The sequence below is a fragment of the Caballeronia sp. J97 genome, from assembly GCF_905220305.1.
Lineage (GTDB): Bacteria > Pseudomonadota > Gammaproteobacteria > Burkholderiales > Burkholderiaceae > Caballeronia.
The window spans coordinates 54,952-103,732 of the sequence record NZ_CAJMZL010000030.1 but is presented as its reverse complement, the minus strand read 5'-3'; the positions used below and the strand labels follow the sequence as shown (position 1 = coordinate 103,732).

General features: G+C 60.5%; 56 protein-coding genes and 4 tRNA genes (1 of these 60 cut by a window edge). 55 read left to right on the top strand and 5 right to left on the bottom strand.

The window, feature by feature from the left end; all coding sequences use genetic code 11:
- Positions 1-146 precede the first annotated feature (146 nt).
- The 49 genes from U4Y90_RS29095 to dsbD all read left to right on the top strand — a co-directional run bounded on the left by U4Y90_RS29095 (position 147) and on the right by dsbD (position 37,955).
- Positions 147-232 (top strand) — tRNA-Tyr (locus U4Y90_RS29095).
- Positions 233-262: 30 nt separating this feature from the next.
- A tRNA-Gly gene (locus tag U4Y90_RS29090) sits at positions 263-336 on the top strand.
- 16 nt (positions 337-352) lie between these two features.
- Positions 353-427, top strand: a tRNA-Thr gene (locus U4Y90_RS29085).
- A 62-nt stretch (positions 428-489) separates the two neighbouring features.
- A complete protein-coding gene (tuf, locus tag U4Y90_RS29080; protein ID WP_061120225.1) occupies positions 490-1,680 on the top strand; it encodes an elongation factor Tu in 1,191 nt (396 codons plus the stop codon).
- Between the two features lie 67 nt (positions 1,681-1,747).
- Positions 1,748-1,823 (top strand) — tRNA-Trp (locus tag U4Y90_RS29075).
- Between the two features lie 34 nt (positions 1,824-1,857).
- Positions 1,858-2,238, top strand: a complete 381-nt coding sequence (secE, locus tag U4Y90_RS29070; protein WP_321799811.1) for a preprotein translocase subunit SecE — start codon at positions 1,858-1,860, stop codon at positions 2,236-2,238.
- A gap of 1 nt (position 2,239) precedes the next feature.
- Positions 2,240-2,797 carry a transcription termination/antitermination protein NusG gene (nusG, locus tag U4Y90_RS29065; RefSeq protein ID WP_014192489.1) on the top strand — a complete coding sequence of 186 codons (558 nt, stop codon included), beginning with the start codon at positions 2,240-2,242 and terminating at the stop codon, positions 2,795-2,797.
- 147 nt (positions 2,798-2,944) lie between these two features.
- Positions 2,945-3,376 carry a 50S ribosomal protein L11 gene (rplK, locus tag U4Y90_RS29060; RefSeq protein WP_008343796.1) on the top strand — a complete coding sequence of 144 codons (432 nt, stop codon included), beginning with the start codon at positions 2,945-2,947 and terminating at the stop codon, positions 3,374-3,376.
- Positions 3,377-4,075, top strand: coding sequence for a 50S ribosomal protein L1 (gene rplA, locus U4Y90_RS29055; RefSeq protein ID WP_321799810.1), 699 nt, complete (start codon positions 3,377-3,379; stop codon positions 4,073-4,075).
- Positions 4,076-4,379: 304 nt separating this feature from the next.
- Entirely contained in the window at positions 4,380-4,877 is a 498-nt protein-coding gene (gene rplJ / locus U4Y90_RS29050) for a 50S ribosomal protein L10 (protein ID WP_087049848.1), read from the top strand.
- Between the two features lie 83 nt (positions 4,878-4,960).
- Positions 4,961-5,338, top strand: coding sequence for a 50S ribosomal protein L7/L12 (rplL, locus tag U4Y90_RS29045; RefSeq protein WP_062608719.1), 378 nt, complete (start codon positions 4,961-4,963; stop codon positions 5,336-5,338).
- Positions 5,339-5,705: 367 nt separating this feature from the next.
- Complete coding sequence (rpoB, locus tag U4Y90_RS29040) at positions 5,706-9,812, top strand: DNA-directed RNA polymerase subunit beta (protein WP_321799807.1); 4,107 nt, start codon at positions 5,706-5,708, stop codon at positions 9,810-9,812.
- A gap of 21 nt (positions 9,813-9,833) precedes the next feature.
- Entirely contained in the window at positions 9,834-14,078 is a 4,245-nt protein-coding gene (gene rpoC / locus U4Y90_RS29035) for a DNA-directed RNA polymerase subunit beta' (protein ID WP_321799806.1), read from the top strand.
- Positions 14,079-14,258: 180 nt separating this feature from the next.
- Positions 14,259-16,106 carry a DNA helicase RecQ gene (gene recQ / locus U4Y90_RS29030; protein ID WP_321799805.1) on the top strand — a complete coding sequence of 616 codons (1,848 nt, stop codon included), beginning with the start codon at positions 14,259-14,261 and terminating at the stop codon, positions 16,104-16,106.
- Between the two features lie 218 nt (positions 16,107-16,324).
- On the top strand, positions 16,325-16,705 hold the full coding sequence (gene rpsL, locus U4Y90_RS29025; protein ID WP_006053290.1) for a 30S ribosomal protein S12: 381 nt from the start codon (positions 16,325-16,327) through the stop codon (positions 16,703-16,705).
- A gap of 183 nt (positions 16,706-16,888) precedes the next feature.
- On the top strand, positions 16,889-17,359 hold the full coding sequence (gene rpsG, locus U4Y90_RS29020) for a 30S ribosomal protein S7 (protein ID WP_008343817.1): 471 nt from the start codon (positions 16,889-16,891) through the stop codon (positions 17,357-17,359).
- A 119-nt stretch (positions 17,360-17,478) separates the two neighbouring features.
- Positions 17,479-19,581 (top strand): elongation factor G, encoded by a 2,103-nt coding sequence (fusA, locus tag U4Y90_RS29015; RefSeq protein WP_061138395.1) that lies wholly within the window; start codon positions 17,479-17,481, stop codon positions 19,579-19,581.
- Between the two features lie 53 nt (positions 19,582-19,634).
- The gene (gene tuf / locus U4Y90_RS29010; RefSeq protein WP_061120225.1) at positions 19,635-20,825 is read left to right on the top strand and encodes an elongation factor Tu; all 1,191 of its coding nucleotides are present in this window, start codon (positions 19,635-19,637) and stop codon (positions 20,823-20,825) included.
- A 139-nt stretch (positions 20,826-20,964) separates the two neighbouring features.
- A complete protein-coding gene (gene rpsJ / locus U4Y90_RS29005; RefSeq protein ID WP_006998489.1) occupies positions 20,965-21,276 on the top strand; it encodes a 30S ribosomal protein S10 in 312 nt (103 codons plus the stop codon).
- Positions 21,277-21,496: 220 nt separating this feature from the next.
- On the top strand, positions 21,497-22,156 hold the full coding sequence (gene rplC / locus U4Y90_RS29000) for a 50S ribosomal protein L3 (RefSeq protein WP_321799798.1): 660 nt from the start codon (positions 21,497-21,499) through the stop codon (positions 22,154-22,156).
- On the top strand, positions 22,156-22,776 hold the full coding sequence (gene rplD, locus U4Y90_RS28995; RefSeq protein WP_321799796.1) for a 50S ribosomal protein L4: 621 nt from the start codon (positions 22,156-22,158) through the stop codon (positions 22,774-22,776). Before rplC ends, rplD begins: the two co-directional genes overlap by 1 nt.
- Positions 22,773-23,087 (top strand): 50S ribosomal protein L23, encoded by a 315-nt coding sequence (gene rplW, locus U4Y90_RS28990; RefSeq protein ID WP_035967599.1) that lies wholly within the window; start codon positions 22,773-22,775, stop codon positions 23,085-23,087. Before rplD ends, rplW begins: the two co-directional genes overlap by 4 nt.
- Before the next feature lie 2 nt (positions 23,088-23,089).
- On the top strand, positions 23,090-23,917 hold the full coding sequence (gene rplB / locus U4Y90_RS28985; protein WP_321799794.1) for a 50S ribosomal protein L2: 828 nt from the start codon (positions 23,090-23,092) through the stop codon (positions 23,915-23,917).
- Between the two features lie 10 nt (positions 23,918-23,927).
- Positions 23,928-24,203 (top strand): 30S ribosomal protein S19, encoded by a 276-nt coding sequence (gene rpsS, locus U4Y90_RS28980; protein ID WP_008343850.1) that lies wholly within the window; start codon positions 23,928-23,930, stop codon positions 24,201-24,203.
- A gap of 12 nt (positions 24,204-24,215) precedes the next feature.
- Complete coding sequence (gene rplV, locus U4Y90_RS28975; protein WP_007730533.1) at positions 24,216-24,545, top strand: 50S ribosomal protein L22; 330 nt, start codon at positions 24,216-24,218, stop codon at positions 24,543-24,545.
- A 10-nt stretch (positions 24,546-24,555) separates the two neighbouring features.
- The gene (gene rpsC / locus U4Y90_RS28970) at positions 24,556-25,350 is read left to right on the top strand and encodes a 30S ribosomal protein S3 (protein WP_035506762.1); all 795 of its coding nucleotides are present in this window, start codon (positions 24,556-24,558) and stop codon (positions 25,348-25,350) included.
- Between the two features lie 2 nt (positions 25,351-25,352).
- Entirely contained in the window at positions 25,353-25,769 is a 417-nt protein-coding gene (gene rplP / locus U4Y90_RS28965) for a 50S ribosomal protein L16 (RefSeq protein ID WP_008343852.1), read from the top strand.
- A gap of 10 nt (positions 25,770-25,779) precedes the next feature.
- Complete coding sequence (gene rpmC / locus U4Y90_RS28960) at positions 25,780-25,974, top strand: 50S ribosomal protein L29 (RefSeq protein ID WP_321799823.1); 195 nt, start codon at positions 25,780-25,782, stop codon at positions 25,972-25,974.
- Positions 25,971-26,243 (top strand): 30S ribosomal protein S17, encoded by a 273-nt coding sequence (rpsQ, locus tag U4Y90_RS28955; RefSeq protein WP_008343854.1) that lies wholly within the window; start codon positions 25,971-25,973, stop codon positions 26,241-26,243. The genes rpmC and rpsQ overlap by 4 nt, the downstream gene beginning before the upstream one ends.
- Before the next feature lie 302 nt (positions 26,244-26,545).
- The gene (gene rplN, locus U4Y90_RS28950; protein WP_006998478.1) at positions 26,546-26,914 is read left to right on the top strand and encodes a 50S ribosomal protein L14; all 369 of its coding nucleotides are present in this window, start codon (positions 26,546-26,548) and stop codon (positions 26,912-26,914) included.
- 9 nt (positions 26,915-26,923) lie between these two features.
- A complete protein-coding gene (gene rplX / locus U4Y90_RS28945; protein ID WP_035967607.1) occupies positions 26,924-27,232 on the top strand; it encodes a 50S ribosomal protein L24 in 309 nt (102 codons plus the stop codon).
- A gap of 14 nt (positions 27,233-27,246) precedes the next feature.
- Positions 27,247-27,786, top strand: coding sequence for a 50S ribosomal protein L5 (gene rplE, locus U4Y90_RS28940; protein ID WP_087049859.1), 540 nt, complete (start codon positions 27,247-27,249; stop codon positions 27,784-27,786).
- A gap of 7 nt (positions 27,787-27,793) precedes the next feature.
- Entirely contained in the window at positions 27,794-28,099 is a 306-nt protein-coding gene (gene rpsN / locus U4Y90_RS28935; RefSeq protein ID WP_008343864.1) for a 30S ribosomal protein S14, read from the top strand.
- 14 nt (positions 28,100-28,113) lie between these two features.
- A complete protein-coding gene (gene rpsH, locus U4Y90_RS28930) occupies positions 28,114-28,509 on the top strand; it encodes a 30S ribosomal protein S8 (protein WP_321799790.1) in 396 nt (131 codons plus the stop codon).
- Between the two features lie 18 nt (positions 28,510-28,527).
- On the top strand, positions 28,528-29,061 hold the full coding sequence (gene rplF / locus U4Y90_RS28925) for a 50S ribosomal protein L6 (RefSeq protein WP_061163565.1): 534 nt from the start codon (positions 28,528-28,530) through the stop codon (positions 29,059-29,061).
- Between the two features lie 12 nt (positions 29,062-29,073).
- Positions 29,074-29,439 carry a 50S ribosomal protein L18 gene (gene rplR / locus U4Y90_RS28920; RefSeq protein WP_008343872.1) on the top strand — a complete coding sequence of 122 codons (366 nt, stop codon included), beginning with the start codon at positions 29,074-29,076 and terminating at the stop codon, positions 29,437-29,439.
- 14 nt (positions 29,440-29,453) lie between these two features.
- Entirely contained in the window at positions 29,454-29,972 is a 519-nt protein-coding gene (gene rpsE / locus U4Y90_RS28915) for a 30S ribosomal protein S5 (RefSeq protein WP_061170928.1), read from the top strand.
- 10 nt (positions 29,973-29,982) lie between these two features.
- On the top strand, positions 29,983-30,165 hold the full coding sequence (gene rpmD / locus U4Y90_RS28910) for a 50S ribosomal protein L30 (RefSeq protein WP_010106952.1): 183 nt from the start codon (positions 29,983-29,985) through the stop codon (positions 30,163-30,165).
- Positions 30,166-30,196: 31 nt separating this feature from the next.
- The gene (gene rplO / locus U4Y90_RS28905) at positions 30,197-30,631 is read left to right on the top strand and encodes a 50S ribosomal protein L15 (RefSeq protein ID WP_008343934.1); all 435 of its coding nucleotides are present in this window, start codon (positions 30,197-30,199) and stop codon (positions 30,629-30,631) included.
- Positions 30,632-30,672: 41 nt separating this feature from the next.
- Positions 30,673-32,019, top strand: a complete 1,347-nt coding sequence (secY, locus tag U4Y90_RS28900) for a preprotein translocase subunit SecY (protein ID WP_008343935.1) — start codon at positions 30,673-30,675, stop codon at positions 32,017-32,019.
- An 8-nt stretch (positions 32,020-32,027) separates the two neighbouring features.
- Positions 32,028-32,246, top strand: a complete 219-nt coding sequence (gene infA / locus U4Y90_RS28895) for a translation initiation factor IF-1 (RefSeq protein ID WP_004521905.1) — start codon at positions 32,028-32,030, stop codon at positions 32,244-32,246.
- A 20-nt stretch (positions 32,247-32,266) separates the two neighbouring features.
- Complete coding sequence (gene rpmJ / locus U4Y90_RS28890) at positions 32,267-32,383, top strand: 50S ribosomal protein L36 (RefSeq protein WP_004199844.1); 117 nt, start codon at positions 32,267-32,269, stop codon at positions 32,381-32,383.
- Positions 32,384-32,424: 41 nt separating this feature from the next.
- Positions 32,425-32,790 (top strand): 30S ribosomal protein S13, encoded by a 366-nt coding sequence (gene rpsM / locus U4Y90_RS28885; RefSeq protein WP_008344037.1) that lies wholly within the window; start codon positions 32,425-32,427, stop codon positions 32,788-32,790.
- 28 nt (positions 32,791-32,818) lie between these two features.
- A complete protein-coding gene (rpsK, locus tag U4Y90_RS28880; RefSeq protein WP_006052224.1) occupies positions 32,819-33,223 on the top strand; it encodes a 30S ribosomal protein S11 in 405 nt (134 codons plus the stop codon).
- A gap of 149 nt (positions 33,224-33,372) precedes the next feature.
- A complete protein-coding gene (gene rpsD / locus U4Y90_RS28875; RefSeq protein ID WP_321799787.1) occupies positions 33,373-33,996 on the top strand; it encodes a 30S ribosomal protein S4 in 624 nt (207 codons plus the stop codon).
- A gap of 134 nt (positions 33,997-34,130) precedes the next feature.
- Complete coding sequence (locus U4Y90_RS28870; RefSeq protein ID WP_044041638.1) at positions 34,131-35,108, top strand: DNA-directed RNA polymerase subunit alpha; 978 nt, start codon at positions 34,131-34,133, stop codon at positions 35,106-35,108.
- Between the two features lie 139 nt (positions 35,109-35,247).
- Positions 35,248-35,643, top strand: a complete 396-nt coding sequence (gene rplQ / locus U4Y90_RS28865) for a 50S ribosomal protein L17 (protein ID WP_008344047.1) — start codon at positions 35,248-35,250, stop codon at positions 35,641-35,643.
- Positions 35,644-35,800: 157 nt separating this feature from the next.
- Positions 35,801-36,133 carry a divalent-cation tolerance protein CutA gene (gene cutA, locus U4Y90_RS28860; RefSeq protein WP_321799785.1) on the top strand — a complete coding sequence of 111 codons (333 nt, stop codon included), beginning with the start codon at positions 35,801-35,803 and terminating at the stop codon, positions 36,131-36,133.
- Positions 36,126-37,955: a protein-disulfide reductase DsbD gene (gene dsbD, locus U4Y90_RS28855; protein WP_321799783.1), complete on the top strand. Its 1,830-nt coding sequence runs from the start codon at positions 36,126-36,128 to the stop codon at positions 37,953-37,955. Before cutA ends, dsbD begins: the two co-directional genes overlap by 8 nt.
- A gap of 54 nt (positions 37,956-38,009) precedes the next feature.
- On the opposite strand, the gene hemB is transcribed toward dsbD, so the two are convergent.
- Positions 38,010-39,008, bottom strand: a complete 999-nt coding sequence (gene hemB, locus U4Y90_RS28850) for a porphobilinogen synthase (protein ID WP_321799781.1) — start codon at positions 39,006-39,008, stop codon at positions 38,010-38,012.
- A gap of 256 nt (positions 39,009-39,264) precedes the next feature.
- Positions 39,265-39,927 carry a ribosome biogenesis GTP-binding protein YihA/YsxC gene (yihA, locus tag U4Y90_RS28845; protein ID WP_321799822.1) on the bottom strand — a complete coding sequence of 221 codons (663 nt, stop codon included), beginning with the start codon at positions 39,925-39,927 and terminating at the stop codon, positions 39,265-39,267.
- A 360-nt stretch (positions 39,928-40,287) separates the two neighbouring features.
- Between yihA and U4Y90_RS28840 the strand changes: the two genes are divergently transcribed.
- From U4Y90_RS28840 to msrQ, 5 genes are all read left to right on the top strand, one after another.
- A complete protein-coding gene (locus U4Y90_RS28840; protein WP_321799779.1) occupies positions 40,288-40,962 on the top strand; it encodes a c-type cytochrome in 675 nt (224 codons plus the stop codon).
- Positions 40,963-41,137: 175 nt separating this feature from the next.
- Positions 41,138-43,369 carry a cytochrome c biogenesis protein ResB gene (locus tag U4Y90_RS28835; protein ID WP_321799777.1) on the top strand — a complete coding sequence of 744 codons (2,232 nt, stop codon included), beginning with the start codon at positions 41,138-41,140 and terminating at the stop codon, positions 43,367-43,369.
- Between the two features lie 4 nt (positions 43,370-43,373).
- Positions 43,374-44,576, top strand: a complete 1,203-nt coding sequence (gene ccsB / locus U4Y90_RS28830) for a c-type cytochrome biogenesis protein CcsB (RefSeq protein WP_321799775.1) — start codon at positions 43,374-43,376, stop codon at positions 44,574-44,576.
- A gap of 125 nt (positions 44,577-44,701) precedes the next feature.
- Entirely contained in the window at positions 44,702-45,691 is a 990-nt protein-coding gene (gene msrP, locus U4Y90_RS28825) for a protein-methionine-sulfoxide reductase catalytic subunit MsrP (protein ID WP_321799773.1), read from the top strand.
- A 3-nt stretch (positions 45,692-45,694) separates the two neighbouring features.
- Positions 45,695-46,351, top strand: a complete 657-nt coding sequence (msrQ, locus tag U4Y90_RS28820; protein WP_321799771.1) for a protein-methionine-sulfoxide reductase heme-binding subunit MsrQ — start codon at positions 45,695-45,697, stop codon at positions 46,349-46,351.
- A gap of 46 nt (positions 46,352-46,397) precedes the next feature.
- Here msrQ and lysA read toward each other — a convergent pair whose 3' ends face one another.
- Both lysA and lptM read right to left on the bottom strand, forming a co-directional pair.
- Positions 46,398-47,660 (bottom strand): diaminopimelate decarboxylase, encoded by a 1,263-nt coding sequence (gene lysA, locus U4Y90_RS28815; protein ID WP_321799769.1) that lies wholly within the window; start codon positions 47,658-47,660, stop codon positions 46,398-46,400.
- Positions 47,661-47,680: 20 nt separating this feature from the next.
- Positions 47,681-47,989, bottom strand: a complete 309-nt coding sequence (gene lptM / locus U4Y90_RS28810; RefSeq protein ID WP_321799767.1) for an LPS translocon maturation chaperone LptM — start codon at positions 47,987-47,989, stop codon at positions 47,681-47,683.
- Positions 47,990-48,024: 35 nt separating this feature from the next.
- Here lptM and cyaY point away from each other — a divergent pair, with 35 nt between their 5' ends.
- Positions 48,025-48,342, top strand: coding sequence for an iron donor protein CyaY (cyaY, locus tag U4Y90_RS28805; protein ID WP_008344070.1), 318 nt, complete (start codon positions 48,025-48,027; stop codon positions 48,340-48,342).
- Positions 48,343-48,394: 52 nt separating this feature from the next.
- On the opposite strand, the gene U4Y90_RS28800 is transcribed toward cyaY, so the two are convergent.
- Positions 48,395-48,781, bottom strand: partial view of a penicillin-binding protein 1A gene (locus tag U4Y90_RS28800; RefSeq protein ID WP_321799764.1) — the 3' end only. 2,022 nt of this gene lie beyond the right edge of the window; 387 of the gene's 2,409 nt are visible here — the last part of the coding sequence; its start codon lies beyond the right edge, outside the window; its stop codon occupies positions 48,395-48,397.

Genomic DNA, 48,781 nt, shown 5'->3' with positions numbered 1-48,781 from the left:
GATATACGCAAATCCAAGCCCCGACTCATTCAGTCGGGGCTTTTTGCGTTTTACGTTATACCTATAAGTGAGAGCCTCGATTGCTCCGGGTCGTAAGAAGCGCTTGACAACGGCGTGTTGTTGCCCCATAATCGATAGTTCTCTGCGGAGGGGTGCCCGAGTGGCTAAAGGGGGCAGACTGTAAATCTGTTGGCTTACGCCTACGTTGGTTCGAATCCAACCTCCTCCACCAGAATTCAAGCGGTAAGGGAATCCAACCCTCGCGGGTGTAGCTCAATGGTAGAGCAGAAGCCTTCCAAGCTTATGACGAGGGTTCGATTCCCTTCACCCGCTCCAGTGTCGGTTTTGTAGTGCCCATGTGGCTCAGTGGTAGAGCACTCCCTTGGTAAGGGAGAGGTCGGCAGTTCGATCCTGCCCATGGGCACCAGCTGTATTAGTCTAGTAAGTTGCGCGCGGCGCAAGGTGCGAAAATCCTGTTAGGAGTCGAAAATGGCCAAAGGTAAATTCGAGCGGACCAAGCCGCACGTGAACGTGGGCACGATCGGTCACGTTGACCACGGCAAGACCACGCTGACGGCAGCGATCACGACGGTTCTCACGCAGAAGTTCGGCGGCGAAGCGAAGGCGTACGACCAGATCGACGCAGCGCCGGAAGAAAAGGCGCGTGGTATTACCATCAACACCGCGCACGTCGAGTACGAAACGGCTAATCGCCACTACGCCCACGTCGACTGCCCGGGCCACGCTGACTACGTGAAGAACATGATCACGGGCGCCGCGCAGATGGACGGCGCGATCCTGGTGTGCTCGGCCGCTGACGGCCCGATGCCGCAAACGCGTGAGCACATCCTGCTGGCCCGTCAGGTCGGCGTGCCGTACATCATCGTGTTCCTGAACAAGTGCGACATGGTGGACGACGCCGAGCTGCTCGAGCTCGTCGAAATGGAAGTGCGCGAACTGCTCTCGAAGTACGACTTCCCGGGCGACGACACCCCGATCATCAAGGGTTCGGCAAAGCTGGCGCTGGAAGGCGACAAGGGTGAACTGGGCGAAGTGGCGATCATGAACCTGGCCGACGCGCTGGATTCGTACATCCCGACGCCGGAGCGTGCAGTTGATGGTTCGTTCCTGATGCCGGTGGAAGACGTGTTCTCGATCTCGGGTCGTGGCACGGTGGTGACGGGCCGCGTCGAGCGCGGTGTCGTGAAGGTCGGCGAGGAAATCGAAATCGTCGGTATCAAGCCGACGGTGAAGACGACCTGCACGGGCGTGGAAATGTTCCGCAAGCTGCTCGACCAAGGTCAGGCAGGCGACAACGTCGGTATCCTGCTGCGCGGCACGAAGCGTGAAGACGTGGAGCGTGGCCAGGTGCTGGCCAAGCCGGGTTCGATCACGCCGCACACGCACTTCACGGCTGAAGTGTACGTGCTGAGCAAGGACGAAGGCGGCCGTCACACGCCGTTCTTCAACAACTACCGTCCGCAGTTCTACTTCCGTACGACGGACGTGACGGGCTCGATCGAGCTGCCGAAGGACAAGGAAATGGTGATGCCGGGCGACAACGTGTCGATCACGGTGAAGCTGATCGCGCCGATCGCCATGGAAGAAGGTCTGCGTTTCGCCATCCGTGAAGGCGGTCGTACCGTCGGCGCCGGTGTCGTGGCAAAGATTATCGAGTAAGAGCCAGAGATCTTCTCGGTAGTTTGTGGTTTCGGGGTCGGCGAAGTCCGTCGGCCCCAAATGGTTTAGGGGTATAGCTCAACTGGCAGAGCGTCGGTCTCCAAAACCGAAGGTTGGGGGTTCGATTCCCTCTGCCCCTGCCAAATTCTCGCGCCAAGTGGCGCTGCTTAAGGTGTTATGGCGAATCCTTCCGTCGAAACTGTAAATACTTCCGGCGACAAGTTGATGTTGGTGGCGGGCGTATTGTTGGTCTTGGCCGGATTCGTTGGATTCTTCTGGCTTTCGGGCCAGGAGTGGTACGTCCGCGGCGCAGCGCTTGCTGTCGGTGTCGCCGCAGGTGTCGCGGTCGGTCTTCTCTCCGCGCCTGGCAAGGGATTCATCGCTTTCGCCAAAGACTCGTACAAAGAAGTCCGCAAGGTTGTCTGGCCGACTCGCAAAGAGGCCACGCAAACGACTCTGGTGGTCTTCGCGTTTGTTTTGATCATGGCCATTTTCCTTTGGCTTAGCGATAAGTCGATCGAATGGGTGATTTTCTCGGCGATTCTGGGTTGGAAATGATATGAGCGATACTCCGACATCCCCGAGTGGAAAGCGTTGGTATGTGGTGCACGCCTACTCCGGTATGGAGAAGAGCGTGCAACGTGCGCTTCAGGAGCGCATCGAACGTGCGGGCATGCAAGATCAATTCGGTCAGATTCTCGTCCCGACCGAAGAAGTAGTTGAAGTAAAGGGTGGCCACAAGTCGGTCACCGAGCGTCGCTTCTTCCCGGGCTATGTCCTGGTCGAAATGGAAATGACGGACGAAACGTGGCATTTGGTCAAGAACACGGCCAAGGTCACCGGGTTCGTCGGTGGCGCGCGCAATCGCCCGAGCCCCATCTCGCCGCGTGAAGTCGAAAAGATCATGTCGCAGATGCAGGAAGGCGTCGAGAAGCCGCGGCCGAAGACGCTGTTCGAGGTGGGCGAGATGGTCCGCGTCAAGGAAGGCCCGTTCACCGACTTCAATGGCAACGTCGAAGAAGTGAATTACGAAAAGTCCCGCGTTCGTGTCTCCGTCACGATTTTCGGGCGCTCGACGCCGGTCGAACTCGAGTTCGGTCAGGTCGAAAAGCTTTAATCGAATACATCGCGCGTGACCTTCGGGTCATCGCGCGATTCGCGCTTACGGCCCGCGTCATGGTCGTTGAGGAGCGTCAGTAGCCGGCAACGGCGAACGCGCGCTATCACTCACCGAACGCTCACGCGTTCAGCAGAGGTTTTCAATATGGCAAAGAAAATCATCGGCTTTATCAAGCTGCAGATTCCTGCAGGTAAAGCCAACCCGTCGCCGCCGGTCGGTCCGGCACTGGGCCAGCGTGGCCTGAACATCATGGAGTTCTGCAAGGCGTTCAACGCGCAGACTCAGGGCATGGAGCCGGGTCTGCCGGTGCCGGTCGTCATTACGGCATTCGCGGACAAGAGCTTCACGTTCATCATGAAGACGCCGCCGGCTACCGTTCTGATCAAGAAGGCAGCCGCGGTGCAAAAGGGTTCGAGCAAGCCCCATACCGACAAGGTCGGCAACATCACCCGCGCTCAAGCGGAAGAAATCGCGAAGACCAAGATGCCGGATCTTACGGCAGCTGATCTGGATGCCGCCGTGCGCACGATCGCAGGCAGCGCGCGTTCGATGGGCATCACTGTGGAGGGCGTGTAAATGGCTAAGCTTTCTAAGCGCCTTCAGGCATTCGCAAGCAAGGTTGATCGCCAGAAGCTCTACGCGATCGATGACGCACTGGCTCTCGTGAAGGAATGCGCGAGCGCGAAGTTCGATGAGTCGATCGACGTGGCAGTGCAACTTGGCATCGACGCGAAGAAGTCGGACCAAGTCGTTCGCGGTTCCGTCGTTCTGCCGGCTGGTACGGGCAAGTCGGTTCGCGTGGCAGTGTTTGCGCAAGGCGACAAAGCTGAACAAGCTCGCGCCGCTGGTGCGGACGTGGTTGGCATGGAAGACCTCGCCGAGCAAGTCAAGGCCGGCAACCTGAATTTCGACGTCGTAATCGCTTCGCCGGACACGATGCGCGTGGTCGGTACGCTGGGTCAGATCCTCGGTCCGCGCGGCCTGATGCCGAACCCGAAGGTCGGCACGGTTACGCCGGACGTCGCTCAAGCGGTCAAGAACGCGAAGGCGGGTCAGGTTCAGTTCCGCGTCGACAAGGCCGGTATCATTCACGGCACGATCGGTCGCGCATCGTTCGAACCGGCATCGCTGCGTCAAAACCTGGCCGCGCTGATCGAAGCGCTGCAAAAGGCGAAGCCGGCGACGAGCAAGGGCGTGTACCTGCGCAAGATCGCCGTGTCGAGCACGATGGGTGTCGGCGTTCGCGTGGATCAAGCCACGCTGGCGCAACAGTAAGAATTTCGAGCGCGGTCGGATGACCGCGCTTCATATGGGCTTTGGGCGGTTGCGAGATTGCAGTTTCGAGTCGAGCAACCGGTTGTCAAAGACCGTTGGTGGCGGTGTAGCAGGCAGGCATCGCCTTAATTCAAGCCAACGCAGATGGCGAACCCGAAACAGTTTTGCAGTGGTTGAAGTCGGTTCTCGAGCGTCGCGAGATGTCTCACCAACCGATCGAAATACTCCTAACAGTCGGACGCCGTTGTCGAACGTGGTGCACGAGGGTTGGTAGCCCGAATGCATCGAATCTGGAGGTTTAACCGTGCCACTGAACAAAGAAGATAAGCAGGCAGTCGTCGCTGAAGTCGCCGCGCAAGTCGCGAAGGCTCAGACGATGGTGCTCGCTGAGTATCGTGGGATCACGGTTGGCGATCTGACCAAGCTGCGCGCGAAAGCGCGTGAGCAGCAGGTGTATCTGCGCGTGTTGAAGAACACGCTGGCGCGTCGCGCCGTCGAAGGTACGCCGTTCGCTCCGCTGGCTGAGCAGATGACCGGTCCTCTGATCTACGGCATCTCGGAAGATGCCATTGCCGCTGCCAAGGTCGTCAACGACTTCGGCAAGAGCAATGACAAGTTGATCATCAAGGCTGGTTCCTACGAAGGCAAGGTAATGGACAAGGCGGGCGTGCAAGCGCTGGCCAACATCCCGAGCCGCGAAGAACTGCTCTCCAAGCTGCTGTTCGTCATGCAGGCGCCTGTTTCCGGCTTTGCGCGCGCTATGGCCGCGCTGGCTGAAAAGAAGCAGAGCGAAGCTGCGTAACGGTCACACTTGGGCGCTAGTCGCTTAAGTTAGGCAAAGCTAGATCGCTAGCTCGATCCGAATTCAAATTAGGAGTATTTCAAATGGCAATCGCAAAAGAAGACATCCTGGAAGCCGTTGGCGCGATGTCGGTGCTGGAACTGAACGAGCTGGTCAAGGCGTTCGAAGAGAAGTTTGGCGTGTCGGCTGCTGCTGTCGCAGTTGCGGGCCCGGCGGGTGCTGGTGGCGCCGCTGCTGCTGCTGAAGAGCAGACCGAGTTCACCGTGAACCTGCTCGAAGCAGGCGCGAACAAGGTTTCCGTCATCAAGGCCGTTCGTGAACTGACGGGTCTCGGCCTGAAGGAAGCGAAGGATCTGGTTGACGGCGCACCGAAGCCCATCAAGGAAGCGGTGCCCAAGGCTGCTGCTGAAGAAGCGAAGAAGAAGCTGGAAGACGCAGGCGCGAAGGCTGAAATCAAGTAAGTTTCATTGCGCTATGCGAAGGCTGGCGGTTTTTACCGCCGGCCTTTTTGTGCTTTGTGGGGACGCAGTTTTCTTGCTTGTCGGCAAGCATAAATGTCCTCGCAGAAGCCAAAGAAAACGTTCGGGGCGGTAGAATTTTCCGATCGTTCTCTTTGTCTTCTGAAGCGACTGCAGAAGGCAAGTTTGGTCGGGTAGCGGGAAACACAGGCATCCGCTGCCGTCAGCCAGCGGTTGGTAGCGGCCAACCACCAAGCTTCTAGATTCGCGCGTCCTCCCCGGACACTTGCGCGGGTCTCAGTCGGTGAACACCGGGCTGTGACATCGAGGTATCCCGCCTCGGTAACGCCCGCCGTGATTCGGAGATCGTATGCAATATTCCTTCACCGAGAAGAAGCGTATTCGCAAGAGTTTCGCGAAGCGCCCCATCGTTCACCAAGTTCCCTTTTTGCTGGCGACCCAGCTTGAATCATTCCAGACGTTTCTGCAAGCAGAGACGTCGTCTTCGCAGCGCAAGTCGGAAGGCTTGCAGGCTGCGTTCACCTCTGTTTTCCCGATTGTCTCGCACAACGGCTTCGCGCGGCTCGAGTTCGTCAGCTACATGCTGTCGTCGCCTGCGTTCAACATCAAGGAATGCCAGCAGCGCGGCCTGACGTACTGCTCGGCCCTGCGCGCGAAAGTGCGCCTGGTTCTGCTCGACAAGGAATCGCCGAGCAAGCCGGTCGTCAAGGAAGTGAAGGAACAGGAAGTGTACATGGGCGAAATTCCGCTCATGACGCCGACGGGTTCGTTCGTCATCAACGGTACCGAGCGCGTGATCGTGTCGCAGCTCCACCGTTCGCCTGGCGTGTTCTTCGAGCACGACAAGGGCAAGACGCACAGCTCCGGCAAGCTGTTGTTCTCGGCGCGCATCATTCCTTACCGCGGTTCGTGGCTCGATTTCGAATTCGACCCGAAGGACGTGCTGTACTTCCGCGTCGACCGTCGCCGCAAGATGCCGGTCACGATCCTGCTGAAGGCGATCGGCATGTCGCCGGAGCAGATCCTCGCGAACTTCTTCGTGTTCGATAACTTCGGCTTGATGAGCGAAGGCGCGCAAATGGAATTCGTTCCGGAGCGTCTGCGCGGCGAAGTCGCGCGCTTCGACATCCAGGATCGCGATGGCAATGTCATCGTCACGAAGGACAAGCGCATCAACGCGAAGCACATTCGCGACCTCGAAAACGCCAAGACGAAGTTCATCTCGGTGCCCGAGGAGTATCTGCTCGGCCGCGTGCTCGCGAAGAACGTGATCGATCCGGAAACGGGCGAAGTGATCGCGAACGCCAACGAGGAAATTACCGAGTCGGTTCTCGAGAAGCTGCGCGAAGCGAAGGTCAAGGATATCCAGACGCTGTACACGAACGATCTGGATCAGGGCCCGTACATTTCGTCGACGCTGCGTATCGACGAAACCGCCGACAAGATGGCCGCGCGCATCGCGATCTACCGCATGATGCGCCCGGGCGAGCCGCCGACCGAAGAAGCGGTCGAGGCGCTCTTCAACCGTCTGTTCTACAGTGAAGACGCGTACGACCTGTCGAAGGTCGGCCGCATGAAGTTCAACCGCCGCGTCGGCCGCGACGAAATCGTCGGCCCGATGACGCTGCAGGACGACGACATCCTCGCGACCATCAAGATCCTCGTCGAGCTGCGTAACGGCAAGGGCGAAGTGGACGACATCGACCACCTCGGCAATCGTCGCGTGCGTTGCGTCGGCGAACTCGCGGAGAACCAGTTCCGCGCGGGTCTCGTGCGTGTCGAACGTGCAGTGAAGGAACGCCTCGGCCAGGCCGAAAGCGAAAACCTGATGCCGCACGACCTGATCAACTCGAAGCCGATTTCGTCGGCGATCCGCGAGTTCTTCGGTTCGTCGCAGCTTTCGCAGTTCATGGACCAGACCAACCCGCTGTCGGAAATCACGCACAAGCGTCGCGTTTCCGCTCTGGGCCCGGGCGGTCTGACGCGCGAGCGCGCGGGCTTCGAAGTCCGCGACGTGCATCCGACGCACTACGGCCGCGTGTGCCCGATCGAAACGCCGGAAGGTCCGAACATCGGTCTGATCAACTCGCTCGCACTGTATGCGCACCTGAACGAGTACGGCTTCCTCGAAACGCCGTATCGCAAGGTCGTGGACAGCAAGGTGACGGACCAGATCGACTACCTTTCGGCGATCGAAGAAGGCCGTTACGTGATCGCTCAGGCGAACGCGGCGGTGGCCGACGACGGCACGCTGACCGACGAACTCGTGTCGTCGCGTGAAGCGGGCGAGACGCTGATGGTCACCCCGGACCGCATCCAGTACATGGACGTGGCGCCGTCGCAGATCGTGTCGGTGGCGGCATCGCTGATTCCGTTCCTCGAGCACGACGACGCGAACCGCGCGTTGATGGGCTCGAACATGCAGCGTCAGGCCGTGCCGTGTCTGCGTCCGGAAAAGCCGGTCGTCGGTACGGGCATCGAGCGTACGGTGGCTGTCGACTCGGGTACGACCGTGCAGGCGTTGCGCGGCGGTGTCGTGGATTACGTCGACGCGGGCCGTATCGTGATTCGCGTGAACGACGATGAAGCCGTCGCGGGCGACGTCGGCGTGGACATCTACAACCTGATCAAGTACACGCGTTCGAACCAGAACACGAACATCAACCAGCGTCCGATCGCGAAGGTCGGCGACAAGGTCTCGCGCGGCGACGTGCTGGCCGACGGCGCCTCGACGGATCTGGGCGAGCTCGCGCTCGGCCAGAACATGCTGGTCGCGTTCATGCCGTGGAACGGCTACAACTTCGAAGACTCGATCCTGATCTCGGAGAAGGTTGTTGCGGACGATCGCTACACGTCGATCCACATCGAAGAGTTGAATGTCGTTGCTCGCGACACGAAGCTCGGACCGGAAGAAATCACGCGCGATATCTCGAACCTCGCGGAAGTGCAGCTTGGTCGTCTCGACGAGTCGGGCATCGTGTACATCGGCGCGGAAGTCGAAGCAGGCGACGTGCTGGTCGGCAAGGTCACGCCGAAGGGCGAAACCCAGCTGACGCCGGAAGAAAAGCTGCTGCGCGCGATCTTCGGTGAGAAGGCGTCGGACGTGAAGGACACGTCGCTGCGCGTGCCGTCGGGCATGAGCGGCACGGTGATCGACGTGCAAGTGTTCACGCGCGAAGGCATCACGCGTGACAAGCGCGCGCAACAGATCATCGACGACGAATTGAAGCGCTATCGTCTCGACTTGAACGACCAGTTGCGCATCGTGGAAGGCGACGCGTTCCAGCGTCTCGCGCGCATGCTGAACGGCAAGGTTGCGAACGGCGGTCCGAAGAAGCTCGCGAAGGGCACGAAGATCGATCTCGCGTACCTCGAAGATCTCGACCACTACCACTGGTTCGACATCCGCCTCGCGGACGAAGAAGCAGCGGCGCAACTGGAAGCCATCAAGGACTCGATCGAGCAGAAGCGTCACCAGTTCGACCTCGCGTTCGAAGAAAAGCGCAAGAAGCTCACGCAAGGCGACGAACTGCCGCCGGGCGTGCTGAAGATGGTCAAGGTGTACCTCGCCGTGAAGCGTCGTCTGCAGCCTGGCGACAAGATGGCGGGCCGTCACGGTAACAAGGGTGTCGTCTCGAAGATCGTGCCGATCGAAGACATGCCGTACATGGCCGATGGCCGTCCGGCCGACGTCGTGCTGAATCCGCTCGGCGTGCCGTCGCGGATGAACGTGGGTCAGATTCTCGAAGTGCATCTGGGCTGGGCCGCGAAGGGTCTCGGCTGGCGCATCGGCGAGATGATGCAACGTCAGGCGAAGATCGAAGAGATGCGTCAGTTCCTCACGCAGATCTACAACGAGTCGGGCCGTCAGGAAGAGCTGGACAAGTTCTCCGACGACGAGATCCTCGAACTCGCGAAGAACCTGCGCGAAGGCGTGCCGTTCGCAACGCCGGTGTTCGACGGCGCGACGGAGCATGAAATGACGCGCGCGCTCGATCTGGCGTTCCCGGATGAGATCGCCACGAATCTCGGCATGACGCCGTCGAAGAACCAGGTCACGCTGTACGACGGCCGCACCGGCGAAGCATTCGAGCGCACGGTCACGGTCGGCTACATGCACTACCTGAAGCTGCACCACTTGGTCGACGACAAGATGCACGCGCGTTCGACCGGTCCGTACTCGCTCGTCACGCAGCAGCCGCTGGGTGGTAAGGCGCAGTTCGGTGGTCAGCGCTTCGGTGAGATGGAAGTGTGGGCGCTCGAGGCGTATGGCGCGTCGTATGTGCTGCAAGAAATGCTGACGGTCAAGTCGGACGACGTGACGGGCCGGACGAAGGTTTATGAGAACCTCGTCAAGGGCGATCACGTGATCGACGCGGGCATGCCGGAATCCTTCAACGTGTTGGTGAAGGAAATCCGCTCGCTCGGTATTGATATCGATCTGGACCGCAACTAATCGGACTACGGAGAGAAAGCAATGAAAGCTCTGCTCGATCTATTCAAGCAAGTCCAACAAGAAGAAGTTTTTGATGCGATCAAGATCGGCCTCGCGTCGCCCGACAAGATTCGTTCTTGGTCGTTCGGCGAAGTGAAGAAGCCGGAGACCATCAACTACCGCACGTTCAAGCCGGAGCGGGATGGTCTGTTCTGCGCGAAGATTTTCGGTCCGATCAAGGACTACGAATGCCTTTGCGGCAAGTACAAGCGCCTGAAGCATCGCGGCGTGATCTGCGAGAAGTGCGGCGTCGAAGTGACGCTGGCAAAGGTGCGTCGTGAGCGCATGGGCCACATCGAACTGGCCTCGCCGGTCGCGCACATCTGGTTCCTGAAGTCGCTGCCGTCGCGTCTGGGCATGGTGCTCGACATGACGCTGCGCGACATCGAGCGCGTGCTGTACTTCGAAGCATACGTGGTGATCGATCCGGGCATGACGCCGCTGAAAGCGCGGCAGATCATGACGGAAGAGGATTACTACAACAAGGTCGAAGAGTACGGTGACGAATTCCGCGCCGAAATGGGCGCGGAAGGCGTGCGCGAACTGCTGCGCGCGATCAACATCGACGAACAGGTCGAGATGCTGCGCACCGAACTCAAGAACACGGGTTCGGAAGCGAAGATCAAGAAGTACGCGAAGCGCCTGAAAGTGCTCGAGGCCTTCCAGCGTTCGGGCATCAAGCCTGACTGGATGGTGCTCGAAGTGCTGCCGGTGCTGCCGCCGGAACTGCGTCCGCTGGTGCCGCTGGACGGCGGCCGCTTCGCGACGTCGGATCTGAACGACCTGTATCGCCGCGTGATCAACCGTAACAACCGGTTGAAGCGTCTGCTCGAGCTGAAGGCGCCTGAAATCATCGTCCGCAACGAAAAGCGGATGCTGCAGGAAGCCGTCGACTCGCTGCTCGACAACGGCCGTCGCGGCAAGGCGATGACCGGCGCGAACAAGCGTCCGCTGAAGTCGCTCGCTGACATGATCAAGGGTAAGGGCGGTCGTTTCCGTCAGAACTTGCTCGGTAAGCGCGTGGACTACTCCGGCCGTTCGGTGATCGTGGTCGGCCCGACGCTCAAGCTGCATCAGTGCGGTCTGCCGAAACTGATGGCGCTCGAACTGTTCAAGCCTTTCATCTTCAACAAGCTGGAAGTGATGGGCGTCGCGACGACCATCAAGGCCGCGAAGAAGGAAGTCGAGAACCAGACGCCGGTGGTGTGGGACATTCTCGAAGAAGTCATTCGCGAACATCCGGTCATGCTGAACCGCGCGCCTACGCTTCACCGCCTCGGCATTCAGGCTTTCGAGCCGGTGCTGATCGAAGGTAAGGCGATTCAGTTGCACCCGCTCGTCTGCGCGGCGTTCAACGCCGACTTCGACGGTGACCAGATGGCCGTTCACGTGCCGCTGTCGCTCGAAGCGCAGATGGAAGCGCGCACGCTGATGCTGGCGTCGAACAACGTCCTGTTCCCGGCGAACGGCGATCCGTCGATCGTGCCGTCGCAGGATATCGTGTTGGGTCTGTACTACGCGTCGCGTGAAGCGATCAACGGCAAGGGCGAAGGCATGACGTTCACGGGCGTGTCGGAAGTCATCCGCGCGTACGAGAACAAGGAAGTCGAGCTGGCTTCGCGCGTCAACGTGCGTATCACCGAAATGGTGGCGAACGAAGACAAGAGCGAAGGCGCGCCGGCGTTCGTGCCGAAGATCACGCTGTACGCGACCACGGTCGGCCGCTCGATCCTGTCGGAGATTTTGCCGCCTGGCCTGCCGTTCACGGTGCTCAACAAGCCGCTGAAGAAGAAGGAAATCTCGCGCCTGATCAACACGGCGTTCCGCAAGTGCGGTCTGCGCGAGACGGTGATCTTTGCCGACCAGCTGATGCAGATGGGCTTCCGTCTTGCAACGCGCGCCGGCATCTCGATCTGCGTGGACGACATGCTCGTGCCGCCGCAGAAAGAGACGATCGTCGGCGATGCCGCCAAGAAGGTGAAGGAGTACGACCGTCAGTACATGTCGGGTCTCGTCACCGCGCAGGAACGCTACAACAACGTGGTCGACATCTGGTCGGCGACGTCGGAAAGCGTCGGCAAGGCGATGATGGAGCAGCTCGCGACGGAGCCGGTCACGGATCGTGACGGCAACGAGACGAAGCAGGAGTCGTTCAACTCCATCTACATGATGGCCGACTCGGGCGCTCGCGGCTCCGCGGTGCAGATTCGTCAGCTCGCCGGTATGCGCGGCCTGATGGCGAAGCCGGACGGCTCGATCATCGAGACGCCGATTACCGCGAACTTCCGCGAAGGCCTGAACGTGTTGCAGTACTTCATCTCCACGCACGGTGCCCGTAAGGGTCTGGCGGATACGGCGTTGAAGACCGCGAACTCGGGTTACCTGACGCGTCGTCTCGTCGACGTGACGCAGGATCTGGTCGTCGTCGAAGATGATTGCGGCACGTCGAACGGCGTGGCGATGAAGGCGTTGGTCGAAGGCGGTGAAGTCGTCGAAGCGCTGCGTGACCGTATCCTCGGTCGCGTCGCGGTGGCGGACGTCGTCAACCCGGAAACGCAGGAAACGCTCTACGCATCGGGCGATCTGCTCGACGAAGACGCGGTCGAAGAAATCGAGCGCCTCGGCATCGACGAAGTGCGCGTGCGCACGCCGCTCACCTGCGAAACGCGTTACGGCCTGTGCGCCGCGTGCTACGGCCGCGATCTCGGCCGCGGTTCGCGCGTGAACGTCGGTGAGGCAGTCGGCGTGATCGCTGCTCAGTCGATCGGTGAGCCGGGCACGCAGCTGACGATGCGTACGTTCCACATCGGTGGTGCGGCGTCGCGTGCGGCGGTTGCATCGACGGTGGAAGCCAAGTCGAACGGTACGGTGCGCTTCACGGCCACGATGCGTTACGTCACCAACGCGAAGGGCGAGCAGGTCGTCATCTCGCGTTCGGGTGAGGCGATCATCGCGGACGACTTCGGTCGCGAGCGTGAGCGTCACAAGGTCCCGTACGGTGCGACGCTGCTGCAACTCGACGGCGCGCAGATCAAGGCCGGTGCGCAACTGGCTCAATGGGATCCGCTGACGCGTCCGATCATCACCGAGTGGGGCGGTACGGTGAAGTTCGAAAACGTCGAGGAAGGCGTGACGGTTGCGAAGCAGATCGACGACGTGACCGGTCTTTCGACCCTGGTCGTGATCGACGTGAAGCGTCGCGGCTCGCAGGCTTCGAAGAGCGTGCGTCCGCAGGTGAAACTGCTCGACGCGAACGGCGAGGAAGTGAAGATCCCGAACACCGAGCATTCGGTGCAGATCGGCTTCCAGGTCGGCGCACTGATCACCGTGAAGGATGGTCAGCAAGTGCAGGTCGGTGAAGTGCTGGCGCGTATCCCGGTCGAAGCGCAGAAGACGCGCGACATTACCGGTGGTCTTCCACGCGTGGCCGAGCTGTTCGAAGCGCGCTCGCCGAAGGACGCGGGTATTCTCGCGGAAGTCACGGGCACGACGTCGTTCGGCAAGGACACGAAGGGCAAGCAGCGTCTCGTCATCACGGACCTCGAAGGCAATCAGCACGAGTTCCTGATCGCGAAGGAAAAGCAGGTGCTGGTGCACGATGGTCAGGTCGTCAACAAGGGCGAAATGATCGTCGACGGTCCTGCCGATCCGCACGACATCCTGCGTCTGCAGGGTATCGAGGCACTGTCGCGCTACATCGTGGACGAAGTGCAGGACGTGTACCGTCTGCAGGGCGTGAAGATCAACGACAAGCACATCGAAGTGATCGTGCGTCAGATGCTGCGTCGTGTGCAGATCGTCGACAACGGCGATACGCGCTTCATCCCGGGTGAGCAGGTCGAGCGTTCGGACATGCTGGACGAAAACGACAAGATGATCGCGGAAGACAAGCGTCCGGCGACGTACGACAACGTGCTGCTGGGTATCACGAAGGCATCGCTGTCGACCGATTCGTTCATCTCGGCGGCGTCGTTCCAGGAAACGACGCGCGTGCTGACCGAAGCGGCGATCATGGGCAAGCGCGACGATCTGCGTGGCCTGAAGGAAAACGTGATCGTCGGCCGTTTGATTCCGGCCGGTACGGGTCTCGCGTTCCACAAGGCGCGCAAGGCGAAGGAATCGTCGGATCGCGAGCGTTTCGACCAGATCGCGGCCGAAGAGGCTTTCGACTTTGGTACGCCGGAAACCCCGGCGGCGGAGCAGCAACAGCCGCACACCAACGAGTAAGCGTCTTTCGCTCGTAGCACCCACGAACCGCTCAGCTTTGGCTGAGCGGTTTTTTTTCGTCTGTCGATTGCGGCTTCGTCACCTCTCCCGTTTGGCCAACGATGTATTCGAACGCGTCGGTGCGCGTGGATGCGTTGGTAGAATTCGATATCTCTCACGTCGCAGTGCGCGCTTCTTTCCATGTCCCGGTCGCTCGAAATACTCAACGAAATCTTCGGCTATCCCGCATTTCGCGGACAACAGGCGGAGATCGTCGAGCATGTCGCGAACGGCGGCGATTCGCTCGTGCTGATGCCGACGGGCGGCGGCAAGTCGCTCTGCTATCAGATCCCGTCACTCGTGCGCCGTGAGGCAGGGTTCGGCGCGGGCATTGTCGTGTCGCCGCTGATCGCGCTCATGCAGGATCAGGTTGCAGCGTTGACTGAAGTCGGCGTGCGCGCCGCATATCTCAATTCCACGCTTTCAGGTGCCGAAGCCGCCGCGACCGAGCGCGCGCTGCGCAACGGCGAAATCGACTTGCTGTACGTGGCGCCAGAGCGTCTGATGACGCCGCGATTTCTCGATCTGCTCGACAGCGCGCCGGTCGGTCTGTTCGCGATCGACGAAGCACATTGCGTGTCGCAATGGGGCCACGATTTTCGCCCGGAGTACATTCAGCTTTCGGTGCTGCACGAGCGCTTTCCGGATGTGCCGCGCATCGCGCTGACCGCGACCGCTGACGCGATCACGCGCGATGAAATCGTTCATCGCCTCGCGCTCGACGACGCGCGCATCTTCGTTTCCAGCTTCGATCGGCCGAACATTCGCTATCGGATCGTCGAAAAGGACAACGCGCGCTCGCAATTGCTCGACTTCATCCGTGCCGAGCATACGAACAAGGACGGCACGACCGATGCGGGCGTCGTCTATTGTCTGTCGCGTCGCAAAGTCGAGGAAACCGCGGACTGGCTGAAGGGCCAGGGCATCCGCGCGTTGCCGTATCACGCTGGCATGGAGTTCGAGACGCGGCAGAAGCATCAGGAGATGTTCCAGCGCGAGGAGGGCATCGTCATGTGCGCGACGATCGCATTCGGCATGGGCATCGACAAACCGGACGTGCGCTTCGTCGCGCATCTGGATTTGCCGAAGAGCGTCGAGGGCTACTATCAGGAAACGGGCCGCGCGGGCCGCGACGGTTTGCCAGCGAACGCATGGATGGCCTACGGATTGGGCGACGTCGTGCAGCAGCGCAAGATGATCGACGAATCCGAAGCCGACGACGCCCACAAGCGCGTACAGACCGGCAAGCTCGATGCGTTGCTCGGCTTGTGCGAAGTCGCGTCGTGTCGCCGCGTGCGTCTGCTCGCGTACTTCGGCGAGACGAGCAAGCCGTGCGGCAACTGCGATACCTGTATTGAGCCGCCCGCATCCTTCGATGCCACGCGCGAGGCGCAGATGGCGCTGTCTTGCGTGTATCGCGCGCAAAGAGCGAGCGGGTTCCATTTCGGCGCCGGGCATTTGATCGATATTCTGCGCGGCACGCGTAGCGAAAAGGTCCTGCAGCGCGGACACGAGAAGATCTCGACCTTCGGCGTCGGCGCCGCGCTATCGGAACCCGAATGGCGCGCGGTGTTCCGGCAATTGGTCGCGTTCGGGTACCTGGCCGTCGATCACGAGGGCTTCGGCGCGCTCGTTCTGACCGACGCCAGCAAGCCCGTGCTCAAGGGCGAAGAGAGCGTCACATTGCGCAAGTATGTGAAGCCTACTCGCTCACGACAGTCGTCCAGCCGCACGGGCGAACGCGCAGACCCTACCGCCGGAATGTCGCCGCGGGAGAAGGGCCGCTGGGAGCGCCTGCGCGCCTGGCGAGCGGAAACCGCGAAGAGCGACGGCGTTCCCGCCTACGTCATCTTCCACGACGCCACGCTCGCGGAAATCGCGCGCAGCGATCCCGATACGATCGATGATTTGCGCCATATTCCGGGCATTGGCGTGCGCAAACTCGAACGGTTCGGCGACGAACTGCTCGACGTCGTCGGATCGGATTGACGTTCATCGCCCGAATTTCCTTCGAAATCGTTGCAACGTATTGACCCGATTGCGATTTTCGGAATATCATGCTTGGTTCTCGTTTTTGGTTCGCCTTCGGATCTGGCTTATTGCCGGATGCGAATCGTGGAATCCATTGGCGAGACTATTAAACACGCAATTCTTTTCGCTTTGCCCGTAAGAATTGCGTGGATTCTGTTCATTTTTAGGATTAGACAATGCCAACCATCAATCAACTGGTTCGCAAAGGCCGCACGTCGGAAACGACGAAGAGCAAGTCGCCGGCCCTGCAGGACTGCCCGCAGCGTCGCGGTGTGTGCACCCGCGTGTACACGACGACGCCGAAGAAGCCGAACTCGGCACTCCGTAAAGTCGCCAAGGTTCGCCTGACCAACGGTTTCGAAGTCATTTCGTACATCGGCGGTGAAGGCCACAACCTGCAAGAGCACTCGGTCGTGCTGATCCGCGGCGGCCGTGTGAAGGACTTGCCGGGTGTGCGTTACCACATGGTTCGCGGCTCGCTGGATACCCAGGGCGTCAAGGATCGTAAGCAAGCTCGCTCGAAGTACGGTGCGAAGCGCGCCAAGGCTGGCAAGTAAGTCGCCGGTCCGAAGCAAGGAATCAGGTCGCCGCAAGGCGGTTAAGGCGGTGGTGCCGGAAGTGCCGGTGCTATCGAGTAAGTGGTCACCCGGCCAAGCTGGTTTAGTCGAATAGATGGATCGGGTTAGTTGGTGGCCGCGGAGCTGAAAAATAGCTCCAACTGAAAAAGTAAAGGAAGAATCATGCCGCGTCGTCGCGAAGTCCCCAAGCGGGAAGTGTTGCCGGATCCGAAATTCGGCAACGTAGATGTAGCCAAGTTCATGAACGTGCTGATGCTCTCCGGCAAGAAGTCGGTTGCCGAGCGTATCGTGTACGGCGCTTTTGAACAGATCCAGACCAAGGGTGGCAAGGACCCGCTGGAAGTGTTCACGGTTGCGCTCAACAACGTGAAGCCGGTGGTCGAAGTGAAGAGCCGTCGCGTTGGTGGTGCCAACTATCAGGTTCCGGTCGAAGTGCGTCCCTCGCGTCGTATGGCATTGGCGATGCGTTGGTTGCGTGAAGCCGCGAAGAAGCGCAGCGAAAAGTCGATGGCCCTGCGTCTCGCGGGTGAACTGCAGGAAGCGGCCGAAGGCCGTGGTGGCGCGATGAAGAAGCGCGACGAAGTTCACCGCATGGCAGAAGCCAACAAGGCATTCTCGCACTTCCGTTTCTAAGCTCCCGCTCACGGGCAAACGGAAAATCAGGGCGGGTGCGCTAGTTTCGGCGCCTCGCCCGTTTGTGTTAGGGCGCGCCCGGCAATCCGCCGGCGCGTCGACCGAAAAAAGGATCCAAAGTGGCTCGCAAGACACCTATCGAGCGCTACCGCAATATCGGTATTAGCGCTCACATCGACGCCGGCAAGACGACGACGACCGAGCGCATCCTGTTCTACACGGGCGTGAACCACAAGATCGGTGAAGTTCACGACGGCGCAGCAACGATGGACTGGATGGAGCAGGAGCAAGAGCGCGGCATCACCATCACGTCGGCTGCTACCACGGCCTTCTGGAAGGGCATGGGCGGCAACTATCCCGAGCACCGCATCAACATCATCGACACCCCGGGCCACGTCGACTTCACGATCGAAGTGGAGCGCTCGATGCGCGTCCTCGACGGCGCGTGCATGGTCTACTGTGCGGTGGGCGGCGTGCAGCCGCAGTCGGAAACCGTGTGGCGTCAGGCGAACAAATACAAGGTTCCCCGTCTCGCGTTCGTCAACAAGATGGACCGTACCGGCGCGAACTTCTTCAAGGTCTATGACCAGCTGAAGACCCGCCTGAAGGCAAATCCGGTTCCCGTCGTGGTGCCGATCGGCGCGGAAGAAAACTTCAAGGGCGTCGTCGACCTCCTGAAGATGAAAGCGATCATTTGGGACGAAGCGTCGCAAGGCACGAAGTTCGACTACGTCGACATCCCGGCTGAACTCGTCGACACGTGCAACGAGTGGCGCGAGAAGATGATCGAGTCGGCTGCCGAAGCCAGCGAAGAGTTGATGGAAAAGTACCTCGGCGGCGAAGAGCTGTCGGAAGCGGAAATCGTCAAGGCGATTCGCGACCGGACCATCGCGTGCGAAATCCAGCCGATGCTGTGCGGCACCGCGTTCAAGAACAAGGGCGTGCAGCGCATGCTCGACGCCGTGATCGACTTCCTGCCGTCGCCGGTCGACATTCCCCCGGTTACGGGCGAGCTCGAAAGCGGTGAGAAGGCCGAGCGTCGCGCAGCCGACGACGAGAAGTTCTCGTCGCTGGCGTTCAAGATCATGACGGACCCGTTCGTCGGTCAGCTGATCTTCTTCCGCGTGTACTCGGGCGTCGTGAATTCGGGTGACACCGTGCTGAACGCGACCAAGGACAAGAAGGAACGTCTCGGTCGTATTCTGCAGATGCACGCGAACCAGCGCGAAGAAATCAAGGAAGTGCGCGCGGGCGACATCGCGGCAGCCGTCGGCCTGAAGGAAGCGACCACGGGCGACACGCTGTGCGATCCGCAGCACCCGATCGTCCTGGAACGCATGATTTTCCCGGAGCCGGTGATTTCGCAGGCTGTCGAGCCGAAGACGAAGGCTGACCAGGAGAAGATGGGTCTGGCGCTGAATCGTCTCGCGCAGGAAGACCCGTCGTTCCGCGTCCAGACGGACGAGGAATCGGGCCAGACCATCATTTCGGGTATGGGCGAGCTCCACCTCGAAATTCTGGTCGATCGCATGAAGCGCGAATTCAACGTGGAAGCGACCGTCGGCAAGCCGCAGGTTGCATACCGCGAAACGATCCGCACGACGGCAGCAGACGTCGACGGCAAGTTCGTCAAGCAGTCGGGTGGTCGCGGCCAGTACGGTCACGCGGTCATTACGCTCGAGCCGAACGAGCAGGGCAAGGGCTACGAGTTCCTGGACGAGATCAAGGGCGGCGTGATTCCGCGCGAATACATCCCGGCCGTGGACAAGGGTATCCAGGAAACGCTGAAGTCGGGCGTGCTGGCTGGCTTCCCGGTCGTGGACGTGAAGGTTCACCTGACGTTCGGCTCGTACCACGACGTCGACTCGAACGAAAACGCGTTCCGGATGGCCGGTTCGATGGCCTTCAAGGAAGCAATGCGCAAGGCAAGCCCGGTCATTCTCGAACCGATGATGGCTGTGGAAGTCGAAACGCCGGAAGACTACATGGGCAACGTGATGGGCGACCTGTCGGGCCGTCGCGGTATCGTCCAGGGCATGGAAGACATGGTTGGTGGCGGCAAGATCGTCCGTGCCGAAGTGCCGCTGTCGGAAATGTTCGGCTACTCGACCTCGCTGCGTTCGCTGACGCAAGGCCGCGCGACGTACACGATGGAATTCAAGCACTATGCTGAAGCTCCGCGTAACGTTGCCGACGCGATCATCAACGCGAAGGGCAAGTAATTCGGCGCAAGCCACAAGCTTTAACCGATAACCAACTTTGAACGAAGGTAATCATGGCAAAAGGTAAATTCGAGCGGACCAAGCCGCACGTGAACGTGGGCACGATCGGTCACGTTGACCACGGCAAGACCACGCTGACGGCAGCGATCACGACGGTTCTCACGCAGAAGTTCGGCGGCGAAGCGAAGGCGTACGACCAGATCGACGCAGCGCCGGAAGAAAAGGCACGTGGTATTACCATCAACACCGCGCACGTCGAGTACGAAACGGCTAATCGCCACTACGCCCACGTCGACTGCCCGGGCCACGCCGACTACGTGAAGAACATGATCACGGGCGCCGCGCAGATGGACGGCGCGATCCTGGTGTGCTCGGCCGCTGACGGCCCGATGCCGCAAACGCGTGAGCACATCCTGCTGGCCCGTCAGGTCGGCGTGCCGTACATCATCGTGTTCCTGAACAAGTGCGACATGGTGGACGACGCCGAGCTGCTCGAGCTCGTCGAAATGGAAGTGCGCGAACTGCTCTCGAAGTACGACTTCCCGGGCGACGACACCCCGATCATCAAGGGTTCGGCAAAGCTGGCGCTGGAAGGCGACAAGGGTGAACTGGGCGAAGTGGCGATCATGAACCTGGCCGACGCGCTGGATTCGTACATCCCGACGCCGGAGCGTGCAGTTGATGGTTCGTTCCTGATGCCGGTGGAAGACGTGTTCTCGATCTCGGGTCGTGGCACGGTGGTGACGGGCCGCGTCGAGCGCGGTGTCGTGAAGGTCGGCGAGGAAATCGAAATCGTCGGTATCAAGCCGACGGTGAAGACGACCTGCACGGGCGTGGAAATGTTCCGCAAGCTGCTCGACCAAGGTCAGGCAGGCGACAACGTCGGTATCCTGCTGCGCGGCACGAAGCGTGAAGACGTGGAGCGTGGCCAGGTGCTGGCCAAGCCGGGTTCGATCACGCCGCACACGCACTTCACGGCTGAAGTGTACGTGCTGAGCAAGGACGAAGGCGGCCGTCACACGCCGTTCTTCAACAACTACCGTCCGCAGTTCTACTTCCGTACGACGGACGTGACGGGCTCGATCGAGCTGCCGAAGGACAAGGAAATGGTGATGCCGGGCGACAACGTGTCGATCACGGTGAAACTGATCGCGCCGATCGCCATGGAAGAAGGTCTGCGTTTCGCCATCCGTGAAGGCGGTCGTACCGTCGGCGCCGGTGTCGTGGCAAAGATTATCGAGTAAAATATCGGGCTTGCTCGATTTGAACTCGCAGTAAGGCAGTAAAACCGGGGCCGGATGCCCGTCCTCAACGGGTATCCGGTCCTACGCTCTTTTGCTCATGTGCGGTGCAATACCGCCTCGCTCTTTTCAAGGAATCGTCATGCAGAACCAGAAAATCCGCATTCGTCTGAAGGCTTTCGACTATCGCCTGATCGATCAATCGGCAGCCGAAATCGTCGACACCGCGAAGCGGACTGGCGCGATCGTCCGTGGTCCGGTGCCGCTGCCGACGCGTATTCAGCGTTTTGACATCCTGCGTTCGCCGCACGTCAACAAGACGTCGCGCGACCAGCTCGAAATCCGTACCCACCAGCGCCTGATGGACATCGTCGATCCGACGGACAAGACTGTCGACGCGCTGATGAAGCTCGACTTGCCGGCTGGCGTCGACGTCGAAATCAAGCTGCAGTAAGTCCACAAAGCCCGCTGGCCGGCCTACAAGCCGCCAGATGAAGCTAAGTCGTTGATTGCTTGCGGGATTCGAAAAGCCTTGTTATACTCCAAGGCTTTTCGCGCCTATGCGCACGGAAAGAAAGCAAGTCAAGACGTAAGAAAGCCGACCCAGTTTCTCGTAACGAAGCCGGCATTTGTAAATCAGCCCCGACCAATCGCAGTTGGGAATGGAGAAAACGATGAGCCTTGGACTCGTAGGTCGCAAGGTTGGCATGACCCGTATCTTCACGCCTGAAGGGGATTCGATCCCCGTCACCGTGCTGGACGTGTCGGACAACCGCGTGACGCAGATCAAGACCGTTGAAACGGATGGTTATACCGCCGTTCAGGTTGCATTCGGTGCTCGCCGCGCGTCGCGCGTGACGAAGCCGTTGGCGGGCCACCTCGCCAAAGCCGGCGTTCAAGCCGGTGAAATCCTCAAGGAATTCCATATCGATACGGCCAAGGCAGGCGAACTGTCGAACGGCGCTGTGGTCGGTACGGATATTTTCGAAGTCGGTCAGAAAGTTGACGTGCAAGGCACGTCGATCGGTAAGGGCTACGCCGGTACGATCAAGCGCTACAACTTCGCTTCGGGCCGCGCATCGCACGGTAACTCGCGTTCGCACAACGTTCCGGGTTCGATCGGTATGGCACAGGATCCGGGGCGCGTGTTCCCGGGTAAGCGCATGACGGGTCACCTCGGTGACGTCACCGTGACGGTTCAAAACCTCGAAATCGCCCGCATCGACGCTGAGCGCAATCTGCTGCTCGTGCGCGGTGCTGTTCCGGGTGCGAAGGGCGGTAAGGTCTTCGTGACCCCGGCCGTCAAGACGCGTGCTGTGAAAGGAGCGAAATAATGGAACTTAAGCTCCTGAATGCCAATGGTCAGGAAGGCGCTGGCGTGAACGCATCGGACGTCGTGTTCGGTCGCGATTACAACGAAGCCCTGATTCACCAGATCGTCATCGCTTATCAAGCGAACGCACGTAGCGGCAACCGCGCGCAGAAGGATCGCGAGCAGGTCAAGCACACCACCAAGAAGCCGTGGCGTCAGAAGGGTACGGGCCGCGCTCGTGCCGGTATGTCGTCGAGCCCGTTGTGGCGTGGCGGTGGTCGCATCTTCCCGAATTCGCCGGAAGAGAACTTCTCGCACAAGGTCAACAAGAAGATGCATCGCGCAGGCCTCTGCTCGATCTTCTCGCAGCTGGCTCGCGAAGGCCGTATCGCCGTGGTTGAAGACTTGGCGCTCGAAGCCCCGAAGACCAAGCTGCTGGCCGATAAATTCAAGGCGATGGGTCTCGACTCCGTGTTGGTCATCACCGATACGGTCGACGAAAACCTGTACCTCGCGTCGCGCAACCTCGCCCACGTGGCGGTTGTCGAGCCGCGTTACGCCGACCCGCTCTCGCTGATCTACTTCAAGAAAGTGCTGATCACGAAGGCTGCGGTCGCTCAGATCGAGGAGTTGCTGTCATGAGCGAAGTTCGCAAAAACGATCATCGTTTGATGCAAGTTCTGCTCGCGCCGGTGATCTCCGAAAAGGCGACGCTGGTTGCCGACAAGAACGAACAAGTCGTGTTCGAAGTCGCACCGGACGCCACGAAGCAGGAAGTCAAGGCTGCTGTCGAGCTGCTGTTCAAGGTCGAAGTCAATTCCGTCAACGTGCTCGTCACGAAGGGCAAGGCAAAGCGCTTTGGCCGCTTCAACGGCAAGCGCAAGGACGTGAAGAAGGCGTACGTCTGCCTGAAGCCCGGCCAGGAAATCAACTTTGAAGCGGAGGCCAAGTAACCATGGCAATCGTGAAAGTTAAGCCGACCTCGCCGGGTCGCCGCGCGATGGTCAAGATCGTCAACAAGGATCTGCACAAGGGCAAGCCGCACGCAGCGCTGCTCGACACGCAATCCAAGTCGGCGGGCCGTAACAACAACGGCCGTATCACCACGCGTCACCAGGGCGGCGGTCACAAGCAGCATTACCGTATCGTCGATTTCCGTCGCAACAAGGACGGCATTCCGGCAAAGGTCGAGCGTCTCGAGTACGACCCGAACCGTAGCGCGAACATCGCGCTGGTTCTGTACGCAGACGGCGAGCGCCGCTACATCATCGCGCCGAAGGGCGTGACGGTCGGCACGCAACTGCTGTCCGGCTCGGAAGCGCCGATCCGCGCAGGTAATGCACTGCCGATCCGCAACATTCCGGTCGGTACGACGATCCACTGCATCGAAATGCTGCCGGGCAAGGGCGCGCAAATGGCGCGTTCGGCTGGTACGTCGGCCATGCTGCTGGCGCGCGAAGGCGTCTACGCTCAAGTGCGTCTGCGTTCAGGCGAAATCCGCCGCGTGCACGTCGAGTGCCGCGCGACCATCGGTGAAGTCGGCAACGAAGAGCACAGCCTCCGTCAAATCGGTAAGGCTGGCGCGAATCGCTGGCGCGGTATCCGCCCGACGGTCCGTGGTGTTGCGATGAACCCGGTTGATCACCCGCACGGCGGTGGTGAAGGTAAGACGGCTGCAGGTCGCGATCCGGTGAGCCCGTGGGGCACGCCGACGAAGGGTTATCGCACCCGTAGCAACAAGCGCACGACGACGATGATCGTCCAGCGCCGTCACAAGCGTTAAGGAGTAGGCAATGACACGTTCTGCTAAAAAAGGTCCGTTCTGCGACGCTCATTTGCTGAAGAAGGTTGAGGCGGCTGCATCGACGCGTGACAAGAAGCCGATCAAGACCTGGTCGCGTCGTTCGACGATTCTGCCGGACTTCATCGGTCTGACGATCGCTGTTCACAACGGCCGTCAACACGTTCCGGTGTATGTCACGGAAAACATGGTCGGCCACAAGCTTGGCGAGTTCGCACTGACCCGTACGTTCAAGGGTCACGCGGCCGACAAGAAGGCCAAGAAATAAGGGGCAATCAAGATGGAAGTGAAAGCAATTCATCGCGGTGCCCGCATCTCGGCGCAGAAAACGCGCCTTGTGGCTGACCAGATTCGTGGTTTGCCGGTCGACAAGGCGCTGAACGTTCTGACGTTCTCGCCGAAGAAGGCGGCGGGTATCGTCAAGAAGGTCGTGCTGTCTGCGATCGCGAATGCGGAACACAACGAAGGCGCCGATATCGACGAGCTCAAGATCACGAGCATCTACGTCGACAAGGCTGCTTCGCTGAAGCGTTTCACCGCGCGCGCGAAGGGTCGCGGTAACCGCATCGAGAAGCAATCCTGTCACATCACTGTGACGGTCGGGAATTAAGGAGCCAACGATGGGACAGAAAATTCATCCGACTGGCTTCCGTTTGGCCGTCAGCCGCAATTGGGCTTCGCGTTGGTACGCGAACAACAACAATTTCGCGGCGATGTTGCAGGAAGACATCGGTGTTCGTGAATACCTGAAGAAGAAGCTGAAGAACGCTTCGGTTGGTCGCGTCGTCATCGAGCGTCCGGCGAAGAACGCGCGCATCACGATTTACAGCTCGCGTCCGGGCGTAGTCATCGGCAAGAAGGGCGAGGACATCGAATCGCTGAAGGCTGAACTGCAGAAGCGCATGGGCGTTCCGGTTCACGTCAACATCGAAGAGATCCGCAAGCCGGAAACCGATGCTCAGCTGATCGCTGACTCCATCACGCAGCAGCTCGAGCGCCGGATCATGTTCCGTCGCGCGATGAAGCGTGCGATGCAGAACGCGATGCGTCTTGGCGCCCAAGGCATCAAGATCATGAGCGCGGGCCGTCTGAACGGTATTGAAATCGCTCGTACCGAGTGGTATCGCGAAGGTCGTGTGCCCCTCCATACGCTGCGCGCCGATATCGACTACGCGACGTCGGAAGCCAAGACCACGTACGGCATCATCGGCGTGAAGGTGTGGGTCTACAAGGGCGACACCCTGGGCCGCAACGAAGCGCCGGTGGTGGAAGAAGTGGCAGAAGAAAAGCGTCCGCGCCGCAACGCACGTCCGGGTGGCGATCGCCGTCCGCGCCGTGACGGTGAAGGCGCTCCGGCTGGCGCGCGTCGTGGTGCACCCCGTCGCGCTGGCGGTGACGCGAAGACTGGAGAATAACGATGCTGCAACCGAAACGCAGAAAGTATCGCAAAGAGCAAAAGGGTCGTAACACCGGTAAGGCGACGCGCGGCAACGCGGTGTCGTTCGGCGAATACGGTCTGAAAGCTATCGGTCGCGGCCGTTTGACCGCGCGTCAAATCGAAGCAGCGCGTCGCGCAATGACGCGTCATATCAAGCGTGGCGGCCGGATCTGGATCCGTATCTTCCCGGATAAGCCGATTTCGCAAAAGCCGGCCGAAGTGCGTATGGGTAACGGTAAGGGTAACCCGGAGTACTACGTCGCTGAAATTCAACCGGGCAAGATGCTGTACGAAATGGACGGTGTCTCCGAAGAACTGGCGCGCGAAGCGTTCCGTCTGGCCGCAGCCAAGCTGCCGCTCAAGACGAACTTCGTGGTTCGTCAGCTCGGCGCCTAAGGAGTAAATGATGAAGGCAACTGAACTTCGCCAGAAAGACCAGACCGCGCTCAACAAGGAGCTGTCGGATCTGCTCAAGGCGCAATTTGGCTTGCGTATGCAACTCGCGACCCAGCAGCTCACGAACACGAGCCAGCTGAAGAAGGTCCGTCGCGACATCGCACGCGTGCGCACCGTCATGACCGAGAAGGCGAACCAGAAATGAACGATAGCGTAAAAACCTCGCTCAAGCGGACGCTGGTCGGCAAGGTCGTCAGCAACAAGATGGACAAGACGGTCACCGTTCTGGTCGAGCACCGCGTGAAGCATCCGATCTACGGCAAGTACGTCGTGCGTTCGAAGAAGTACCACGCGCATGACGACGCGAACACGTACAACGAAGGCGATCTCGTCGAAATCCAGGAAACTCGTCCGATTTCGAAGACGAAAGCTTGGGTTGTGTCGAAGCTGGTCGAAGCGGCGCGCGTGATCTAAAGCGGAAGTCGTAGGGCCGCGATGCGGTAAGTAGTTGTATCGCAGTAAGTTTCGCTTGCAAGACCGAGATTATTTGTTATAATCTCGGTCTTCCCTCTTTGTGGGAGCCCCGTCGCGGGCGAAATTGGTGGGGGAAGCCGGTTCGGGCGCCAGCCTGAGTCGACAGATTCACCGGATTGCGATGGCGGGTTTCGTCTGCCGTTGCTGCCTGTTCTAACCCAAGCAGCCATTTGGCTGACGGGACCAAGACTGACCGGCTGTGCCATGGTGGTGCAATCGGATTAAGTTGGGAAAGATAAACCATGATCCAGACCGAAACTCGGCTTGAAGTGGCCGACAACACGGGTGCGCGTGAAGTCATGTGCATCAAGGTGCTCGGCGGCTCGAAGCGTCGTTACGCAAGCATTGGCGACATCATCAAGGTGACCGTCAAAGAAGCGACGCCGCGCGGACGCGTGAAAAAGGGCGAAATCTACAACGCCGTGGTCGTTCGTACGGCCAAGGGCGTGCGTCGTCAGGATGGCTCGCTCATCAAGTTCGACGGCAATGCCGCCGTTTTGTTGAATACGAAGCTCGAGCCGATCGGCACGCGTATTTTTGGGCCGGTTACGCGTGAACTGCGTAGCGAACGATTCATGAAGATCGTTTCGCTCGCGCCGGAAGTGCTGTAAGGAGTCGCGATGAACAAGATTCGCAAGGGTGACGAAGTCATCGTCATCACCGGCAAGGACAAGGGCAAGCGCGGCACCGTGCTGGTCGTTGCGGAAGACCGTGTCACCGTCGAGGGCATCAACCTCGTCAAGAAGCACGTGAAGCCGAACCCGATGAAGGGTACGACGGGCGGTGTGGAAGCCAAAACGATGCCGCTGCATATTTCGAACGTCGCATTGGTCGACGCGAACGGCAAGGCATCGCGTGTGGGCATCAAGGTCGAAGACGGCAAGAAGGTTCGCTTCTTGAAGTCGACCGGCGCCACGCTCAACGCCTGACGCGGAGTTAAAAAATGGCTCGTCTGCAAGAGATTTACAAAGAAAAGGTTGTGCCGCAACTCGTCGAAAAGTTCGGCTACAAGTCCATCATGGAAGTGCCGCGCATCACCAAGATCACCCTTAACATGGGCCTTGGCGAAGCCGTCGCTGACAAGAAGATCATCGAAAACGCCGTGGGCGACCTGACGAAGATCGCTGGCCAGAAGCCGGTCATCACGAAGGCGCGCAAGGCAATCGCAGGCTTCAAGATTCGTCAGGGCTACCCGATCGGCGCGATGGTTACGCTGCGCGGTCAAGCGATGTACGAATTCCTCGACCGTTTCGTGACGGTTGCGCTCCCGCGTGTGCGTGACTTCCGTGGCGTGTCGGGCCGTGCATTCGACGGTCGTGGCAACTACAACATCGGTGTGAAAGAGCAGATCATTTTCCCCGAAATCGACTACGACAAGATCGACGCGCTGCGTGGGCTGAACATCAGCATCACGACCACCGCGAAGACTGACGACGAAGCAAAGGCGCTGCTCGCCGGCTTCAAGTTCCCGTTCAGAAACTGAGGTTACCGTGGCTAAACTGGCACTGATCGAACGTGAAAAGAAGCGCGCGCGCCTGGCAGCCAAGTACGCTCCGAAGCGTGCTGAGCTGAAGGCTGTGATCGACGACGCAAGCAAGTCCGACGAAGAGCGTTACCTCGCGCGTCTGGCGTTGCAACAACTGCCGCGTAACTCGAACCCCACTCGCAAGCGTAATCGCTGCGCGATCACGGGTCGTCCGCGTGGCACGTTCCGCAAGTTCGGACTCGCACGCGGCAAGATTCGTGAAATCGCTTTCCGCGGCGAAATCCCTGGCCTGACCAAGGCGAGCTGGTAATAGGAGAAACATAAATGAGCATGAGTGATCCTATCGCCGATATGCTGACTCGCATCCGCAATGCGCAGATGGTCGAGAAGGTTTCGGTGACTATGCCCTCGTCGAAAGTCAAGGTTGCGATTGCGCAGGTTTTGAAGGACGAAGGTTATATCGACGACTTCGCAGTCAAGTCGGAAGGTGCGAAGACGGAATTGAACATCGCGTTGAAGTACTACGCTGGCCGTCCGGTTATCGAGCGCCTCGAGCGCGTCTCGAAGCCCGGTCTGCGCGTGTACCGCGGTCGCAACGACATCCCGCAGGTCATGAATGGCCTCGGCGTTGCAATCGTGTCGACGCCGAAGGGTGTGATGACCGATCGCAAGGCGCGCCAGACGGGCGTCGGTGGCGAAGTCATCTGCTACGTCGCTTAACGCCTAAGGAGAAGAAACATGTCTCGAGTAGGTAAAAGCCCGATTACGCTGCCGCAAGGCGCGGAAGTGGCGATCAAGGGCGACGTCATCACCGTGAAGGGCCCGCTCGGCACGATCTCGCAACCGGCGAACAAGCTGGTTGCGGTGACGAACGAGAACGGCACCCTGAAGCTGGCTCCGACGGACGAAAGCCGCGAAGCAAACGCGATGTCCGGCACGATGCGCGCCTTGGTGGCGAACATGGTGCAGGGCGTTACCAAGGGTTTCGAGCGCAAGCTGACGCTGGTTGGCGTCGGTTATCGTGCGCAAGCGCAAGGCGACAAGCTGAACCTGTCGCTGGGTTTCTCGCACCCGGTGGTGCACCAGATGCCGGAAGGCGTCAAGGCTGAAACCCCGTCGCAGACCGAAATCGTGATCAAGGGGATCGACAAGCAGAAAGTCGGACAGACCGCAGCAGAAGTGCGCGGCTATCGTCCGCCTGAGCCGTACAAGGGCAAGGGCGTGCGCTATTCCGACGAGGTCGTGATCCTCAAAGAAACGAAGAAGAAGTAAGGGTGCGCAATCATGGATAAGACTCAATCTCGCCTGCGCCGCGCTCGTCAGACGCGTATCAAGATCGCTGAGCTGCAGGTTCCGCGTCTGGCCGTGCATCGCACGAATACGCATATCTACGCGCAAGTGTTCTCGGCATGCGGCACGAAGGTCGTGGCAAGCGCCTCGACGCTGGAAGCTGAAGTGCGCGCTGAACTGGCTGACAAGTCGGGCAAGGGCGGCAACGTCAATGCCGCGACCTTGATCGGCAAGCGTATCGCCGAAAAGGCCAAGGCAGCCGGCATCGAATCCGTCGCCTTCGACCGCTCGGGTTTCCGCTACCACGGCCGCGTCAAGGCGCTGGCTGATGCGGCGCGTGAAGCCGGGCTCAAGTTCTAAGGGAAGAATTCGTCATGGCAAAGATGCAAGCGAAAGTTCAGGCTGACGAACGCGACGACGGCCTGCGCGAAAAGATGATTTCGGTCAACCGCGTGACCAAGGTCGTGAAGGGTGGCCGTATTCTCGGCTTCGCCGCACTGACCGTGGTTGGCGACGGTGATGGCCGCGTCGGCATGGGCAAGGGCAAGGCGAAGGAAGTTCCGGTTGCCGTTCAGAAGGCAATGGAACAAGCCCGCCGCAACATGTTCAAGGTGCCCCTGAAGAACGGCACGCTGCAACACGAAGTGCACGGCAAGCACGGCGCATCGGCGGTCCTCCTCGCTCCGGCGAAGGACGGTACCGGCGTGATCGCTGGCGGCCCGATGCGCGCAGTGTTCGACGTGATGGGCGTGCAAAACGTTGTGGCCAAGAGCCACGGTTCGACGAACCCGTACAACCTCGTTCGTGCGACGCTGGACGGTCTGCGCAAGCAGTCGACCCCGGCCGACATCGCGGCGAAGCGTGGTAAGTCCGTCGAAGACATTCTGGGCTAAGGTGGGCACCATGTCTGAAAAAACTGTCAAGGTTCAGCTCGTCAAGAGCCTGATCGGGACCCGCGAAACGCACCGCGCGACGGTGCGTGGTCTCGGCCTGCGTCGCCTCAACTCGGTTTCCGAGCTGCAGGACACGCCAGCGGTGCGCGGGATGATCAACAAGGTCTCGTACCTCGTTAAGGTCATCGGCTAAGCGGCTGACCCTAGGATCCAAGGAGTTGAACATGGAATTGAATAACCTGAAGCCGGCGGAAGGCGCGAAGCACGCTAAGCGTCGCGTCGGTCGCGGTATCGGTTCGGGCCTCGGTAAGACCGCTGGCCGCGGCCACAAGGGTCAGAAATCGCGTTCGGGCGGCTTTCACAAGGTCGGCTTCGAAGGCGGTCAGATGCCTCTGCAGCGTCGTCTGCCGAAGCGAGGCTTCACCTCGCTGACGAAGGAATTCGTCGGTGAAGTGCGCCTGGCTGATCTCGAAAAGCTGCCGGTCGACGAAATCGATCTGTTGGCGCTGAAGCAAGCGGGTCTGGTCGGCGAGCTCATCAAGAGCGCGAAGATCATCAAGACCGGCGAGATCACGCGCAAGGTCACGGTGAAGGGTCTGACGGCAACGAAGGGCGCCCGTGAAGCAATCGAAGCCGCTGGCGGCTCGTTTGCCGAGTAATGCGCTTTCGCCGTTACTAGCACTAGCATCGGAGAAGGTACTTGGCTAACAGCCCGAGTCTCGCAAAAACCGGTCGGAGCGCGGCGAAATTTGGCGATCTGCGCCGGCGTGCAGTGTTTCTGCTGCTGGCGCTGATCGTCTACCGCATTGGTGCGCATATTCCGGTACCCGGCATCGATCCGGATCAACTGGCGAAGCTGTTCCAAAGCCAGTCGGGCGGCATCCTCGGCATGTTCAACATGTTCTCGGGTGGCGCGCTGTCGCGATTCACGATCTTTGCGCTGGGCATCATGCCCTACATTTCGGCGTCGATCATCATGCAGTTGTTGTCGATCGTGTCGCCGCAGATGGAGGCGTTGAAGAAGGAAGGGCAGGCGGGACAACGGAAGATCACGCAGTACACGCGTATCTTCACGGTGGTTCTGGCGACCTTCCAGGCGTTCGGCATCGCGGTCGCGCTGGAGAACCAGCCGGCTCTCGTGCTGGACCCCGGCATGGTGTTCCGTCTGACGACGGTGGTCACGCTGGTGACGGGCACGATGTTCCTGATGTGGCTCGGTGAGCAGATCACGGAGCGCGGTCTCGGCAACGGCATCTCGATCATCATCTTCGGTGGTATCGCGGCGGGTTTCCCGAATGCGATCGGTGGTCTGTTCGAGCTGGTTCGCACCGGTTCGATGAGCATCATCTCGGCGATCATCATCGTCGTGTTGATCGCGGCGGTCACGTATCTGGTCGTGTTCATCGAACGCGGTCAGCGCAAGATCCTCGTGAACTACGCGAAGCGCCAGGTCGGTAACAAGATTTACGGCGGACAGTCGTCTCATCTGCCGCTGAAGTTGAACATGTCGGGTGTGATTCCGCCGATCTTCGCGTCGTCGATCATCCTCTTCCCGGCAACCATCCTGAACTGGTTCAGTTCGGGTACGCGCACCAACTGGTTCGCGAACACGCTGCACAATGTGGCCGAGGCCCTGAAGCCCGGTCAACCCGTGTACGTGCTGCTGTATGCGTTGGCGATCGTCTTCTTCTGCTTCTTCTACACCGCACTGGTGTTCAACAGCCGGGAGACCGCCGACAACTTGAAGAAGAGCGGTGCTTTCGTTCCGGGTATCCGTCCGGGCGATCAGACTGCACGGTATATCGACCGCATCCTCACGCGTCTCACGCTGGCTGGTGCGATCTACATCGTATTCGTGTGCCTGCTGCCTGAGTTTCTGGTGTTGCGCTGGAACGTGCCGTTTTATTTTGGTGGAACGTCGCTGCTGATCATTGTCGTCGTCACGATGGACTTCATGGCTCAGGTGCAGTCGTACGTTATGTCGCAACAATATGAATCGCTACTCAAGAAGGCAAACTTCAAGGGTGGCAACGTCCCGATGCGTTAATAAGGACTATGGCCAAAGACGATGTTATCCAGATGCAGGGTGAGGTCATCGAAAACCTTCCCAACGCTACTTTCCGGGTGAAATTGGAAAATGGCCATGTCGTCCTGGGACATATTTCCGGAAAGATGCGGATGCACTACATCCGCATTCTGCCGGGCGACAAGGTTACGGTTGAATTGACGCCTTACGATCTGTCTCGTGCGCGGATCGTGTTCCGGGCGAAGTGATTTGAAAAAAGGGTAATATCATGAAAGTGATGGCATCGGTTAAGCGCATTTGCCGCAATTGCAAGATCATCAAGCGCAAGGGCGTTGTGCGCGTGATTTGCAGCTCTGATCCGCGCCACAAACAGCGTCAAGGCTGAACGCCGCGCTTTTGCTTGCGCTTTTTGTTTGAGGAAAAACAATGGCTCGTATCGCAGGGGTTAACATCCCGAATCACCAGCATACCGAGATCGGCCTGACGGCAATCTTCGGCATCGGTCGCACGCGCTCGCGCGGCATTTGCACCGCCGCTGGTGTGGAATTTTCGAAGAAGGTCAAGGACCTTACCGACGCAGACCTCGAAAAGCTGCGTGACGAAGTAGGCAAGTTCATCGTCGAAGGCGACCTTCGCCGTGAAGTGACGATGAACATCAAGCGCCTGATGGACTTGGGTTGCTACCGCGGCATGCGCCATCGCAAGGGCCTGCCCCTGCGTGGCCAGCGTACGCGCACGAATGCCCGTACGCGCAAGGGTCCGCGTCGTGCAGCGCAATCGCTGAAGAAGTAAGCGGAACTGACAGTTACAGGAAAACGTAATGGCTAAGGCTTCGAACAACTCCGCGGCGCAACGCGTTCGCAAGAAGGTCAAGAAGAACGTCGCCGAGGGCGTGGTTCACGTTCACGCGTCGTTCAACAACACCATTATCACGATCACCGACCGTCAAGGTAACGCGCTGGCATGGGCGACCTCGGGCGGTCAGGGCTTCAAGGGTTCGCGTAAGTCGACCCCCTTTGCAGCTCAGGTCGCAGCCGAGTCGGCTGGCCGCGTGGCAATGGAATACGGCGTGAAGAACCTCGAAGTGCGGATCAAGGGCCCTGGTCCTGGCCGCGAATCGGCGGTGCGCGCGTTGCATGGTCTTGGCATCAAGATCACCGCGATCTCCGACGTGACGCCGGTCCCGCACAACGGCTGCCGTCCGCCGAAGCGCCGTCGTATCTAATACGTCGACGCAACCGCATGTTGCCTGTCGATGCGCAAGTATCGGCGGGTTTCGTGCGTTAGTAAGTTTTAACTAAGCCCACCGTTCGACCCAAAGGGTTCGGACTAGCGCAGACGAAAGTGTGCGTGATCAATATTTAAGGATGCAACGTGGCACGCTATACCGGTCCCAAAGCCAAGCTGTCCCGCCGTGAAGGCACTGATCTGTTCCTGAAGAGCGCACGCCGCTCCCTCGCTGACAAGTGCAAGCTCGACAGCAAGCCCGGCCAACATGGCCGCACTTCGGGCGCACGTACGTCCGACTACGGTACCCAGTTGCGCGAAAAGCAAAAAGTGAAGCGTATCTACGGTGTGCTGGAGCGTCAGTTCCGCCGCTACTTCGCTGAAGCCGATCGCCGCAAGGGCCCGACGGGTGAAAACCTGCTGCAACTGCTCGAGTCGCGCCTCGACAACGTCGTCTATCGCATGGGCTTCGGTTCGACGCGCGCTGAAGCGCGTCAGCTCGTGAGCCACAAGGCGATCATGGTCAACGGCCAAGTCGCGAACATCCCGTCGCTTCAAGTGAAGTCGGGCGACGTCGTGGCCGTGCGCGAGCAGTCGCGCAAGCAGGCTCGTATCGTCGAAGCGCTCTCGCTGGCCGAGCAAGGCGGTATGCCGAGCTGGGTTTCCGTCGACGCGAAGAAGTTCGAAGGTACGTTCAAGTCGATGCCCGAGCGTAGCGACATCGCTGGCGACATCAACGAAAGCCTGATCGTCGAATTGTATTCGCGTTAATCGCGGCGGTAATGGATGGACAGCCGGGGAGCCTGATTGCTCGTGGCAAGGGGTGGCCTCGGCTGTTTATTTTCAGGTTGTTACCGGTCAGCCTTATCGGTGTAACGAGCCGAGGGTATTGAAAAGGAAAACCTATGCAAACCAGTTTGTTGAAGCCCAAGATCATTGCAGTTGAATCGCTTGGTGAGAACCATGCGAAAGTGGTTATGGAGCCGTTCGAACGCGGCTATGGCCACACCTTGGGTAACGCGCTTCGGCGCGTGCTGCTGTCGTCGATGATCGGCTACGCGCCGACCGAAGTGACGATCGCAGGCGTCGTGCACGAATACTCGACGCTCGATGGTGTGCAAGAGGATGTGGTCAACCTGCTGTTGAACCTGAAGGGTGTCGTCTTCAAGCTGCACAACCGCGACGAAGTCACGGTGACGCTGCGCAAGGAAGGCGAAGGCGTTGTCACGGCCGGCGATATCGAACTCGCGCATGACTGCGAGGTCATCAATCCGGAGCACGTGGTCGCTCACCTGTCGAAGGGCGGCAAGCTCGACGTTCAGATCAAGATCGAGAAGGGCCGCGGCTATGTGCCGGGCAACGTGCGCCGTTACGGCGAAGAGTCGGCGAAGATCATCGGCCGCATCGTGCTGGACGCATCGTTCTCGCCGGTGCGCCGCGTGAGCTACGCCGTCGAAAGCGCGCGTGTCGAACAGCGTACCGATCTCGACAAGCTCGTGATGAACATCGAGACCAACGGCGTGATTTCGCCGGAAGAAGCGATCCGTCAATCGGCTCGCATTCTGGTCGATCAGTTGTCGGTGTTCGCAGCGCTGGAAGGCACGGAAGCGGCAGCGGAAGCGCCGTCGCGCGCGCCGCAGATCGATCCGATCCTGCTGCGTCCGGTGGACGACCTCGAACTCACGGTTCGTTCCGCGAACTGCCTGAAGGCCGAGAACATCTACTACATCGGCGATCTGATCCAGCGCACGGAAAACGAACTGCTGAAGACGCCGAACCTGGGCCGCAAGTCGCTGAACGAAATCAAGGAAGTCCTGGCTTCGCGCGGTCTGACGCTCGGTATGAAGCTCGAAAACTGGCCGCCGGCTGGTCTCGACAAGTAACTCGAAGGTCGAAGGCGTTACTGGCAAAGACGCGGATTTTCCTTTAAAATCCGCGTCTTGCTTTTTCTCTGACCGGCCCGTGCTCCCCAAATAGGGCGCAATAGAAGAGCTGGATCAAAACTCGTTAAAGGAACTGAAAATGCGTCACAAGCATGGTCTGCGGAAACTGAACCGCACGAGCAGCCATCGTCTGGCAATGCTCCGCAATATGTCGAATTCGCTCATCGAGCACGAAGTCATCAAGACGACGCTGCCGAAGGCCAAGGAACTGCGCAAGGTCGTCGAGCCCCTCATCACGCTGGGCAAGAAGCCGTCGCTCGCGAACCGCCGTCTGGCGTTCAACCGCCTGCGCGATCGTGATTCCGTCGCGAAGCTGTTCGACGTCCTCGGCCCGCGCTACGCAAACCGTCCGGGCGGCTACCTCAGCATCCTGAAGTTCGGTTTCCGCGTCGGCGACAACGCTCCGATGGCGCTGGTCCAGTTGATGGATCGCCCGGAAGTCGAAGAAACGGAAGAAGTGCAAGAAGCGGAATAAATTCCGTTTTCGGTTGTTGACGAAAAGGCCAGGCTCCAAGCCTGGCCTTTTCGCTTTCCGACTGCGGCGTTTCAGCGCACCGGAGTGTAAAAGTGCGTGTCCGCCGCCGATGCTACGATATGCAATTAGCCTGCCGCAGTTTTCCGGAGTGCCTCGAGTGAACGTCCCCGTCGTTTTGATGTTGTCCACGCTGCCCGACGCCGCCGCAGCCGATGCGCTCGCGAAAGCAGCCCTGGACGAGCGACTCGCCGCGTGCGTGACGAACCTCGGCGCGGTGTCGTCGCAGTATCACTGGAAGGGCGGGCTTGAGTTGTCGCAGGAAGTGCAGGTGTTGTTCAAGACGAGCACCGCGCGGAGTGTGGAGTTGCAGCGCTTCGTCGAGACTCGGCATCCGTATGAAACACCCGAGATCCTGATCTGGCAGGTGGATGCATCGCCGGGCTACGGTCAGTGGATCAACGCAGAAACGCAGCGTCCTCTTCATGTTTGAGCTTTCTCGTCTCATCGGGCGGCGATTTATCGGCGCGTTCCTGTTCCTCGCGGCGTTCGCGTTGCTGTCGGGCGCCGCGCGCGCTGCCGACGATTTCCTCGATCCCGACGTCGCGTTCAAATTCAGCGCATCGGAAAAGCCGGGCGAAGTGGACGTGCGCTACAAGATCGCGGACGGCTATTACATGTACCGTGAGCGCTTCGCGTTCGCGGTGAAGAGCGGCGACGCGACAATCGGCGCCGCGCAGCTTCCGGCCGGAAAGGTCCACTTCGATCAGACGTTCAACAAGGATGTCGAGACATATCGCGGGGTGTTGATCATTCGCATTCCGGTGACGAAAGCCAATGGTCCGTTCGAACTGGCGGTGACGTCGCAGGGCTGCGCGGATGGCGGCATCTGCTATCCGCCGATGGAGAAGACGTATCGCGTGCGCGGGGACGCGCTTCAGTCCGCGAGCGCAGCGCCCACCGCGGCGACGGCCGCCAACACGGGCGACTCCTGGCTGGAGCGCGCGACCAGCGCGGACTACGCGCAATCGATGCTCGAAGGCGGCGGATTCTTCACCGTCGTCGGACTGTATTTCCTCGCGGGCATGGTGCTGAGTCTCTTGCCGTGCTCGTATCCGATGATCCCGATCCTGTCCGCCATCATCGTCGGAGAAGGCGCGAGGGTGACGCGTTCGCGCGGATTTGCGCTGTCCGTTTCGTATGTGATCGGCATGGCGCTCGTCTATACCGTGCTCGGTATCGCCGCCGCGCTGATCGGACAAAGTCTCGGCGCCTGGCTGCAGAATCCGTGGGTGCTCGGCGCGTTCGGCGTGCTGCTCGCGGTGTTTGCCGTCGCGTTGATTTCGGGTATTGATATCGCGCTGCCCGAACGCTGGCAAAGCGGCGTCAACGAGGCATCGCAGAAACGCGGCGGTGGCAAGTTCGCTGCGGTCGCAGTCATGGGCGCGCTGTCGGCGCTCGTTGTCGGTGCGTGCATGACCGCGCCCCTTTTCGCGGTGCTCGCGTTCATTGCGCATACAGGCAACGCGGTGCTCGGCGGCGCGGCGCTCTTCGCGATGGGCATCGGGCTCGGCGTGCCGCTGCTGATGCTCGGACTGGGCGCGGGTGCGATTCTCCCTCGCGCAGGCGCGTGGATGGACGGCGTGAAGGTGTTTTTCGGCGTGGTCTTGCTCGCGGCCGCGTTGTGGATCGTGTGGCCGGTCATCGGCGGCATTGCGCAAATGCTGCTCGCGGCGCTTTGGTTGTTGATCGCGGCTGCATCGCTCGGATTGTTCTCGTCGGGCGCGGCGACGCCCGTCGGCGTCTGGAAGCGGCTCGGGCGCGGGCTCGGCGCGGCATTCGCAATCTGGGCGGCGACCCTGCTCGTCGGTCTGGCTGCGGGTTCGACGGATCCGCTCCGTCCGCTCGCCATCCTGGCTTCGCGAGGCGGGTCGGCGACGTCGGCGTCTGTGCAAGGGCCGACTTTCGCTCCGGTGCGTTCATCCGCTGAACTGGACTCGGCGGTCAAAGCCGCGGCGCGCCCCGCGATGCTCGACTTCTATGCCGATTGGTGCGTGTCATGCAAGGAAATGGAGAAGCTGACTTTCTCCGATGCCCGCGTGCAGGCGCGTCTCGCGCAACTGAACCTTCTGCGCGCGGACGTGACCGCCAACAATACGAACGACCAGATTCTGCTCAGACGTTTCAAGCTGTTCGGTCCGCCCGGCATCATCTTCTTCGATGCGCAAGGCAACGAAGTCGCCCGCGTGGTCGGCTACGAATCGGCAGATACGTTCCTGAAAAGTCTCGACAAGGTCGGTTCTTCGAACGGGTAAGAAAAAGGGCGATGTCGTAAAACATCGCCCTTCTCGCAACTCAGCCAAGAGAGCTTACTTCGATGCCCGCAGGATACGCGCCGCATCCAGCGCGAAGTACGTCAGCACGCCGTCCGCGCCGGCGCGCTTGAAAGCGAGCAGCGCTTCCATCATGACCTTGTCGTGATCGATCCAGCCGTTCTGCGCGGCCGCCTTGATCATCGCGTACTCCCCGCTGACCTGGTACGCGTACGTCGGGAAGCGGAACTCGTCTTTCACGCGGCGCACGATGTCGAGATACGGCATGCCCGGCTTGACCATCACCATGTCCGCGCCTTCTTCGATGTCCATGCGCACCTCGCGCATCGCTTCGTCCGAATTGGCGGGGTCCATCTGATACGTCATCTTGTTGCCCTTGCCGAGATTCGCGGCCGAGCCGACGGCGTCGCGGAACGGGCCGTAGAACGCGGACGCATACTTCGCGGCATACGCCATGATGCGCGTGTGAATGTAGCTTTCGCTTTCGAGCATCTCGCGGATCGCGCCGATGCGGCCATCCATCATGTCCGACGGCGCGACGATATCCACACCGGCTTCGGCCTGGGTGCGCGCCTGCTCGACGAGAATCTCGCTCGTTTCGTCGTTCTTCACGTAGCCTTCCTCGTCCAGTACGCCGTCCTGGCCGTGGCTCGTGTACGGATCGAGCGCGACGTCGGTCAGCACGCCGAGCATCGGGAAGTTCTTTTTCAGTTCACGCACGGCGCGCGGGATGAGACCTTCGGGGTTCGTGGCTTCGCGGCCGTCCGGGGTCTTGAGCGACGGCTCGATCGCCGGAAACAGCGACAGCACCGGTACGCCCAGTTCGACGCACTGCTCCGCGACTTTCATCAGCAAGTCGACGGACGTGCGCTCGACGCCGGGCATCGACGGCACGGCTTGCCGCACGTTCGTGCCCTCGACGATGAACACGGGATAAATGAGGTCGTTCGTCGTGAGGAGGTTCTCGCGCATCAGACGGCGCGAGAAGTCGTCGCGGCGCATGCGGCGCGGCCGATGGTGGGGATAGAAGCTCATGTCGTGACTCGAATTTGGAGTGGTCTTCCGGGGACGTCGAAAACGGCGTTGGAAACGCATAAATCCTTGCCGAACAAGCACTTGGCTGCGTCTGAAACCGTTTTGAGACAATGGTATATCATACCGATCGAGCGAGGCGCTTGCCGCCGGACTCCCCGCTTCTCCTCCCTGAGCGGGTGCCTGTCGATGTTCGATTAGGCTGTTAACCCGCCGTCATGCGGCGGGTTTTTTTATGCCGGCGCATGCGCGCGATGGCTCACTCGGCCGCGTCTTCTGACGCGTTCTCGCCGGCTTCCTCAGGCATCAGCCAGCTTTCGATCTGTTCGTGCGCTTCATCGAGGCCCGTGCGCTTGAGGGCGGAGAAGAGCTGGGCGGTGAGCTCGCCGCGATATCCCGCGTCCTTGTACTCCGCGAACGACTTCTTGGTGGCGCGCAGGGCGTTGGTCATCTCCTGTCGCGTCAATTTGTCGCATTTGGTGAGGAGCGCGTGGATCGGCTTTCCGGTCGGCGCGAACCAGTCGATCATGATGCGATCGAGCTCGGTCAGCGGGCGACGCGAATCCATCATCAGGATCATGCCGCGCAATTGCGCGCGGCTTTGCAGATACGTGGAAAGCAGCCGTTGCCAATGCTCCTTCGCGGCGCCCGGCACTTCGGCATAACCGTAGCCGGGAAGATCGACGAGATAGCCAACCGGCGCGGCTTCCGGGCCGACCGAAAAGTAATTGATGTGCTGCGTGCGCCCCGGCGTTTTACTCGCGAATGCGAGCCGTTTCTGATTGCAGAGGATATTGATCGCCGTCGATTTGCCTGCGTTCGAGCGCCCCGCGAACGCGATTTCGGGTTGGGGCGTGGGCGGCAGATCACGCAGGTGATTGACGGTCGTGAAGAAGCGGGATTGATGAAGCAGGAATGACATGGGCGGGCCGAATCGGAAGAGCTGCGGACAGAGCGGTGAATACCAGAAGCCTTGAGAACCCGGCAAATACTGGGCATGCCCCGACTGGCGTCTTTGCGTGTAGCGGGTTATTGTACAATACGACGGATTTTTAAAGATCAGCACGGGCACGCAAGACCCAAGCCGCAGGCGGCACTCACAGCTTTGGATCGGAGTAAGGCGCTCGAGCGCGGGCTTCGATCGACATAGGAGCGAGACAGTTTTCGAGGCGCTTTTTGAGCCTCTTCGTTCAGCGAGTTCGGGTATCTTGCGGCGATGATCGGTCGCCGTCGTTTTTTGCAGAACCTCACATTCTCACAAGACGAAAAACAGGGTACGCGAATGAACCGACTGTACAGGTCTCTGGTAGTGATTCGGGCAGCGGCGGCTTTCGGTGCAGGTTTGAGTGGACTAGCAGTATCGATGTCGGTGAATGCGGCAGAGCCCGCGCAAGCGGCGAAGCCGGATGCGGCGCGAGGGCAGGCCATCGCGACTCAGGTGTGCGCGGCGTGTCACGCGGCTGACGGCAACAGCGCCGGCGCTGCGTTTCCGAGGCTTGCGGGCCAGCACGCGGAGTACATCGTCAAGCAGTTGAAGGATTACAAGACGCAGCCGGGTGCGAAGGCGCCGGCGCGCAACAATCCGATCATGGCGGGCATCGCGGGCGCGCTATCGGATCAGGACATGGTGAATGTCGCGGCGTACTTCGCGTCGCAGAAGGCCAAGCCGAACTATGCGCGCGACAAGAACGACGTCGCGCTGGGTCAGAAGATCTACCGCGGCGGAATCGCGGACAAGGGCGTACCGGCATGCGCGGCGTGCCACGGCGCGACGGGCATGGGCATTCCGGTGCAGTATCCGCGGCTGTCGTGGCAGTGGGGCGATTACACGGTGGCGCAGTTGAACGCCTTCGCATCGGGACAACGCAACAACAGCGAGCCGATGCACCAGATTTCCTCGCGCCTGAACGAAGCGGAGATGAAGGCTGTCGCCGACTACATCGCCGGTTTGCATTAAACGCGCAGCAGTCAGCGTCCAGCGGTTCCGGCGGCAAACGCAGGAGTCGCCCATACTACGAAGCCGGTCCCGGGAAGATCCGAGAAGACCGGCGCAAAAACAAGAAAAGGGTGGGACGTCGGTCGATGAGACCGCCAGCGTCTCCACCCTTTTTTGCTGTCCAGCCGGAGTTTGAATGAGCGTCACCACATCGGGTTTGCAGTCGAAGTCGAGCCGTCGGGCCATCAGGCATTTCGTCGAACTCGTCAGTTCGATGCGCTTCGCCATCGCGTTGCTGGTCATTCTGGCGATCGCGAGCATCATCGGCACGGTGCTCACGCAGGACGACCCGTACCCCAACTACGTCAATCAGTTCGGCCCGTTCTGGGCGGACATCTTTCGCGGACTGAGCATCTACACCGTGTACAGCGCATGGTGGTTCATGCTGATCCTGATCTTCCTCGTGATCTCGGTGTCGCTTTGCGTGATTCGCAACAGCCCGAAGATGATCGCGGACATCAAAAGCTGGAAGGATCGCGTGCACGAAGGCGGCTTGCGCGCGTTCCATCACAAGGGCGAGTTTGCGGTTTCAACGAACCGTGCGCAGACTGCGGCGACGCTAGAACGCCTCGCCGCGAAGATGGGCTATCGCTTCAAGACGCGCGAAACCGACAACGGCGCGACGCTGATCACGGTCAAGCGCGGCGCGATGACGAAGATCGGCTATATCTCGGCGCATCTGGCGATCGTCGTGATCTGCATCGGCGGTTTGCTGGACAGCAATCTGCCCATCAAATTGCAGATGTGGATGTTCAACAAGACGCCGATCAATAGCAACGCGGTCATCAACGATATTCCGCCGGAGCATCGGCTTTCCACATCGAATCCGACGTTCCGCGGCTACGCGTGGGTGCCCGAGGGCCAGTTCGTCGGCACGGCGATCCTGAACCAGCAGGACGGCTCGATCATTCAGGATCTGCCGTTCTCGATCCAGTTGAACAAGTTCATCGTCGATTACTACTCGACCGGCATGCCGAAGCTCTTCGCGAGCGACATCGTCGTGATCGATCACAAGACGGGCAAGCGCATTCCGGCGCGCGTCGAAGTGAACAAGCCCTTCACGTACGACGGCGTTTCGATTTATCAATCGAGCTTCCAGGACGGCGGCTCGAAGCTCGACATGACCGCCTGGCCGATGACCGGCGGCAGCGCGAAGACCGCGCCGTTCAGCGGGACGATCGGCGGCACGGCGCCCATCGGCGCGCAGTTCACGGGTGCGCAGGGCGAAACCGTCGAATTCACGGATTTCCGCGCGATCAACGTCGAGAACATGACCGATGGCAGCGGCGCCCCCGACGCGCGCGGCGTAGGCAAGAAGGAAACGCTGCGCGACGCATTCGACGAGCGCCTCGGCTCCGGCGCGAAAACCTCGAAACCGACCGATCTGCGCAATATCGGCCCGTCGGTGCAATACAAGGTGCGCGGCACGGACGGCCAGGCGCGCGAGTACAGCAACTACATGCTGCCGGTGGATGTGAGCGGTCAGCGCATGTTCCTCGCCGGCATGCGCGTGAGCCCGAACGATCCGTTCCGCTACCTGCGCATTCCCGCCGACGAACAGGGCACGATCAAACAGTGGATGGACTTGCGGGCCGCGCTCGCCACGCCGGCGACGCGCGCCGAAGCCGCGCATCGTTTCGCGATCAGGTCGGTGCCGCAGGAAAACGGCGAATTGCAGAAGCATCTTGAAGAAAGCGCCGTGCGTGTGCTGAATCTCTTCGCGGGCGCGGACGAATCCGGAAAGGCGGCGACGAATCCTCAGATGATCGGCGGGTTCCAGAGTATCGCGATGTTCATCGACAAATCGGTGCCGAAGGGCGAGCAGGAGAAGGCCGCGGGCCTGCTGATGCGCATGCTCGAAGGCGCGATGTGGGACGTATGGCAGATTTCCCGCCAGCAAAACGGCCTGCCCGAAGCTAAAGTGGATGAGAAGAACTCCGCGTTCGTGCAGTCCTCCATCAACGCGCTTTCCGACAGCTTTCTGTACGGTTCGCCGGTCTTTCTGCAACTGGACAACTTCAGACAGGTGCAAGCTTCGGTATTCCAGTTGACGCGCGCGCCGGGTAAAAATCTGGTGTATCTTGGCAGCCTGCTGCTGGTGGTCGGCATTTTCGCGATGTTTTACGTGCGCGAACGCCGCCTCTGGTTCTGGCTCAAAGATACAGGGCAAGGCGGCGCAAGCGTGCTGATGGCGATGTCGACGGCACGCCGCACGCTCGATTTCGAGAAAGAGTTCGTGCGCACGCGTGCGCAGATCGCGGCGGCGCTCGGCGTGAAGCCAGCCGAGCCGGCTGATCCGTCCCCGACATCCGGCGCGCCCCGGCATTCGCAATCCGAGACCTCGAGCTCGGAAGTTTCAACACGGTAAGATCATGGACCTCACACAGACTTCCTCCCACGCCTCCGCCAAGACGGAACGTCCGGCCTCGGGTCTCCCCGATGTCGCCGTGTTCGACGACCGTCCGTTTCTGCGCAGGCTGACGCTGATCGACTGGCTGTTCGCCCTCGCGATGGTCGCCGGCGCGGGATTCGCGCTGAATCGCTATCACGCGTACATGGACGTGTACGACACCGCCGTGCTGGTCGGCGCCGTGCCGACATTCGTCGTGCTCGGCTGGCGCTGGAAATCGGTGCGTTTGCTGATCGCGATGATCGCGGTCCTGTCGCTCTTTTCGATTCAGCTTTATCAGCACGATCTCGCGCGCGCCGATACGAACTTCTTCCTCAAGTACTTCCTGTCGAGTCAGTCCGCAATCTTGTGGATGAGCGCGCTGTTCATCCTCGCGACGCTGTTCTACTGGATCGGCCTCGTGACGCGCTCGCAGACGGGCGGTGCGATCGGCTCGCGCATGACGTGGGTCGCGGTGCTGATGGGCTTCACCGGCATGATGGTGCGCTGGTACGAGTCGTACATGATCGGCGCGGATGTCGGCCATATTCCGATCTCGAATCTGTATGAAGTCTTCGTTCTGTTCTGCCTGATCACGGCGCTGTTTTATCTCTACTACGAACAGCATTATTCGACGCGTCAGATGGGCGCGTTCGTGCTGCTCGTGATCGGCGCGGCGGTCGGCTTCCTGATGTGGTACTCGATCGCGCGCGACGCGCAGCAGATCCAGCCGCTCGTGCCGGCGCTGCAGAGCTGGTGGATGAAGATTCACGTGCCGGCGAACTTCATCGGCTACGGCAGCTTTGCGCTTTCCGCGATGGTTTCGGTCGCGTATCTCGGCAAGCAGCGCGGTTTCATGGCGGACCGTCTGCCGTCGCTCGAAGTCCTCGACGACGTGATGTACAAATCGATCGCTGTCGGCTTCGCGTTCTTCACCATCGCGACGATTCTCGGCGCGCTGTGGGCGGCGGAAGCGTGGGGCGGCTACTGGAGCTGGGACCCGAAGGAAACGTGGGCGCTGATCGTCTGGCTGAACTACGCGGCGTGGCTGCATATGCGCCTGATGAAGGGCCTGCGTGGCGCTGCTGCGGCGTGGTGGGCGCTGACGGGGCTGATCGTCACGACGTTCGCGTTCCTCGGCGTGAACATGTTCCTCTCGGGCCTGCATAGCTACGGCAAGCTCTGATCGGCAGCATCGACTCGAACAAAGACCGCCATGCGTGACGCTGGCGGTTTTTTTTCATTCGGCGATGGAATACCGACATTCAATCCGCTGTTTCCCCCTGTATGGGAACGAAGGAGCAAGGCGTCATGTGGATCAAACGAAATCGCCGTCTCTACGGCGATGACATCGCGGGTCATGAAATTACGCCGCGCGACGTGTTCGAGAATCGTCGGCGCGCGTTGCGCTCGATCGGCGCGTTCGCCGCGACAGGACTCGCCGGCGCGAGCGGTTTTGCTCACGCGACGCTGACATCGCCCGACGCCAAAGGCCAGAAGCTCGCGGCGACGACCAATCCGAAGTTCGTTGCGCTCGACAAGGCGACGCCGTTCAAGGACATCACCTCCTACAACAATTTCTACGAGTTCGGCACCGACAAGGACGATCCCGCCGCGCACGCCGGCTCGCTGCGACCGCGGCCGTGGAAGGTGTCCGTCGAAGGTGCGATCAAGAACCCCAAGGTCTATGACATCGACGACATTCTGAAGCTCGCGCCGCTGGAGGAACGCGTGTACCGGCTGCGCTGCGTCGAAGGCTGGTCGATGGTGATTCCCTGGGTCGGCGTGTCATTGTCCGAGCTCATCAAACGTGCCGAGCCGACGGGCAGCGCGAAGTACGTGCAATTCATCACGCTCGCCGATGCATCGCAGATGCCGGGACTCTCGACGCCGATCCTCGAATGGCCCTATTCCGAAGGCCTGCGCATGGACGAGGCGATGAATCCGCTCACGCTTCTGACCGTCGGTTTGTACGGGCAGGTGCTGCCGAATCAGAACGGCGCGCCGGTGCGCGTCGTCGTGCCGTGGAAGTACGGCTTCAAGAGCGCGAAATCGCTCGTGAAAATCCGCTTCGTCGAGAAGCAGCCGCCGACGAGCTGGAATCTCTACGCGCCGAGCGAGTACGGCTTCTTTTCGAACGTGAATCCGGAAGTCGATCACCCTCGCTGGAGTCAGGCGACCGAGCGGCGTATCGGCGAAGACGGTTTCTTTCAGCCGAAGCGCAAGACGCTCATGTTCAACGGCTACGGCGATCAGGTCGCATCCCTGTATCAGGGCATGGATCTGAAGAAGAACTTCTGAACGATGCCGACCGCTTCGCAAATCAAGGGAACGCGTGCGCGCGCCGGCGTGCAGTCGGGACCGCGCTGGGTCGCGCCGGTGAAAGTGGCTGTGTTCATCGCGATGCTGTTCCCGCTCGCGCGTCTCGTGTTGCTAGGCGCGACGGGCGGTCTGGGCGCTAATCCGATCGAGTTCATCACGCGTTCGACCGGCCTCTGGACCCTCGTCTATCTCTGCATCACGCTCGCGATCACGCCGCTGCGCCGCATGACCGGCCTGACGGCGCTCGCGCGCTTTCGCCGGATGATCGGGCTGTACGCGTTCTTCTTCGCCGTGCTGCACTTCACGACGTACATCTGGTTCGACAAATGGTTCGACCTCGCCGCGATGCTGAAGGACATCGGCAAGCGGCCGTTCATCACGGTGGGTTTCACTGCGTTCGTGCTGCTGATTCCGCTCGCGGTCACGTCACCCAGGGCGATGGTGCGCAAGCTCGGCCGTCGCTGGCAGACGCTGCATCGCGCGATCTATCTGATCGCCGCGCTCGCGATCCTGCATTTCTGGTGGATGAAGGCCGGCAAGCACGACCTCGAATTGCCGAAGATCTACGGCTCGATCGTGGTCGTGCTGCTCGGCTGGCGCGTGATCGCGTGGCTCCGGGCGCGAAACGCACGCGCATGAAAAAAGCGATGCCGAGGCATCGCTGTTTCGTCGAAGCGCGCGGGCTTCAGTCCGGCAGGATCGATTCGCCTGCGAACAACTGCTTCACTTCCTCACGTTCGCGCACGAGACGCGCGCGTTCGCCGTCGACCATGATTTCGGCGGCGCGCGGACGCGTGTTGTAGTTCGAGCTCATCACGAAGCCGTACGCGCCCGCCGAGCAGATCGCGAGCAGATCGCCGGGTGCGATGGCCAGTTCGCGATCGCGCCCGAGCCAGTCGCCGCTCTCGCATACCGGACCGACGACATCGTAGGTATGCGCTTTCGCGTCGCGCTCGACGACCGGCACGATGCGATGAAACGCCTCGTACATGGCGGGGCGCGCGAGGTCGTTCATCGCGGCATCGACGATGGCGAAGTTCTTTTCCTCGCCCGGTTTCAGAAACTCGATGCGCGTCAGCAGCAGACCCGCGTTGCCGACGAGCGAGCGTCCCGGCTCGAAGTACACTTCGCGCTGGCCGTGGCCGCGCTTTTCGACGTGATCGAGCAGCGTCTTCACGAAATCGCCGATATCGGGCGGCGTTTCGTCGTCGTAGGTGATGCCGAGACCGCCGCCGACATCGACGTGACGAATGCTCATGCCGTCCGCTTCGATTTGCTCGACGAGTTCGAGCAGCTTGTCGAGCGCGTCGAGATACGGGCTGATTTCGGTGATCTGCGAGCCGATATGGCAGTCGATCCCGATGACATCGAGATTGCCCATCGCGTGCGCTTGCGCGTAGGTCGCGCGCGCATCGCCGAACGCGACGCCGAACTTGTTCGACTTGAGACCGGTGGAGATATACGGATGCGTCTTCGCATCGACGTCGGGATTCACGCGCAGCGACACGGGCGCGCGCTTGCCGAGCGACTTGGCCACGTCGTTCAATGCGTGCAGTTCGGGAATCGATTCGACGTTGAAGCACTTCACGCCCGCTTCGAGCGCCTCGCGCATTTCCGCCGCCGACTTGCCGACGCCCGAAAACACCGTGTTCTCCGCTTTTCCGCCCGCCGCGAGCACGCGCGCGAGCTCGCCCGACGATACGATGTCGAAGCCCGCGCCCATGCGCGCGAACACGTTGAGCACCGCGAGATTGCTGTTCGCCTTGACCGCGACGTGCACCGTCGCTTTTCGGCCGGCGCAGGCATCGGCGTAGGCGTGATAGGCGCGCGTCAGCGCATCGCGCGAATAGACGTAGAGCGGCGTGCCGAACTGCTCCGCGAGCGACACGGCTGAGACGCCTTCGGCGTGCAGCACGCCGTCGACGTAATGGAATGCGGAATCACTCATGTAGGGTTGAGGCTGGAGAATCAATAGGCGGACGACGCGGCTTTCGGCGCCGATGCAGCGTTGGGGCTGGTCTTCAGGTCGGTCTCGGGCGAAAGCGACAACGGCTGGCCCGAGGTGTCCGGCACGCTGCCCGCGCGCGATGCCGTTTCGCTGCTCGGAGTGACATTCGAAGGCGGCGTATTCTGGAGATCGTCGGGACGTTGCGGCAGTGGCGGCACCTTCGGCAGATAAAGCGGACCGCGTTGACCACAACCGCCGAGCGAGAGCGTTGCCGCGGCGCCGATGCTCAGAGCCGCTACAATCGCGCTCATCTTGAAAACGACTCGCATGACCGTCCCTATACGTTTAATCGATGGAGTTTAGCATGACAGACCAGGAATACCTGACGCTGGCGGAGGCCGCGCTGACGGCCATCGAGCGCTCGGTGGACAACGCCGAAGCGGACATCGAATTCGAGCGCAGCGGCAATGTGCTCACGCTGGAATTCGAGAATCGCACGAAGGTGATCGTCAATCTGCAGCCGCCGAAGCACGAGATCTGGCTCGCGGCGAAGGCGGGCGGATTTCACTACAAGTACGTCGACGGCGCATGGCGCGACACGCGCGACAACAGCGAATTCTTCGCCACGTTGAGCAAGTATTCGAGCGAGCAGGCCGGCGAGCCGATCCGCTTCAAGGCATAAAAAAAGCGAGCGGACCGTGTGGTCCGCTCGCTTTGGAGAGCGCGGGGCGAGGTCAGTGGCCCTTGAACAGATTCATGATGTCCTGCTTCTCCTGCTCGCCGACTTCGGGCGCCGGCGCCGTCACGCCGGATACGCCTTCCTGCGGCGGCGCCTGACTCACGCCGATCGTCGCGACGAAGCCGTGGCCCGGGGTCATGTCGTCGTAGTACAACTCGTTGCCGAGCGACGTGATGTCCGGCGGCATCATCGGCTTGTACTCGGGCACGCCCTTCAGCGCGCGGCTCATGTAATCCATCCACACCGGCAGCGCCAGACCGCCGCCCGTTTCCTTGTCGCCGAGGCTGCGCGGACTGTCGTAGCCGATCCACGCGATCGCCACCAGCGTGCGCTGATAGCCGGCGAACCATGCATCGCGCGAATCGTTCGTCGTGCCCGTCTT

Excerpts from the sequence above, each read along its gene's own strand:
- rplO (WP_008343934.1), top strand. The coding sequence starts at position 30,197 with ATGGAATTGAATAACCTGAAGCCGGCGGAAGGCGCGAAGCACGCTAAG.
- hemB (WP_321799781.1), bottom strand. The coding sequence starts at position 39,008 with ATGAGCTTCTATCCCCACCATCGGCCGCGCCGCATGCGCCGCGACGAC.
- tuf (WP_061120225.1), top strand. The coding sequence starts at position 19,635 with ATGGCAAAAGGTAAATTCGAGCGGACCAAGCCGCACGTGAACGTGGGC.
- ccsB (WP_321799775.1), top strand. The coding sequence starts at position 43,374 with ATGGACCTCACACAGACTTCCTCCCACGCCTCCGCCAAGACGGAACGT.
- rpmJ (WP_004199844.1), top strand. The coding sequence starts at position 32,267 with ATGAAAGTGATGGCATCGGTTAAGCGCATTTGCCGCAATTGCAAGATC.
- rpsL (WP_006053290.1), top strand. The coding sequence starts at position 16,325 with ATGCCAACCATCAATCAACTGGTTCGCAAAGGCCGCACGTCGGAAACG.
- rplP (WP_008343852.1), top strand. The coding sequence starts at position 25,353 with ATGCTGCAACCGAAACGCAGAAAGTATCGCAAAGAGCAAAAGGGTCGT.
- lysA (WP_321799769.1), bottom strand. The coding sequence starts at position 47,660 with ATGAGTGATTCCGCATTCCATTACGTCGACGGCGTGCTGCACGCCGAA.
- rplQ (WP_008344047.1), top strand. The coding sequence starts at position 35,248 with ATGCGTCACAAGCATGGTCTGCGGAAACTGAACCGCACGAGCAGCCAT.
- rpoC (WP_321799806.1), top strand. The coding sequence starts at position 9,834 with ATGAAAGCTCTGCTCGATCTATTCAAGCAAGTCCAACAAGAAGAAGTT.
- U4Y90_RS28870 (WP_044041638.1), top strand. The coding sequence starts at position 34,131 with ATGCAAACCAGTTTGTTGAAGCCCAAGATCATTGCAGTTGAATCGCTT.
- rpsS (WP_008343850.1), top strand. The coding sequence starts at position 23,928 with ATGACACGTTCTGCTAAAAAAGGTCCGTTCTGCGACGCTCATTTGCTG.
- secE (WP_321799811.1), top strand. The coding sequence starts at position 1,858 with ATGGCGAATCCTTCCGTCGAAACTGTAAATACTTCCGGCGACAAGTTG.
- rplB (WP_321799794.1), top strand. The coding sequence starts at position 23,090 with ATGGCAATCGTGAAAGTTAAGCCGACCTCGCCGGGTCGCCGCGCGATG.
- infA (WP_004521905.1), top strand. The coding sequence starts at position 32,028 with ATGGCCAAAGACGATGTTATCCAGATGCAGGGTGAGGTCATCGAAAAC.
- rpsK (WP_006052224.1), top strand. The coding sequence starts at position 32,819 with ATGGCTAAGGCTTCGAACAACTCCGCGGCGCAACGCGTTCGCAAGAAG.
- rplE (WP_087049859.1), top strand. The coding sequence starts at position 27,247 with ATGGCTCGTCTGCAAGAGATTTACAAAGAAAAGGTTGTGCCGCAACTC.
- rpsG (WP_008343817.1), top strand. The coding sequence starts at position 16,889 with ATGCCGCGTCGTCGCGAAGTCCCCAAGCGGGAAGTGTTGCCGGATCCG.
- msrQ (WP_321799771.1), top strand. The coding sequence starts at position 45,695 with ATGCCGACCGCTTCGCAAATCAAGGGAACGCGTGCGCGCGCCGGCGTG.
- rpsQ (WP_008343854.1), top strand. The coding sequence starts at position 25,971 with ATGAACGATAGCGTAAAAACCTCGCTCAAGCGGACGCTGGTCGGCAAG.
- rpoB (WP_321799807.1), top strand. The coding sequence starts at position 5,706 with ATGCAATATTCCTTCACCGAGAAGAAGCGTATTCGCAAGAGTTTCGCG.
- rplF (WP_061163565.1), top strand. The coding sequence starts at position 28,528 with ATGTCTCGAGTAGGTAAAAGCCCGATTACGCTGCCGCAAGGCGCGGAA.
- rplA (WP_321799810.1), top strand. The coding sequence starts at position 3,377 with ATGGCTAAGCTTTCTAAGCGCCTTCAGGCATTCGCAAGCAAGGTTGAT.
- rplR (WP_008343872.1), top strand. The coding sequence starts at position 29,074 with ATGGATAAGACTCAATCTCGCCTGCGCCGCGCTCGTCAGACGCGTATC.
- rpsJ (WP_006998489.1), top strand. The coding sequence starts at position 20,965 with ATGCAGAACCAGAAAATCCGCATTCGTCTGAAGGCTTTCGACTATCGC.
- rplX (WP_035967607.1), top strand. The coding sequence starts at position 26,924 with ATGAACAAGATTCGCAAGGGTGACGAAGTCATCGTCATCACCGGCAAG.
- msrP (WP_321799773.1), top strand. The coding sequence starts at position 44,702 with ATGTGGATCAAACGAAATCGCCGTCTCTACGGCGATGACATCGCGGGT.
- rpsC (WP_035506762.1), top strand. The coding sequence starts at position 24,556 with ATGGGACAGAAAATTCATCCGACTGGCTTCCGTTTGGCCGTCAGCCGC.
- tuf (WP_061120225.1), top strand. The coding sequence starts at position 490 with ATGGCCAAAGGTAAATTCGAGCGGACCAAGCCGCACGTGAACGTGGGC.
- rplW (WP_035967599.1), top strand. The coding sequence starts at position 22,773 with ATGAGCGAAGTTCGCAAAAACGATCATCGTTTGATGCAAGTTCTGCTC.
- recQ (WP_321799805.1), top strand. The coding sequence starts at position 14,259 with ATGTCCCGGTCGCTCGAAATACTCAACGAAATCTTCGGCTATCCCGCA.
- lptM (WP_321799767.1), bottom strand. The coding sequence starts at position 47,989 with ATGCGAGTCGTTTTCAAGATGAGCGCGATTGTAGCGGCTCTGAGCATC.
- rplL (WP_062608719.1), top strand. The coding sequence starts at position 4,961 with ATGGCAATCGCAAAAGAAGACATCCTGGAAGCCGTTGGCGCGATGTCG.
- rplD (WP_321799796.1), top strand. The coding sequence starts at position 22,156 with ATGGAACTTAAGCTCCTGAATGCCAATGGTCAGGAAGGCGCTGGCGTG.
- cyaY (WP_008344070.1), top strand. The coding sequence starts at position 48,025 with ATGACAGACCAGGAATACCTGACGCTGGCGGAGGCCGCGCTGACGGCC.
- rpmC (WP_321799823.1), top strand. The coding sequence starts at position 25,780 with ATGAAGGCAACTGAACTTCGCCAGAAAGACCAGACCGCGCTCAACAAG.
- U4Y90_RS28840 (WP_321799779.1), top strand. The coding sequence starts at position 40,288 with ATGAACCGACTGTACAGGTCTCTGGTAGTGATTCGGGCAGCGGCGGCT.
- dsbD (WP_321799783.1), top strand. The coding sequence starts at position 36,126 with ATGTTTGAGCTTTCTCGTCTCATCGGGCGGCGATTTATCGGCGCGTTC.
- U4Y90_RS28835 (WP_321799777.1), top strand. The coding sequence starts at position 41,138 with ATGAGCGTCACCACATCGGGTTTGCAGTCGAAGTCGAGCCGTCGGGCC.
- rpsE (WP_061170928.1), top strand. The coding sequence starts at position 29,454 with ATGGCAAAGATGCAAGCGAAAGTTCAGGCTGACGAACGCGACGACGGC.
- rplC (WP_321799798.1), top strand. The coding sequence starts at position 21,497 with ATGAGCCTTGGACTCGTAGGTCGCAAGGTTGGCATGACCCGTATCTTC.
- yihA (WP_321799822.1), bottom strand. The coding sequence starts at position 39,927 with ATGTCATTCCTGCTTCATCAATCCCGCTTCTTCACGACCGTCAATCAC.
- nusG (WP_014192489.1), top strand. The coding sequence starts at position 2,240 with ATGAGCGATACTCCGACATCCCCGAGTGGAAAGCGTTGGTATGTGGTG.
- rpsH (WP_321799790.1), top strand. The coding sequence starts at position 28,114 with ATGAGCATGAGTGATCCTATCGCCGATATGCTGACTCGCATCCGCAAT.
- rplV (WP_007730533.1), top strand. The coding sequence starts at position 24,216 with ATGGAAGTGAAAGCAATTCATCGCGGTGCCCGCATCTCGGCGCAGAAA.
- rpsM (WP_008344037.1), top strand. The coding sequence starts at position 32,425 with ATGGCTCGTATCGCAGGGGTTAACATCCCGAATCACCAGCATACCGAG.
- rpmD (WP_010106952.1), top strand. The coding sequence starts at position 29,983 with ATGTCTGAAAAAACTGTCAAGGTTCAGCTCGTCAAGAGCCTGATCGGG.
- rplN (WP_006998478.1), top strand. The coding sequence starts at position 26,546 with ATGATCCAGACCGAAACTCGGCTTGAAGTGGCCGACAACACGGGTGCG.
- rplK (WP_008343796.1), top strand. The coding sequence starts at position 2,945 with ATGGCAAAGAAAATCATCGGCTTTATCAAGCTGCAGATTCCTGCAGGT.